54 protein-coding genes (1 of these 54 running past the window's edge) are annotated in these 56,579 nt (G+C 59.7%); 37 read left to right on the top strand and 17 right to left on the bottom strand.

Annotated elements, in window-relative coordinates; genetic code table 11:
• Positions 1-57 precede the first annotated feature (57 nt).
• Positions 58-1,590, top strand: coding sequence for a YifB family Mg chelatase-like AAA ATPase (locus tag I3J13_RS04550; protein WP_196378108.1), 1,533 nt, complete (start codon positions 58-60; stop codon positions 1,588-1,590).
• A gap of 214 nt (positions 1,591-1,804) precedes the next feature.
• On the opposite strand, the gene cysK is transcribed toward I3J13_RS04550, so the two are convergent.
• The 3 genes from cysK to dut all read right to left on the bottom strand — a co-directional run bounded on the left by cysK (position 1,805) and on the right by dut (position 4,090).
• The gene (gene cysK / locus I3J13_RS04545; RefSeq protein ID WP_003520103.1) at positions 1,805-2,773 is read right to left on the bottom strand and encodes a cysteine synthase A; all 969 of its coding nucleotides are present in this window, start codon (positions 2,771-2,773) and stop codon (positions 1,805-1,807) included.
• Between the two features lie 141 nt (positions 2,774-2,914).
• A complete protein-coding gene (locus I3J13_RS04540) occupies positions 2,915-3,532 on the bottom strand; it encodes a LysE family translocator (protein ID WP_003520102.1) in 618 nt (205 codons plus the stop codon).
• 87 nt (positions 3,533-3,619) lie between these two features.
• Positions 3,620-4,090, bottom strand: a complete 471-nt coding sequence (gene dut, locus I3J13_RS04535; protein ID WP_196378107.1) for a dUTP diphosphatase — start codon at positions 4,088-4,090, stop codon at positions 3,620-3,622.
• A gap of 90 nt (positions 4,091-4,180) precedes the next feature.
• Here dut and I3J13_RS04530 point away from each other — a divergent pair, with 90 nt between their 5' ends.
• The 3 genes from I3J13_RS04530 to I3J13_RS04520 all read left to right on the top strand — a co-directional run bounded on the left by I3J13_RS04530 (position 4,181) and on the right by I3J13_RS04520 (position 7,410).
• Positions 4,181-5,764 carry a peptide chain release factor 3 gene (locus I3J13_RS04530; protein WP_003520100.1) on the top strand — a complete coding sequence of 528 codons (1,584 nt, stop codon included), beginning with the start codon at positions 4,181-4,183 and terminating at the stop codon, positions 5,762-5,764.
• A gap of 69 nt (positions 5,765-5,833) precedes the next feature.
• Entirely contained in the window at positions 5,834-7,039 is a 1,206-nt protein-coding gene (coaBC, locus tag I3J13_RS04525; RefSeq protein WP_196378106.1) for a bifunctional phosphopantothenoylcysteine decarboxylase/phosphopantothenate--cysteine ligase CoaBC, read from the top strand.
• A complete protein-coding gene (locus I3J13_RS04520; RefSeq protein ID WP_078051349.1) occupies positions 7,036-7,410 on the top strand; it encodes an MmcQ/YjbR family DNA-binding protein in 375 nt (124 codons plus the stop codon). The genes coaBC and I3J13_RS04520 overlap by 4 nt, the downstream gene beginning before the upstream one ends.
• Before the next feature lie 9 nt (positions 7,411-7,419).
• Here the strand turns inward: I3J13_RS04520 and olsE are convergent, their stop codons facing one another.
• The 3 genes from olsE to ubiE all read right to left on the bottom strand — a co-directional run bounded on the left by olsE (position 7,420) and on the right by ubiE (position 10,887).
• Positions 7,420-8,334, bottom strand: a complete 915-nt coding sequence (olsE, locus tag I3J13_RS04515; protein ID WP_196378105.1) for an ornithine lipid hydroxylase OlsE — start codon at positions 8,332-8,334, stop codon at positions 7,420-7,422.
• Positions 8,335-8,499: 165 nt separating this feature from the next.
• The gene (ubiB, locus tag I3J13_RS04510) at positions 8,500-10,074 is read right to left on the bottom strand and encodes a 2-polyprenylphenol 6-hydroxylase (RefSeq protein ID WP_080818093.1); all 1,575 of its coding nucleotides are present in this window, start codon (positions 10,072-10,074) and stop codon (positions 8,500-8,502) included.
• Between the two features lie 36 nt (positions 10,075-10,110).
• Positions 10,111-10,887, bottom strand: a complete 777-nt coding sequence (ubiE, locus tag I3J13_RS04505) for a bifunctional demethylmenaquinone methyltransferase/2-methoxy-6-polyprenyl-1,4-benzoquinol methylase UbiE (protein ID WP_003520094.1) — start codon at positions 10,885-10,887, stop codon at positions 10,111-10,113.
• 143 nt (positions 10,888-11,030) lie between these two features.
• Between ubiE and mutM the strand changes: the two genes are divergently transcribed.
• The 4 genes from mutM (at position 11,031) to dnaA (ending at position 15,524) form a co-directional block, all read left to right on the top strand.
• Entirely contained in the window at positions 11,031-11,927 is an 897-nt protein-coding gene (mutM, locus tag I3J13_RS04500) for a bifunctional DNA-formamidopyrimidine glycosylase/DNA-(apurinic or apyrimidinic site) lyase (RefSeq protein ID WP_196378104.1), read from the top strand.
• Positions 11,928-11,958: 31 nt separating this feature from the next.
• Complete coding sequence (locus I3J13_RS04495) at positions 11,959-12,732, top strand: enoyl-CoA hydratase (RefSeq protein WP_196378103.1); 774 nt, start codon at positions 11,959-11,961, stop codon at positions 12,730-12,732.
• 195 nt (positions 12,733-12,927) lie between these two features.
• Positions 12,928-13,194, top strand: coding sequence for a 30S ribosomal protein S20 (gene rpsT, locus I3J13_RS04490; RefSeq protein ID WP_003493474.1), 267 nt, complete (start codon positions 12,928-12,930; stop codon positions 13,192-13,194).
• Between the two features lie 869 nt (positions 13,195-14,063).
• On the top strand, positions 14,064-15,524 hold the full coding sequence (gene dnaA / locus I3J13_RS04485; RefSeq protein WP_003520091.1) for a chromosomal replication initiator protein DnaA: 1,461 nt from the start codon (positions 14,064-14,066) through the stop codon (positions 15,522-15,524).
• Between the two features lie 71 nt (positions 15,525-15,595).
• Here dnaA and hemW read toward each other — a convergent pair whose 3' ends face one another.
• The 3 genes from hemW to rph are packed head-to-tail and all read right to left on the bottom strand — an operon-like array spanning position 15,596 to position 18,179.
• Positions 15,596-16,795, bottom strand: a complete 1,200-nt coding sequence (gene hemW, locus I3J13_RS04480) for a radical SAM family heme chaperone HemW (RefSeq protein ID WP_059759503.1) — start codon at positions 16,793-16,795, stop codon at positions 15,596-15,598.
• Positions 16,796-16,800: 5 nt separating this feature from the next.
• On the bottom strand, positions 16,801-17,445 hold the full coding sequence (rdgB, locus tag I3J13_RS04475) for an RdgB/HAM1 family non-canonical purine NTP pyrophosphatase (protein ID WP_003520089.1): 645 nt from the start codon (positions 17,443-17,445) through the stop codon (positions 16,801-16,803).
• A gap of 17 nt (positions 17,446-17,462) precedes the next feature.
• Positions 17,463-18,179 (bottom strand): ribonuclease PH, encoded by a 717-nt coding sequence (gene rph, locus I3J13_RS04470; RefSeq protein WP_003503798.1) that lies wholly within the window; start codon positions 18,177-18,179, stop codon positions 17,463-17,465.
• A gap of 135 nt (positions 18,180-18,314) precedes the next feature.
• Between rph and hrcA the strand changes: the two genes are divergently transcribed.
• Together hrcA and grpE are read left to right on the top strand one after the other, a co-directional pair.
• Positions 18,315-19,406 (top strand): heat-inducible transcriptional repressor HrcA, encoded by a 1,092-nt coding sequence (gene hrcA, locus I3J13_RS04465; RefSeq protein WP_020811203.1) that lies wholly within the window; start codon positions 18,315-18,317, stop codon positions 19,404-19,406.
• Positions 19,407-19,518: 112 nt separating this feature from the next.
• Complete coding sequence (grpE, locus tag I3J13_RS04460; protein ID WP_080852756.1) at positions 19,519-20,154, top strand: nucleotide exchange factor GrpE; 636 nt, start codon at positions 19,519-19,521, stop codon at positions 20,152-20,154.
• Positions 20,155-20,235: 81 nt separating this feature from the next.
• On the opposite strand, the gene ptsN is transcribed toward grpE, so the two are convergent.
• The 6 genes from ptsN to lptC all read right to left on the bottom strand — a co-directional run bounded on the left by ptsN (position 20,236) and on the right by lptC (position 25,465).
• Positions 20,236-20,697: a PTS IIA-like nitrogen regulatory protein PtsN gene (gene ptsN, locus I3J13_RS04455; protein ID WP_003503792.1), complete on the bottom strand. Its 462-nt coding sequence runs from the start codon at positions 20,695-20,697 to the stop codon at positions 20,236-20,238.
• Between the two features lie 82 nt (positions 20,698-20,779).
• Positions 20,780-21,352, bottom strand: coding sequence for a ribosome hibernation-promoting factor, HPF/YfiA family (gene hpf, locus I3J13_RS04450; RefSeq protein WP_003520085.1), 573 nt, complete (start codon positions 21,350-21,352; stop codon positions 20,780-20,782).
• Positions 21,353-21,586: 234 nt separating this feature from the next.
• Positions 21,587-23,137 (bottom strand): RNA polymerase factor sigma-54, encoded by a 1,551-nt coding sequence (rpoN, locus tag I3J13_RS04445; RefSeq protein WP_196378102.1) that lies wholly within the window; start codon positions 23,135-23,137, stop codon positions 21,587-21,589.
• A gap of 266 nt (positions 23,138-23,403) precedes the next feature.
• The gene (gene lptB / locus I3J13_RS04440) at positions 23,404-24,213 is read right to left on the bottom strand and encodes an LPS export ABC transporter ATP-binding protein (RefSeq protein ID WP_003520083.1); all 810 of its coding nucleotides are present in this window, start codon (positions 24,211-24,213) and stop codon (positions 23,404-23,406) included.
• Between the two features lie 9 nt (positions 24,214-24,222).
• A complete protein-coding gene (locus I3J13_RS04435) occupies positions 24,223-24,786 on the bottom strand; it encodes an LptA/OstA family protein (protein ID WP_003503784.1) in 564 nt (187 codons plus the stop codon).
• 13 nt (positions 24,787-24,799) lie between these two features.
• Positions 24,800-25,465, bottom strand: coding sequence for an LPS export ABC transporter periplasmic protein LptC (lptC, locus tag I3J13_RS04430; RefSeq protein WP_059759327.1), 666 nt, complete (start codon positions 25,463-25,465; stop codon positions 24,800-24,802).
• A 234-nt stretch (positions 25,466-25,699) separates the two neighbouring features.
• On the opposite strand from lptC, the gene sppA reads away from it, so the two are divergent.
• From sppA to trmB, 27 genes are all read left to right on the top strand, one after another.
• The gene (gene sppA, locus I3J13_RS04425; protein WP_196378235.1) at positions 25,700-26,653 is read left to right on the top strand and encodes a signal peptide peptidase SppA; all 954 of its coding nucleotides are present in this window, start codon (positions 25,700-25,702) and stop codon (positions 26,651-26,653) included.
• Between the two features lie 2 nt (positions 26,654-26,655).
• Positions 26,656-26,982: an integration host factor subunit beta gene (locus tag I3J13_RS04420; RefSeq protein WP_219256707.1), complete on the top strand. Its 327-nt coding sequence runs from the start codon at positions 26,656-26,658 to the stop codon at positions 26,980-26,982.
• A 64-nt stretch (positions 26,983-27,046) separates the two neighbouring features.
• Positions 27,047-27,388 (top strand): LapA family protein, encoded by a 342-nt coding sequence (locus tag I3J13_RS04415; protein ID WP_196378101.1) that lies wholly within the window; start codon positions 27,047-27,049, stop codon positions 27,386-27,388.
• 92 nt (positions 27,389-27,480) lie between these two features.
• A complete protein-coding gene (locus tag I3J13_RS04410) occupies positions 27,481-28,614 on the top strand; it encodes a class I SAM-dependent methyltransferase (RefSeq protein WP_196378100.1) in 1,134 nt (377 codons plus the stop codon).
• Positions 28,611-29,471 (top strand): TrmH family RNA methyltransferase, encoded by an 861-nt coding sequence (locus I3J13_RS04405; protein ID WP_196378099.1) that lies wholly within the window; start codon positions 28,611-28,613, stop codon positions 29,469-29,471. Before I3J13_RS04410 ends, I3J13_RS04405 begins: the two co-directional genes overlap by 4 nt.
• Positions 29,471-29,959, top strand: a complete 489-nt coding sequence (lspA, locus tag I3J13_RS04400) for a signal peptidase II (protein ID WP_196378098.1) — start codon at positions 29,471-29,473, stop codon at positions 29,957-29,959. Before I3J13_RS04405 ends, lspA begins: the two co-directional genes overlap by 1 nt.
• Positions 29,960-30,014: 55 nt before the next feature.
• A complete protein-coding gene (locus I3J13_RS04395; protein WP_196378097.1) occupies positions 30,015-32,261 on the top strand; it encodes a hybrid sensor histidine kinase/response regulator in 2,247 nt (748 codons plus the stop codon).
• Between the two features lie 94 nt (positions 32,262-32,355).
• Positions 32,356-33,237 (top strand): l-ornithine N(alpha)-acyltransferase, encoded by an 882-nt coding sequence (gene olsB / locus I3J13_RS04390; protein ID WP_003520073.1) that lies wholly within the window; start codon positions 32,356-32,358, stop codon positions 33,235-33,237.
• Between the two features lie 190 nt (positions 33,238-33,427).
• The gene (mutS, locus tag I3J13_RS04385; RefSeq protein ID WP_236000817.1) at positions 33,428-36,079 is read left to right on the top strand and encodes a DNA mismatch repair protein MutS; all 2,652 of its coding nucleotides are present in this window, start codon (positions 33,428-33,430) and stop codon (positions 36,077-36,079) included.
• 96 nt (positions 36,080-36,175) lie between these two features.
• Positions 36,176-39,004 carry a [protein-PII] uridylyltransferase gene (locus I3J13_RS04380; RefSeq protein WP_196378095.1) on the top strand — a complete coding sequence of 943 codons (2,829 nt, stop codon included), beginning with the start codon at positions 36,176-36,178 and terminating at the stop codon, positions 39,002-39,004.
• 7 nt (positions 39,005-39,011) lie between these two features.
• Complete coding sequence (gene murJ, locus I3J13_RS04375; RefSeq protein WP_196378094.1) at positions 39,012-40,601, top strand: murein biosynthesis integral membrane protein MurJ; 1,590 nt, start codon at positions 39,012-39,014, stop codon at positions 40,599-40,601.
• Positions 40,601-41,005, top strand: coding sequence for a VOC family protein (locus I3J13_RS04370; RefSeq protein WP_196378093.1), 405 nt, complete (start codon positions 40,601-40,603; stop codon positions 41,003-41,005). Before murJ ends, I3J13_RS04370 begins: the two co-directional genes overlap by 1 nt.
• Positions 41,006-41,108: 103 nt before the next feature.
• A complete protein-coding gene (trpS, locus tag I3J13_RS04365; protein WP_003520067.1) occupies positions 41,109-42,173 on the top strand; it encodes a tryptophan--tRNA ligase in 1,065 nt (354 codons plus the stop codon).
• Between the two features lie 114 nt (positions 42,174-42,287).
• Positions 42,288-42,779 carry a universal stress protein gene (locus tag I3J13_RS04360; protein ID WP_003503758.1) on the top strand — a complete coding sequence of 164 codons (492 nt, stop codon included), beginning with the start codon at positions 42,288-42,290 and terminating at the stop codon, positions 42,777-42,779.
• 145 nt (positions 42,780-42,924) lie between these two features.
• Positions 42,925-43,488 (top strand): NifU family protein, encoded by a 564-nt coding sequence (locus I3J13_RS04355; protein WP_059759355.1) that lies wholly within the window; start codon positions 42,925-42,927, stop codon positions 43,486-43,488.
• Between the two features lie 19 nt (positions 43,489-43,507).
• Positions 43,508-44,176 (top strand): tRNA (adenosine(37)-N6)-threonylcarbamoyltransferase complex dimerization subunit type 1 TsaB, encoded by a 669-nt coding sequence (gene tsaB, locus I3J13_RS04350; protein WP_196378092.1) that lies wholly within the window; start codon positions 43,508-43,510, stop codon positions 44,174-44,176.
• A gap of 52 nt (positions 44,177-44,228) precedes the next feature.
• The gene (locus tag I3J13_RS04345) at positions 44,229-44,723 is read left to right on the top strand and encodes a GNAT family N-acetyltransferase (protein WP_003520064.1); all 495 of its coding nucleotides are present in this window, start codon (positions 44,229-44,231) and stop codon (positions 44,721-44,723) included.
• Positions 44,724-44,787: 64 nt separating this feature from the next.
• Positions 44,788-45,216, top strand: a complete 429-nt coding sequence (locus tag I3J13_RS04340; RefSeq protein WP_003503749.1) for a Fur family transcriptional regulator — start codon at positions 44,788-44,790, stop codon at positions 45,214-45,216.
• A 30-nt stretch (positions 45,217-45,246) separates the two neighbouring features.
• Complete coding sequence (gene olsA / locus I3J13_RS04335) at positions 45,247-46,041, top strand: lyso-ornithine lipid O-acyltransferase (protein ID WP_059759361.1); 795 nt, start codon at positions 45,247-45,249, stop codon at positions 46,039-46,041.
• Positions 46,042-46,106: 65 nt separating this feature from the next.
• Entirely contained in the window at positions 46,107-47,510 is a 1,404-nt protein-coding gene (gene miaB / locus I3J13_RS04330) for a tRNA (N6-isopentenyl adenosine(37)-C2)-methylthiotransferase MiaB (RefSeq protein WP_196378091.1), read from the top strand.
• Positions 47,511-47,550: 40 nt separating this feature from the next.
• Complete coding sequence (locus I3J13_RS04325) at positions 47,551-48,606, top strand: PhoH family protein (protein WP_078051331.1); 1,056 nt, start codon at positions 47,551-47,553, stop codon at positions 48,604-48,606.
• 10 nt (positions 48,607-48,616) lie between these two features.
• On the top strand, positions 48,617-49,123 hold the full coding sequence (ybeY, locus tag I3J13_RS04320) for an rRNA maturation RNase YbeY (RefSeq protein WP_149743885.1): 507 nt from the start codon (positions 48,617-48,619) through the stop codon (positions 49,121-49,123).
• A gap of 15 nt (positions 49,124-49,138) precedes the next feature.
• Positions 49,139-50,284, top strand: coding sequence for a hemolysin family protein (locus I3J13_RS04315; protein ID WP_020812443.1), 1,146 nt, complete (start codon positions 49,139-49,141; stop codon positions 50,282-50,284).
• 223 nt (positions 50,285-50,507) lie between these two features.
• Complete coding sequence (lnt, locus tag I3J13_RS04310; RefSeq protein ID WP_196378090.1) at positions 50,508-52,097, top strand: apolipoprotein N-acyltransferase; 1,590 nt, start codon at positions 50,508-50,510, stop codon at positions 52,095-52,097.
• Positions 52,098-52,230: 133 nt separating this feature from the next.
• Positions 52,231-52,650 carry a helix-turn-helix domain-containing protein gene (locus tag I3J13_RS04305; protein ID WP_003520055.1) on the top strand — a complete coding sequence of 140 codons (420 nt, stop codon included), beginning with the start codon at positions 52,231-52,233 and terminating at the stop codon, positions 52,648-52,650.
• 189 nt (positions 52,651-52,839) lie between these two features.
• Positions 52,840-54,102 carry a methionine adenosyltransferase gene (gene metK / locus I3J13_RS04300; RefSeq protein ID WP_003520054.1) on the top strand — a complete coding sequence of 421 codons (1,263 nt, stop codon included), beginning with the start codon at positions 52,840-52,842 and terminating at the stop codon, positions 54,100-54,102.
• Positions 54,103-54,273: 171 nt separating this feature from the next.
• Positions 54,274-54,972, top strand: a complete 699-nt coding sequence (trmB, locus tag I3J13_RS04295) for a tRNA (guanosine(46)-N7)-methyltransferase TrmB (RefSeq protein ID WP_196378089.1) — start codon at positions 54,274-54,276, stop codon at positions 54,970-54,972.
• Positions 54,973-54,984: 12 nt separating this feature from the next.
• Here trmB and I3J13_RS04290 read toward each other — a convergent pair whose 3' ends face one another.
• Positions 54,985-55,884, bottom strand: a complete 900-nt coding sequence (locus I3J13_RS04290; RefSeq protein WP_196378088.1) for a ribokinase — start codon at positions 55,882-55,884, stop codon at positions 54,985-54,987.
• Between the two features lie 53 nt (positions 55,885-55,937).
• Positions 55,938-56,579: the 3' portion of a DNA recombination protein RmuC gene (locus I3J13_RS04285; protein ID WP_031234343.1), read on the bottom strand. 552 nt of this gene lie beyond the right edge of the window; 642 of the gene's 1,194 nt are visible here — the last part of the coding sequence; its start codon lies beyond the right edge, outside the window; it ends in the stop codon at positions 55,938-55,940.

The following is a 56,579-nucleotide window of genomic DNA, read 5'->3' as shown; positions in this document are numbered from 1 at the left end:
GTGGCCGCGATAGGGCATGAAGCTCTGACCAGCGCGGCCGGTTTGCGGGGGCAGGCCATGGTGGCAAGGGTCAATACGGTTGCATTTCAGGGCATAGAGGGTGTGCCCGTCGAGGTGCAGGTCATGGTCGCACCGGGAAAGGTGGGCATCCAGATTGTCGGCCTGCCCGATAAGGCGGTGGCCGAAAGCCGCGAGCGGGTGCAGGCCGCCCTGCATGCCTCCGGTCTGGCGCTGCCGGCAAAAAAAGTCACCGTCAATCTCGCGCCTGCCGATCTACCCAAGGAAGGATCGCATTTCGATCTTCCCATTGCGCTTGGCCTCATGGCCGCTTTGGGCGCGATACCGGCAGAAATGCTGGCACGTTATGTGGTTCTCGGCGAACTCAATCTCGATGGCACCATCGGTATGGTTTCGGGCGCCCTTCCAGCGGCGATCGGCGCCAATGCGCTTGGCAAGGGGCTGATCTGCCCGGCTGAAAGCGGACCGGAAGCGGCCTGGGCCGGCGCCGGTATCGATATTCTCGCCCCGCGCAGCCTGATTGCGCTGGCCAATCATTTGCGCGGCACCCAGCTTCTCTCGCGCCCGACGCCAGCCATCCGCGCCAACCCGGTCAATCTGCCGGATTTAGCGGATATAAAAGGACAGGAGAGCGCCCGGCGCGCGCTGGAGGTGGCAGCCGCCGGCGGACACAACCTGCTTATGGTCGGTCCACCCGGCTCCGGCAAATCCATGCTCGCAGCCCGCTTGCCTTCCATCCTGCCGCCGCTGGAGGCGGCGGAATTGCTGGAAGTGTCCATGGTCCATTCCATCGCCGGCCAATTGTCCGGCGGCAAGCTTTCGGACCGCAGGCCATTCCGCACCCCGCACCACTCCGCCACCATGGCCGCGCTGATCGGCGGAGGGCTTCGCGCCAAGCCGGGTGAGGCTTCGCTCGCCCATCACGGCGTTCTTTTTCTGGATGAGTTCCCGGAATTTTCGCCGCAGGTGCTGGATGCGCTGCGCCAGCCGCTGGAAACGGGCGAATGCATCATTGCGCGGGCCAATCATCGCGTCAGCTATCCGGCGGAAATCCAGCTCGTTGCGGCGATGAACCCCTGCCGCTGCGGCATGGCGGGAGAGCCGGGTTTCACCTGCGCTCGAGGCCCGCGCTGTGTGACGGATTATCAGGCCCGCATTTCCGGCCCGCTGCTGGATCGTATCGATATCCGCATCGACGTTCCCGCCGTCTCCGCCGCCGATCTCATCCGCCCCGTCGCGTCCGAGCCGAGTGCGGCGGTTGCCGCCCGTGTCGCCCGGGCGCGCCTTGCGCAGCAGGAACGTTACGCGGCGGCGGGATTTGCCGCCATTCGCACCAATGCCCGCTGCACGACGACCCTGATAGAGAAATATGCCGAGCCGGATGCATCCGGGCTGCAATTGCTGCGTGATGCGGCCGAGCGGCTGAGGTTCTCCGCGCGCGGTTATCATCGCATTCTCAAGGTTGCCCGCACCCTGGCCGATCTGGATGGCAAACAGACGGTCGGCCGTATCCATGTGGCGGAAGCCGTGTCCTATCGTATAGCTGGCGAAAGGCTGACGGCGGCTGCCTAGAGCATTTCCAGTAAAAGCACGAAGCGGTTTTTGTCAGGAAAGTGTGTAAAAACAAGGAAGTAGAGCACGTCTAACGATTCCGTTTAAACCGGATGTGCTCCAGAAGGTCACCCTTTTGCCTTCTCTGAAAAACATTGTGCCGCCAGCGGAGCCGGCGGCACATAAGAATATTCGCTAATCTCGCGCGCGATCATACCGCGCTTGAAAGCGTGGCTTAAAGCCCAAGGCCTTCGAAAAGCGCCGTCGAAAGGTAGCGTTCCGCGAAGGAAGGAATGATGACGACGATGTTCTTGCCGGCATTTTCTTCCCGCGCGCCGACCTTGATTGCCGCCGCCAGCGCCGCACCCGAGGAGATGCCGACCGGCACGCCTTCCAGCCTTGCCGCCAGACGTGCGGTTTCGAAAGCCTCGTCATTGGTCACGGTGACGATCTCATCATAAATGCCGGTATCGAGGATGGCGGGTGCAAAACCGGCGCCGATGCCCTGAATCTTGTGCGGGCCGGGGTTGCCGCCGGAAAGAACCGGGCTGTCGGCAGGTTCGACCGCAATGACCTTCACCTCGGGCTTGCGGGATTTCAGCACCTGACCCGTGCCGGTGATGGTGCCGCCGGTGCCGATGCCCGAGACGAGAATATCGACCGTGCCTTCGGTGTCGTTCCAGATTTCTTCAGCCGTCGTCTTGCGGTGAATATCGGGATTGGCGGGGTTTTCGAACTGCTGCGGAATGATCGCGTCAGGCAGGGTCTCGGCCAGTTCCTGCGCCTTGGCGATGGCGCCCTTCATGCCCTTGGGACCTTCGGTCAAAACCAGTTCGGCGCCGAGCAGGGCCAGCATTTTCCGGCGCTCAACCGACATGGTTTCAGGCATGGTCAGGATCAGCTTGTAGCCCTTCGCAGCGGCGGCGAAGGCAAGCGCGATGCCCGTGTTGCCGGATGTCGGCTCCACCAGCGTGGTTTTGCCGGGGGTGATCTTGCCCTGCGCTTCCAGAGCTTCGATCATGGCGACGCCGATGCGGTCCTTTACGGAAGCGATGGGATTGAAAAATTCGAGTTTGGCGAGAAGGTTGGCCTTCACGCCCTTCTCCTTCGCCAGCTTGTCGAGCCGCACGATCGGCGTGTCGCCGATTGTTTCCGTAATCGAGGAATAGACGCGTCCGCGTCCGGGCTTTCTGGCTTCGGGCATGATGCTCTCCTGTGTAAAGACCGCAAGATTTGAGCGGCAGAATAGGAGCAATAGCTTTCGCAAGCTAGCGAACGTTCGTCCTAATATCCCTAAATTGCAGGAATAATTTCACGATAAGTCGCATAAATGCACGAATTTGTTTTACGTGCTGCGGATCGCGATCATGGTTGCGGTTCCGGCCAGAATACCCGCCGCCGTACGGTTGAGGATCGTCAAGGCGCTCGGCCTTTTCAGGAGGTTACGCGCCTTGGCCGCAAGCAGGATGTAAGGCAGGAGAACCGCCATCAGCACGACGAAGGTGATGGCGAGAAGTGTCGCATATTCCGAGGGGCCGATCATGCGGATATCGATCAGCGTCGGCACCAGCGCCACATAAAACAGCATGGTTTTCGGGTTGCCGAGCGTGATCAACAGTCCGGACAGGAAGGACATGGGCATGCTGGTGCTTTTCTTGGCCTTCAGCTCCTGTGGCAGCAGGCCGGCGGTCCAAAGCTTCCAGGCAATATAAAGGAGATAGGCCGCGCCCGCGAATTTCAGCACCATGAAGGCTTCCTGAAAGGTCTGCGCGACGAAGGCCAGGCCCAGGATCACAGCGGTCAGGTAAATCATGTCGCCCAGCACCAGCCCGAGACCCATAAAGAAGGTTTCGCGAAAGCCCGAACCCAGCGCCCGCGCCACGATCGCCGTCATGCCGGGGCCGGGAATGGCGGCGGCGATGAAGAGGGCGGTGGCATAGGCGAAAAGTGTCGTCAGCGTCATGATCGTGTTTCCCGGAAAATCCGCCAAATCCATAGCGAAATTGCCGAGTAAAGACAATCAGTCCGCGCGTCTGTCCCAGCGGCGTCGCTAAACCCCGGTGGAGCCGAAACCGCCGGCGCCCCGCGCCGTCTGCGAGGTTTCCGTCACCTCGCTCACGATAACCTGGGTTACCGGCGCAATCACCATCTGCGCAATGCGCATGCCGCGCTCGATGACGAAAACGTCCTGGCTCAGATTGGCGAGGATGACTTTCACCTCGCCGCGATAATCGCTGTCCACCGTGCCGGGAGAGTTGAGGCAGGTGATGCCGTTCTTGATGGCGAGGCCGGAGCGGGGGCGGATTTGCGCCTCATAACCCTGCGGAACCTCGAAGATGAAACCGGTCGGGACCAGGGCGCGTTCGCCCGGTTGCAGGGTCAGCGGTTCACCGGAAGGTACGGCAGCGCGCAGGTCCATGCCGGCGGCGCCACGGGTTTCGTAAGACGGCAATTCGAGGTCAGCGCCATTGGCGAGGCGGACGAGCCGGAGAGGGGGGCGATTGTCGTTTTGAAGGGTCATCCGGCATTAGTTTGCCGAGATCGCGGCAAGGTCAATTGCAAATGCGGGCCTGAAACGCTAGATAGCCCGCAATTCCACAGGATTTGTCAGATGGCCGAAACACTTGCCGAGGCGGTCTCCCGCCGCCGCACCTTTGCTATTATCGCGCACCCGGACGCGGGTAAGACCACGCTTACCGAAAAACTGCTGCTGTTCGGCGGAGCGATCCAGCTTGCCGGTGAGGTGAAGGCGAAGAAGGACCGCATCCAGACCCGTTCGGACTGGATGAAGATCGAGCGTGAGCGCGGCATTTCGGTCGTTACCTCGGTCATGACCTTCGAATATAACGACCGTGTCTTCAACATTCTCGATACGCCCGGCCACGAGGACTTCGCCGACGACACCTACCGCACGCTGACGGCGGTGGATGCGGCAATCATGGTCATCGACGCCGCCAAGGGTATCGAGCCGCGCACGCTGAAGCTCTTCGAAGTCTGCCGCATGCGCGATATTCCGATCATCACCTTCATCAACAAGATGGACCGCGAAAGCCGCGACCCCTTCGAGATTCTCGATGAGGTGGAAGAGAAGCTCGCGCTCGATACCGCGCCCATCACCTGGCCGGTCGGTCGGGCAAAGACCTTCTGCGGCGCCTATAATCTCGCCGATAGCACCTTCCGTGGCGTCGATACGCAGGTGGAAGCCATGCCGGTCAACGGTCCGCAGGCGGTTGCCGATCGCCTGCCGGAAAATGAGCGCCATCTTTTCGTCGAAGAAACCGAACTGGCGCTGGAAGCCTGCCGTCCTTTCGATCGTCAGGCGTTTCTCGAAGGTCATATGACGCCGGTGTTCTTCGGTTCGGCGCTGCGCAATTTCGGTGTGCGTGACCTCATCAATGCGCTTGGCGATTTCGCGCCGCCGCCGCGCGATCAGGTGGCCGATACCCGCACCGTACATGCGGCTGAAGAAAAAATGACGGCCTTCGTCTTCAAGATTCAGGCCAATATGGATCCGAACCATCGTGACCGCATCGCTTTTGCCCGCATCTGCTCCGGCAAGCTGGAGCGCGGCATGAAGGCGCGGCTTGCTCGCACCGGCAAACAGATGGGCCTCACTGCGCCGCAGTTCTTCTTCGCCTCACAGCGCCAGCTTGCCGATACGGCCTTTGCGGGCGACGTGGTCGGCATCCCGAACCATGGCACGCTGCGCATCGGCGATACGCTGACCGAGGGTGAAAACCTCGTTTTCCAGGGCGTGCCAAACTTTTCGCCGGAAATCCTGCGTCGCGTGCGTCTGGAAGACGCCATGAAGGCGAAGAAACTGAAGGAAGCCCTGCAGCAGATGGCGGAAGAAGGCGTCGTGCAGCTCTTTTCGCCGGAAGACGGCTCGCCGGCCATCGTCGGCGTTGTCGGCGCACTGCAGCTCGACGTGTTGAAGGAGCGTCTGATGGGCGAATATGGCCTGCCGGTCTCCTTCGAAATGTCGCGCTTTTCCGTCTGCCGCTGGATTTCCTCCGATCAGCCGGCGGAAATGGACAAGTTCCTCAACGTCAAGCGCGGCGATATCGCCCGCGATCTGGATGGCGATCCGGTGTTTCTGGCGCAGGACGCCTTCTCGCTCCGCTATGAGTCCGAGCGTTTTCCGGCGATCAAGATGGTCGCGATCAAGGAATATCATGTCGCCAAGGCGGCGTGACAAAGGCGTGATTGCACTTTGTATGCCAAGGGCTTAGTTTCCCCTGAAACGGGAAACTGGTCCGGCATCATGACGCTTTCAGGCAAACATATTCTCCTCATCATCTCCGGCGGCATAGCGGCCTATAAGAGCCTCGATCTCATTCGCCGCCTGAAAGAGCGCGGCGCGAAGGTAACGCCGGTCATGACCAAGGGCGCCCAGGAATTCGTCACGCCGCTTGCTGTCGGTGCACTTTCCGCTACCCATGTCTTCACCGAGCTCTTTTCCCGGCAGGATGAACAGGATGTCGGCCATATCAGGCTGGCGCGTGACTGCGACCTTGTGCTTGTGGCGCCCGCCACCGCCGATCTGATGGCGAAGATGGCGCATGGTCTGGCAGACGATCTTGCTTCCACTATCCTTCTCGCGACGGATCGAAAGGTGCTGGTGGCACCGGCGATGAACCCGAAAATGTGGGCGGCAAAGCCCACGCTGCGGAATGTCGAAACGCTGAAAAAAGACGGCGTGTTTTTCATCGGACCCATGGCCGGCGAGATGGCAGAGAAGGGCGAGGCTGGTTTTGGCCGTATGGCCGAGCCATTGCAGATCGTCGAAGCCGTCGCGGCATTGCTGGATGAGGGGCCAAAGCCCCTGAAGGGCAGAACGGCGATCGTGACCTCCGGCCCCACGCATGAACCGATTGACCCGGTGCGCTACATCGCCAACCGCTCCTCGGGCAAGCAGGGCCATGCCATTGCGGCGGCTCTGGCGGAACTGGGGGCGGAGGTCATGCTGGTTTCCGGCCCGGTCACCATCGCCGATCCTGCCGGGGTCACGACTATCCATGTCGAGCGCGCCGAGGAGATGCGCGATGCGGTGATATCGAGACTGCCGGCGGATATCGCCGTCATGGTCGCCGCCGTCGCCGACTGGCGGGTGACGGGCTCGTCGGAACAGAAGATCAAGAAGCAGCCGGGCGATGCGCCGCCGGCGCTGCAACTGACGGAAAATCCCGACATTCTCAAAACCGTCGGCCACCATGAAAAACGCCCGAAGATTGTGGTGGGCTTCGCCGCCGAAACGCAGGATGTCGAGAAGAACGGCCGGGCGAAGCTGGAGCGCAAAGGGGCGGACTATATCGTCGCGAATGATGTTTCGGCGGAAACCGGCATCATGGGCGGAGATCGCAACAGCGTGAAGATCATTTCCGCAGATGGCATCGACGCCTGGCCGGATCTCGACAAGGCCGACGTTGCAAAACGTCTGGCGGCCCTGATCGCGGAGAAACTCGCATGAGCCTGTTCGATCGCAAGACATTCGACAGGGTGCTCGGCAAATGGCCGGGCGTGCGTTTTGTCGACCAATGGGATTCGCATGTTGCCAAGGTGGGCGACAAGGTCTTTGCCGTGCTTGGCGAGCGGGAGGACTGGCGGCTGGTCGTGAAATGCTCGGAAGAGAGCTTCGAAATATTGACCTCGCTGGAAGGCATAGGGCAGGCGCCCTATTTCGCCAAACGCAAATGGATATCGATTGGCGATCATTCCCCGCTCGAACAGGAAGAACTGGAGCACTATGTGCGTCGCTCCTATGAGCTTGTCGCAGCCGGTCTGACCAAAAAACTGCGGGGCGAACTCGGTATCGTGATCGATACTGCGCGTGCCCTGTAGTTTTTCGGTTCAGTCGAGTTTGGTGTCCTTGCCGATGATCTGGCGGACGCCTTCCTTGGTGAAGGGCTGCAGGAGCTGCGGCAGGAATCCTTTCGCAATCTTACCCTTGATACCGATATCGGTGGAAGAGGGCCTGTCGGGGTTATGATAGGAGCCGAAGATCAGATCGAAGAAGACGAGGTTCTCGCCGTAATTGGTGTTTCCTTCCGGAAGCTGCTTCGAATGGTGCCAGCGGTGCAGGCGTGGGGTGCTGAACACGTAATCGAGCGGCCCCGTTTTCATATCGACGTTGCAATGGGTCAAAATACCGATGAATGCGGTAACGGCGCCCAGCCACCAGAAAACCTGTAGCGGCGCACCCATGAAATAGAGCGGAATCTGGCTGAGCGCGATCTTGAACAGGGAATCGGCCACATGGAACCGTCCCGTATTGACGACCCAGAGCCGCACGACGCTGTGATGCAGCGCATGGAAACGCCAGAAGAATACGGTTTCATGTGCAATACGGTGGGACCAGTAGAGGCCGAATTCGGCAATCGTCACCGCAAGGGCGACCTGAACGATCATCGGCAGATGAGACGGCCACAGGTCGAAACGCATGGCGGCAAGCGGCTGCAGCACATTGGCGGTCACCATCGGGAAGATTGCCGCTGCGGCTGCTGCGAGCTGGACCAGCCCTTTCGTCAAAAGCGTGTGGCCGATGCTATTTACGGTCTCGCCATCACCCTCAAGCCATTGGACTTCGTAGGGAATATAACGTTCGAGAAGAAACAGGCTCAAAACTGCGCCCGCATAAACGGTCAAAAAGGCCGCGATCGGATGGCTGCTCGTGAAAGCGAAATAGGACCCCATCAGGCCGCCGACGAACACCAGCGGCCACGAAGAATAGGAAAGGGCCTCTTTCAGTACTTGCGCTTTTGCCATCAAAATCAAATCCCGTCCGGCATCATCCGTCTATACCGCCGGCGCAATTCCGCGCAGGCATCAAAGCAGCCCTTACTCCGCATCGATCACCTGTCTCGATTAGAGATCAGGCCCTTATCGCTCCAATGCATTACACAAACATGGCACTCACCGGTGCCGAGATGCTCAGCTTATCCTGATTGCGATGTAAAGAAGCGTCAGCGCTATGACCCAGAGTGCCGCCCGTCCCCATTTGGTATGGCGCGCTTCCGCCTTGCCGATGGCTTCCGCCGTTTGCGCGTCGAAACGCAGGCCGTTCTCGCTCATATACATCAATTCGGAATGCAGCTTCTCCGTCTTGGCTGCGATCTCCGGCGCTGCCTCGGCAAGCTTGAGGGCCGCCTTCACGCCGTCCTTCAGATCGGTGACGATGCGTTTCGGGCCGAGATTGTCCCTGATCCAGCCGCCGACAACCGGGTCTGCCGCCTTCCACATGTTGAAGCGCGGATTGAGCATGCGCGACACGCCTTCCACCACCACCATGGTCTTTTGCAGCATCACCAGTTCCGGCCGCGTTTCCATGTCGAAAAGCTCGGTCACTTCGAATAGCAGCGTCAAAAGCTTGCCCATGGAGATCGTTTCGGCCGGCTGGCCGTGGATCGGCTCGCCAATGGCGCGGATCGCCTGAGCGAAGCTTGCTATATCGTGATGGCCCGGCACGTATCCGGCCTCGAAGTGCACTTCCGCTACCCGCATGTAATCGCGGGTAATGAAGCCGTAGAGAATTTCGGCAAGGAAGCGGCGTTCCTTTTTGCCGAGACGTCCGGCAATGCCCATGTCGACGGCGACGATCTCGCCCTCAGCATCGACGAAGAGATTGCCGGGATGCATGTCTGCATGGAAAAAACCATCGCGCAGCGTGTGCCGCAGGAAGGACTGGATCAGCGTGTCGGCGAGTTTGTTCAGGTCGTGGCCGGCGGCCTTCAACCCTTCGATATCCGACATCTTGACGCCGTCGATCCACTCCATGGTGACGACATCGCGCCCGGTGCGTTCCCAGTCGACCTCGGGAACCCGGAACCCGGGATCGTCCCTGGTGTTTTCCGCAAGTTCGGAAAGGGCGGCGGCCTCGAGCCGCAGATCCATCTCGATCTTGGTGGTCTGCTCCAGCGTGCGTGTCACCTCGACGGGGCGCAGGCGACGGGCGGAGCGGACGAAACGCTGCTGCAGATCGGCGATCAGATACATCGCTTCGAGGTCGTTCTGGAAACGCTGGCGCACGCCGGGGCGGATGACCTTGACGGCCACCTTGCGCGGCCCCTTCGGCGTATCCACCATTGCCGGATGAACCTGGGCAATGGAGGCGGCGGCGATAGGATCGCCGAATTCCCTGTAGAGATCGGACACAGAACGGCCGAGCGAGCCTTCGATATTCGCTTTCGCCGCAGCCGCCGGGAAGAAGGCCATGCGGTCCTGAAGGCTCGCGAGATCGTCGGCGAAGTCGGCGCCCACCACATCCGGCCGGGTGGCGAGAAACTGACCCATCTTCACATAGGAAGGACCAAGCCGCTCGACAGCCACCGCCAGACGGTCGCTGCGCTGCGCCCTTTTCGCCTTGCTGCGGGCGAACGGCTTCAGCAACGCTTTCAACAATTGGGCGGGAGCAGGCAGGTCATCGGAAGGCAGGGCCAGCACGACGCCTTCGCGCACGAGAACCCAGCCAACCCTTGCGAGGCGGAAATATGCGCCCAAAGTACTCATGCTTATGCTTGTCTCCTGCGTCTGCCGGCCATGGTCTTAAAGCTTCCAGCCGGAATGCAGGGCGGCGATGCCGCCGGTGTAATTGGTATAGGTGACACGGGAGAAGCCGGCGGTGCGGATCATCGTCGCGAAATCCTCCTGATTGGGGAATTTGCGGATCGATTCGACCAGATATTGATAGGGCTCGGCGTCACCCGTGATCATCTTGCCGAATTGCGGGATGGCGTTGAACGACCAGGCGTCGTAAACGCGGTCAAGCAACGGCATTTCGACCTCGGAAAACTCCAGCACCAGCAGCCGCCCGCCGCGCTTCAGCACGCGATGGGCCTCCTTCAGCGCGACGTCGATGCGCGGAACGTTGCGGATGCCGAACGCGATCGTATAGGCGTCGAAACTGTTTGCCTCGAAAGGCAGTTCCTCGGCATTGGCTTCCACGAAGGTCAGATTGTCGGAAAGCTTCTTTTTTGCCGCGCGTTCTTCGCCGACGGCCAGCATCGAGCCGTTGATATCGAGAACAGTGGCATGCGCCAGACGGTTGGAGGCTTCGATGATGCGGAAGGCGATATCGCCGGTGCCGCCCGCAACGTCCAGAACCTTGTAGGACGCATCCTTGCGCGGCGAAAGCGAAGAGACCATGGCGTCTTTCCACAGCCGGTGCAGGCCGGCCGACATCACATCGTTCATGATGTCGTAGCGTTTGGCCACCTTGTGGAAGACTTCGTTGACCAACCCCTGCTTTTTGCCTTCGTCCACCTTGTGGAAGCCATAGGACGTTTCCATGCCGCCTTGGGCAGTGGTACGGGCGTCGGTCATCGTCTGTCTCCATATTTATTGCGTGGCGGACCATAGCGGAAACGCCATGGCAACGCTATCTGTTGCCGCATCGCCTGGGCGCGACATTTCGCGTGCACTGTATAGACCACATGGTCCTAACGATAAACTGTCGGATAAGCCAGATGCCAGAATTGCCAGAAGTCGAAACCGTCAGACGCGGCCTTGCGCCCGCCATGGAAGGCGCAAGGGTCCGCAGGCTCCATCTCGGCCGCCCCGATTTGCGCTTTCCATTCCCGCAGGATTTTGCAGCGCTTATCGAAGGCAAGACGATCCTGTCGCTCGGGCGCAGGGCGAAATATCTTCTGATCGAACTGGAGGATGGGCTGACCATCGTTTCCCACCTCGGCATGTCCGGCTCGTTCCGCATCGAGGCGGAAGCGGGCGAGGCCGACGATGCACCCGGCGTGTTTCACCATGTCCGTTCCAAAGACGGCAAGCATGACCATGTCGTCTTTCATCTGGATAAAGGGGAAGAGCGCGTCTGCGTCATCTATAATGATCCGCGCCGCTTCGGCTTCATGCATCTGGTGGAGCGCAACAAGCTCGACCTTTACCCCGCTTTTGCCGAGCTCGGCCCGGAGCCGACAGGCAATGCACTGAGCGCGGATTATCTGGCGAGCCGGTTTGAAGGTAAAAGCCAGCCCCTGAAAAGCACGCTGCTGGACCAGAAGGTCATTGCCGGTCTCGGCAATATCTATGTCTGCGAGGCGCTGTGGCGCGCGCATCTTTCGCCTTTGCGGGCGGCGGGAACGCTGGTGACGAAAGGTGGCAAGCCCAAAGCGCAGCTCGTCGATCTGACGGAGAAAATCCGCGACGTGATCGCGGATGCGATCGCCGCCGGCGGCTCCTCATTGCGAGACCATATACAGACGGACGGAACGCTCGGTTATTTCCAGCATTCCTTTTCGGTCTACGATCAGGAAGGCCAGCCTTGCCGGACACCCGGCTGCGGGGGTACGGTTGAAAGGGTGGTGCAGGCCGGTCGTTCGACCTTTTATTGCGCCGCCTGCCAGAAGTAACGGAGCCGGAGTGCCGGAAGGGGAGATTGCCGTGGACTATGAAACGATACTGGTCGAGAAACGCGATGAGGTGGGTGTCATCACCCTCAACCGCCCCAAGGCGCTCAACGCTCTCAATTCGGTGCTTCTGAAAGAGCTGCGGCACATTCTGTCTTCGTTTTCCGCCGATGATTCCATCGGTGCGATCATTATCACCGGTTCGGAAAAGGCATTTGCGGCAGGCGCCGATATCAAGGAAATGCAGGGGCTGGATTTCGTCGATGCCTATGTCGGCGATTTTCTCGGCGGCTGGGACGAGGTTGCGGCCACCCGCAAGCCGGTCATCGCTGCCGTATCCGGCTTTGCGCTGGGCGGCGGCTGCGAGCTGGCGATGATGTGCGATTTCATCATCGCTTCGGACACGGCAAAATTCGGCCAGCCGGAAATCACCCTCGGTGTCATCCCTGGCATGGGCGGCTCGCAGCGGCTGACACGGGCAGTCGGCAAGGCGAAGGCCATGGATCTGGTTCTGACCGGGCGCATGATGGATGTGGCGGAGGCTGAGCGGGCCGGTCTCGTGTCGCGTGTTGTGCCGGCCGCAAATCTCATGGACGAGGCGGTGGAGGCGGCAACCCGCATCGCTTCCCTGTCGCGTGCTGCCGTTCTCATGGCCAAGGAAAGCGTCAATCGCTCCTTCGAGGTGCCGCTTGCGGAAGGACTGAGATATGAAAGACGATCCTTCCAGTCGCTCTTTGCGACAGTGGATCAGAAGGAGGGCATGGTCGCCTTCGTGGAAAAGCGCAAACCCGCTTTCCGGAATCGCTAAGGATTCGGAATATCGGCGCTTTTAAGCGTTTTGCGCGTTGACGGGCGTAAGCTTTAGCGGTATATGCCCGCCCACGGTTAAGGAAAGCCATCCGGCTTGTCCGAAATTACTCCCGCATTCTTGGGTTACGTGAGGTCTTCGAACGACCCGATCCTATGGTTGCGGAATTTGGTTTGAATTCGAAGAGAGGCATACATGGCCAATACAACTTCGGCGAAAAAGGCGACCCGCAAGATCGCTCGCCGTACCGCAGTCAACAAGGCTCGCCGTTCGCGCGTTCGCGGCTTCATCCGCAAGGTCGAGGAAGCCATCGCTTCCGGTGATCTCGCAGTCGCTACCGAAGCTCTGAAGGCAGCTCAGCCCGAGATTCAGCGCGCCGCCACCCGGGGCGTTCTGCACGGCAACACCGCATCCCGCAAGGTGTCGCGTCTCGCACAGCGCGTTAAGGCTCTTTCCGCCTAATCCGGCTAATCACAAATAATTATTCAAAAAGCCTGGTCTTTTGACCGGGCTTTTTGTGATTCTAACTGCCCGTTAACCATTGCTGCCGTAACGTGACAAACGCATGTCAGATGGACGACAGGAAATTTGCAATAAAAACAACAGCTTGCTGGAGGTCTCTGGAAAACTCGGGGGCTTTCTCTACGGAAGTCGCGGCTAGTTTTGAGTCAAGAAGATTTTTATTTTTTTGCCAAAATCAGCTCTCAAAAATTGCCAAAATTGAATCTCATTGATTCATAAGCGATTCTGCTTCGCACCTTGTCGGTGATGCAAAACGGCCTTTACGAGTCAATGGCCGATCTGAGTTTTTGCAGAAAAAACGCCATTGATCTCTCCCCACGATCCTGCCTAAATGCATTTCAACAAGGGGTGCGGATCTCAGTCCACAGATTATCTCGATGATCGTATCGACGATATTCACCTTCTTGCTGGCGGGTCTTTCGGGGTCCGTTTTTTCAGGTCATGGAGCTTTTTGTGCCGTTTCGGTCTCCGGAACGGGCGGGAGTTTTTTGTCCTCAAGAATGCGCCTTAAGGTTGTAACGAAAGGAGCGTTTTAGCGTGTCGCAGGCCTCTCCATGAGGGGGAGGGAAATGGGATAACCGGCTCGCAAACGAGTAGTCGCCTTTGACGTTCTTTCGAGGGGAACGCTGGAGGCAAAAATATACGAGGGGGATCTCTGGCGATCGATCTTTGATCGTCAGGCTATGATTGGCAATTTGAAAGGCGGCAATATGCAATTGAATTTGGCGATGGGTGCGGTGGCTGATGGGGACCGCGCACCAAAGACGCGTGATGCAGCTTGCTCAGATGCGGCAGGGGACAAATCGGCAATGACGCACGATGCGCTGTTTGAACGTTTTAGCGCGCGGCTCAAGGCACAGGTTGGTCCGGAGGTCTATGCAAGCTGGTTTGCACGGCTCAAACTCCATTCCGTTTCGAAAAGCGTCGTCCGTTTCACCGTTCCGACGACTTTTCTGAAGTCCTGGATCAACAACCGTTACATGGATCTGATCACGAACCTCGTCCAGAGCGAGGATCCGGATGTGCTGAAGGTGGAGATTCTGGTCCGCTCGGCCAGCCGTCCGGTCCGTCCGGCTCAGACCGAGGAAAGGGCGCAGCCCGTTCCGGAAGTCGGCGCGGTTCAGCGTAACAAGTCCTTCATTCCGTCCCAGCCCGCGACGCCTGCCGCACAGCCTGCGGCTTCGCAGGCGACCCTGCGTCAGGGCGGTTCCGGGCCGTTGTTCGGTTCGCCGCTCGACACACGTTTCACCTTCGATACCTTTGTCGAAGGCTCGTCCAACCGCGTCGCGCTTGCGGCGGCAAAGACGATCGCCGAAGCCGGTGCCGGCGCCGTGCGCTTCAACCCGCTGTTCATCCATGCGGGTGTCGGCCTCGGCAAGACGCATCTTCTGCAGGCAATCGCCAATGCCGCCATCGACAGCCCGCGCAATCCGCGCGTGGTCTATCTGACGGCCGAATATTTCATGTGGCGTTTCGCAACCGCGATCCGCGACAATGACGCGCTGACTTTGAAGGACACGCTGCGCAATATCGACCTGCTCGTCATCGATGACATGCAGTTCCTGCAGGGCAAGATGATCCAGCACGAATTCTGCCATCTGCTCAACATGCTGCTCGACAGCGCCAAGCAGGTCGTGGTTGCGGCTGACCGCGCGCCGTGGGAGCTGGAATCGCTCGATCCGCGTGTCCGTTCCCGTCTTCAGGGCGGCATGGCCATCGAGATCGAAGGTCCCGACTATGACATGCGCTATGAAATGCTCAACCGCCGCCTCGGCTCGGCACGTCAGGACGATCCGTCCTTCGAGATTTCGGATGAAATCCTGACCCATGTGGCCAAGAGCGTGACGGCAAGCGGACGCGAACTGGAAGGTGCCTTCAACCAGCTGATGTTCCGTCGCTCCTTCGAGCCGAACCTCTCGGTTGATCGTGTCGATGAGCTGCTGTCGCATCTCGTCGGGACGGGTGAGGCCAAGCGTGTACGCATCGAGGATATTCAGCGCATCGTCGCCAAGCACTATAATGTGTCGCGACAGGAGCTGGTGTCCAACCGCCGTACCCGTGTCATCGTCAAGCCGCGCCAGATCGCCATGTATCTGGCCAAGATGCTGACGCCGCGGTCTTTCCCCGAGATCGGTCGCCGTTTCGGCGGTCGCGATCACACCACGGTTCTGCATGCCGTGCGCAAGATCGAGGAACTGATTTCCGGCGACACCAAGCTCGGCCATGAGGTTGAGCTGTTGAAACGCCTGATCAACGAAAACAACGCATGAAAAAAGCGGCCTTCGGGCCGCTTTTTTATTGTCGTCTTGTTTATATGGCTAAAGCCGGGTGGAGGCTGGCGTCAGCAGGCGAGATCGGCCACCACCGCGTCCAGAATAAGCATGCCGGACGGCGTGCAGCGCAGGCGGGAATTGCCGAGCCTCTCCACGAAACCGTGCTGGAGGAGGAATTCCTCCTTCTCCGGGTCGAGATCGCGGCCGGAAAGATCGCTCCAGCGGGCGAGATCGATGCCTTCGCGCAGGCGAAGGCCCATCAGCAGCAATTCATCGGCCTGTTCATCGACGCCGAGCAACTCCTGATCGACCATGCCGTGGCCTTCCCGCTCAACGGTTTCGAGCCAGTTTTCCGGGTGGCGCTCGGTGGCGGTTGCGAGCTTGGAAGCGCCTCTCGTCAGGCGTCCATGCGCGCCGGGGCCGATGCCGGCATAATCGCCATAACGCCAGTAGGTCAGGTTGTGGCGGCTTTCAGCGCCGGGCCGGGCATGGTTGGAAACCTCATAGGCCGGCATGCCGTAACGCTCGGTGATTTCCTGCGTCGCCTCATAAAGCACGGCCGAATGTTCGCCATCCGGCACGATGAGCTTGCCGGCCTTGTGCAGCCCGTAGAAGGGTGTGCCTTCCTCGATGGTCAGCTGATAGAGCGACAGATGGTCAACCGCGTAGGAGACAGCCTCTTTCAGCTCGGCGTCCCATTCGGCCACCGTCTGGTTCGGGCGCGCATAGATGAGATCGAAGGACATGCGCGGAAAAATCTCCCGCGCCAGCCGGATGGCCTTCAAGGCATCGGCAACATCATGCAGGCGGCCAAGGAACTTCAGGTCGCGGTCGTTCAGCGCCTGCACGCCGAGCGAGACACGGTTGACGCCCGCCGCGCGGTAACCGCGAAAACGCTCCGCCTCGACGCTGGAAGGATTGGCTTCCATGGTGATCTCGATACCATCCGGCACATGCCAGAAGCGCGAGACGCCATCGAGAAGTGCTGCGACCGTCTGCGGGTCCATTAGCGATGGCGTGCCGCCGCCCATGAAGATGCTGGTCACGACACGCGGGCCGCTCAGCGTCCGCATATGTTCCATTTCACGGAGAAAGGCCGCCGTAAACCGTTCCTGATCCACCGGCCGGTGACGGACATGGCTGTTGAAATCGCAATAGGGACATTTGGCCGCACAGAAGGGCCAATGCAGATAGATCCCGAAACCGGGATCGCCCGTATCCGGCAGAAGCGACGCGCCGGGGGCAGAAAGTTGATGCTCCCCGACCATCGGGTTCATGCCTCCAGGCAGGTTTCTACGAATTTTTTAAACGCCCGGGCACGGTGCGAAAGCGCGAAGGCGTCGCCATGTTTCCAGCCGTGTTTTTCATCCGCGCTCATCTCGCCGAATGTGGTGTCGTATCCTTCCGGTTTGAAGACCGGATCGTAACCGAAACCGCTCGTTCCGCGCGGCGGCCACACCACCGTGCCTTCCACCTCGCCGCGGAAATATTCGAGATGCCCATCCGGCCAGGCGAGGCACAGCACGCTGACGAAGCGCCCGGTGCGGTCTTCCGGCTTCGATGCGCCACGCTCGGCCAGCGCATCCTCGACCTTTTGCATCGCCATGGCGAAGTCGCGCGTGCCATCGGCCGTTTCCGCCCAATTGGCGGTATAGACACCCGGCGCACCATCCAGCGCATCGATGACCAGACCGGAATCGTCGGACAAAGCCGGAAGACCCGATGCCTTCGCGGAGGCAAGCGCCTTGATGGCGGCATTTTCCTCGAAGGTCGTACCCGTCTCATCCGGCTCTTCGAAATTCAGTTCCGCCGCCGACTTGGCGGAGAAGCCGAAAGGCCCGATCAGATCGGCGATTTCGGCGATCTTGCCCTTGTTATGGCTGGCGACGACGATCGTTCTGGTATCGAGCTTGCGCATGGTGCTTTCCTGTCGGCTCAGGCGATCGCCTGTTTCTGAAGGGCGACCAGTTCGCTGCAACCGGCCTTGGCAAGACCGAGCAGCGTCAGGAATTCTTCCTCGGAGAAGGGCGCGCCTTCCGCCGTGCCCTGAACCTCGACGATGCCGCCGGAGCCGGTGATGACGAAATTTGCATCGGTCTCGGCGGAGGAATCCTCGAGATAATCGAGATCGATCACCGGCTGGTTGGCGAAGATGCCGCAGGAGATCGCGGCGATATGGTCCTTCAGAACCTTCTCGACCTTGATCATGTTGCGGGTTTCCATCCATTTCAGACAATCGTGGAGCGCAATCCACGCGCCGGTGATGGAGGCGGTGCGGGTGCCGCCATCGGCCTGGATCACGTCGCAGTCGATGCTGATCTGGCGCTCACCCAGCGCCTGCAGATCGACGACGGCGCGCAGCGAACGGCCGATGAGGCGCTGGATTTCCTGCGTGCGGCCGCCCTGCTTGCCGGAAGCGGCTTCGCGCTTCATGCGCTCATGGGTGGAGCGCGGCAGCATGCCATATTCGGCGGTGACCCAGCCCTTGCCGCTGTTGCGCAGCCACGGCGGCGTCTTTTCTTCAAGGCTTGCGGTGACGAGCACATGCGTGTCGCCGAATTTCACGAGACAGGAACCTTCGGCATGTTTCGAGAAATTGCGCTCGAAGGAAACCTTGCGCATCTGGTCGGTTTTTCTGCCTGAAGGCCGCATATGATCCACTCTCCATGTTGGTCCCTGCCTTCTAAGGCGAGGTCCGGGCTTTTGCAAAGCCAATTTCCATTTTGCCCCGGCGTTGCAACGCATTATATTGATGCGAGCTGGTTTGAACGACAAAGAACGGACGAAATGGGTTTTTCCGCACCGCTATCAAAAGATCAGGCATCGCTGCTGGATGAACGGTCTCGGGAAATTTTCCGGCGCATCGTCGAAGGTTATCTCGATACGGGCGAGCCGCTCGGATCGCGCAGCCTGTCGCGGTTGTTGCCGATGTCGCTTTCACCCGCCTCCGTCCGCAATGTCATGAGCGATCTCGAAGAGCTCGGCCTCATCTATTCGCCACATATCAGCGCCGGTCGCCTGCCGACCCAGACGGGGCTGCGCTTCTTTGTTGACGCCTTCATGCAGGTGGGTGATCTGCCCGCCGAGGAAAGGGCGACTATCGATCGCCAGATCGGACCGGTCGCCGGCCACGAACAGTCGCTGGAAGGGCTTTTGACGGAGGCAAGCCGCATGCTGTCCGGCATGTCGCGCGGCGCGGGCCTCGTATTGACGGCTAAGAACGATGTCATCCTGAAGCATGTCGAATTCATAAGGCTGGAACCCACCAAGGCGCTCGCCGTGCTGGTGGGCGACCACAATCAGGTCGAAAACCGCATCATCGAATTGCCGGCCGGCATTTCCTCATCGCAATTGACCGAAGCGGCGAATTTCATCAATGCCCATCTCTCCGGTCAGACGCTGCACGAGTTGCGGGGTCAGTTCCAGACGCAGCGGGCGGAACTGCAATCGGAACTCGGCATATTGGCGCAGGACCTAGTGGAGCGTGGTCTGGCGGTATGGGCGGGAGACAATGAGGAGGGCAAGCTCGGCCGTCTCATCGTTCGCGGTCGCTCCAACCTGCTCGAAGGTCTCGCCGGTGAGGAAGATATCGATCGGGTGCGCCTGCTGTTCGACGACCTGGAGCGCAAGGAAAATCTCATCGAAATCCTCAATCTCGCCGAAAGTGGCTCGGGGGTCAGGATTTTCATCGGCTCGGAAAACAAGCTGTTTTCCCTGTCCGGTTCGTCGCTGATCGTCGCGCCCTATCGCGACGAGGACAATCGGGTCGTGGGTGCGGTCGGCGTCATTGGCCCGACCCGGCTGAATTACGCCCGTATCGTGCCGATGGTGGATTACACGGCGCAGATCATGGCCCGCCTTTCCCGCAAGCAGAGATAGGACAGACCCGCAAGGTCAGGGAATGCGGCAAGCTTTTCGCCGCAAGCCTTGATTTTTGCCCGTCAAAGCTCGATATCGGGCGCAACCAACATATTCAAATTTGGAGAACGTCATGACCGACGATACAAAAAAGCCCGGACCTGACGCGGACGTCGCCGAAGAGTTTGTCGAACCCGCGCTCGCCGGGGAAGAGCCGATTGACGCTGCCGAACCCGATCCGGTCGAGCTGCTGAAGGCTGAAAATGCCGACCTGCGTGACAAGTTCCTGCGCCTTGCGGCCGAAATGGACAATCTTCGCCGTCGCACGGAACGCGATGTCAAGGATGCGAAAGCCTATTCGCTCGCTGGTTTCGCGCGCGATATGCTCGCCGTTTCCGATAATCTTCGCCGCGCGCTTGAAGCCATTCCCGATGAACTCAAGACCAATGGCGAAGCCGGTCTCAACGGTTTGATCGAAGGCGTCGAGATGACGGAACGTTCGATGCTGTCGACGCTGGAACGCCACGGCGTGAAGAAGATCGATGCCGAAGGCCAGAAGTTCGACCCGAATTTCCATCAGGCCATGTTCGAAATTCCGAATCCGGCAGTTCCAAACAATACCGTGCTGCAGGTGGTTCAGGCCGGTTTCACCATCGGCGACCGCGTCCTGCGCCCGGCAATGGTCGGCGTCGCCAAGGGCGGCCCGAAGGCGGAAGTTGCCGCATCGGCCGAGCCGGGCACCTCGTCTCTCAATGAAAAGGACGCGTAAGGCATCTATCCTTACGTCATAAAAAACGCGCCTTCAGGGCGCGTTTTTTATTGCCGTTAAACTGAGGGAGTTAGCCTGCGATCAAGCAGCCGTCGCCTGCTCCTGATTGAGGAAAGCGTAGATTGCGGTGTCGGAATCGGTGGCGCGCAGCTTGGCGACCAGTTCAGGGTCGCGCAGGGCGCGTGCAATTCTGGACAACGCCTTCAGGTGATCCGCGCCGGCGCCCTCGGGCGCGAGCAGCAGGAAAACCAGATCGACCGGCTGGTCGTCCAGCGCTTCGAAATCGACCGGTGTTTCAAGGCGTGCGAAGACGCCGGTGATCTGATGGATGCTGTTGAGCTTGCCATGCGGAATGGCGATGCCGTGGCCCACACCGGTGGAGCCGAGTTTCTCACGCTGGAGGATGACGTCGAAAACTTCCCGTTCCGAGACTCCGGTAATTCTGGCTGCCTTTGCGGCCAGCTCCTGAAGCAACTGCTTTTTGGAATTCACCTTGAGGGCGGGAATAATCGCATCTTGTTGCAGCAAATCTGCCAACGCCATTCTCTTTTTCCTTCATGCCATCGAGACGATGCAGGAGGCAGATGCACTTTCGCGCTCTGCCTCCCACGTCTTGTCAGACTGTTCAGCTCTTGATCGTTTCCGCGTCGATCCAGCCAATATTGCCGTCATGACGCCGGTAAACGATGTTGAGATATTCCTTGCCCGGGCTGCGGAACAGCAGAACCGGTTCGTCCGTCATGTCGAGCGCCATCACGGCGCTGGCGACGGACATTGTCTTAATCTGTTTAGAACTCTCCGCTACGATGGTGGGTGCGTAATCTTCAGGAACCTCGTGGTCCTCATCGGGAATAGCATCCATCACCGTATAGGCGATTTCCTGCGACACGCCATTCGCACCATTGTGGTGGTCCTTAAGCTTGCGCTTGTAGCGGCGCAGGCGCTTCTCGATCCGCTCTGCGGCGGCATCGAAGCTCGCCTGCGGATCATTTGCCTGACCCGCCGCATGCAATACAACGCCGGTATCGAGATGCAGCTTGCAGTCCGCGGCAAAACGCGATCCGGACTTCTCCACGGTCACCTGGCCTGAATACCCCCCATCGAAGTATTTGGTAACCGCCAGACCTATATTGTCCTCGATCCGCTGACGGAAAGATTCACCGATCTCCATATGTTTACCAGATACACGCACACTCATGGAAATTTTCCTTTTTGTAGTGATTTGCGAGTACCAGCTTACGTCAAGCCGCGCGCGCATCCAAGCGTTTCGAAGACCTTAAAAAGCCCTCATTCGAATTTTACGCCCATGGACGGTGGAGATGAATCCGTTACAAATGACCTTGCTGACGTGTGCGGCGGGCTTCTAGCCCTTGCCGTGGCAAGAGTCAATGGTGCGGCAAAAAACCGCCATAAACGTGATCGCGGCCGCCCCTCAGAAGGCGGGCAGCTTGGCCATCGCCTTCTTTTCCCGACGTCTCTGCACGGAGGAGGGGATGTTCATCGCCTCGCGATATTTGGCGACGGTGCGGCGGGCGATATCGATGCCGCTCTTTTTCAGATTGTCGACGATATCATCGTCTGAAAGAACCGCCTCGGCGGCCTCCTGCGCGATCATGGCCTTGATGCGGTGGCGCACCGCTTCCGCCGAATGGCTGTCTCCGCCTTCCACGGCGCTGATCGACACGCTGAAGAAATATTTCAGCTCGAACAGACCGCGCGGCGTCAGCATGTATTTTTTCGATGTCACCCGGCTGACGGTGGATTCGTGCATCTTGATGGCGTCGGCCACCGTCTTGAGGTTCAGCGGGCGCAGATGATCTACGCCATTGACGAGAAAGGCGTCCTGCTGGCGCACGATTTCCGTCGCCACCTTCATGATTGTCCGGGCGCGCTGATCGAGGCTGCGGGTCAGCCAATGCGCCGTCTGCATGCACTCAGTCAGGAAATCCTGATCCTCGCCTGCACGCGCCTTATGTTTCGACACCTCGGCGAAATAACTCTGGTTGATAAGCACGCGCGGCAGCGTCTCGGGATTGATTTCCACCAGCCAGCCGCCGGTGGAGGAGGGACGAACGATAATGTCGGGAACGATGGTCTCCGAAACCATCGAATCGTAACCCGCGCCGGGGCGGGGGTTGAGCGTGCGGATTTCCGCCAGCATGTCGAGGAGATCTTCCTCATCGACGCCGCAGATTTTTTTAAGGGAGGCGAAGTCGCGTTTCGCCAGAAGTTCCAGATTGTCGACGAAAGCCCGCATGGCCGGGTCGAGCCGGTCCTTCTGGGCAAGCTGGATCGCCAGACATTCGCTTAAGGAACGGGAAAATACACCCGGTGGATCGAAACCCTGAAGCGTCTTCAGAACGTGCTCGACCGTCGACGGGGCCGCGCCCAGCCGTTCGGCGACGTCGTCGACCGCATCCGCCGCAATATAGCCGGTCTCGTCAAGCTGGCCGATCAGCGCATCGGCGATCATTCGGTCTTCGGCGGCGGATATGGCGAGCGGCAGCTGCTGATTGAGATGGTCGCTGAGGCTCTGTCTGGCCGCGACGAAATCGTCGAGATCGTAACTTTCCCCCGACTCCTGGCCGGGCATGGATTTCCATTGGCCGGCCAGTTCGGGCGCATCGGCTTTTCTGGGCTCGGCATCGTCGGGAAAGACGTTTTCGAAGCTGGTGTCCAGTTGCTCGCCGAGATTTGCGGCGCGGTCGCCATACCAGTCGTCGCTGTCGGGCGTCACCGTAGCGGATCTCTCCGAGCCTTCGCCGTCCGCGTCACCGAAACTCTCGGTCTCTGCCGGGGCATCGCTGCTCAAATCGCCATCGTTTGCCGCAATTTCCAGCAGCGGATTGCGCTCCACCTCCTGCGCGATGAACTGCGTCAGCTCGAAATGCGTCATCTGAAGCAGCTGGATGGACTGCATCAGTTGCGGTGTCATCACGAGAGACTGGTTTTGACGCAGCAAAAGGCTGGCAGACAATGCCATGGCGGACGCGAAACTCCCCTTACAGCTTCTCCGTCGCCTGATTTTCCAGAAATTTTACTGAGACGACGGAACTTGGCCCAAAAATTGCTTTTTTATCTTGTTTGGTCAAGCGTCAGGGCGGGGCGCGATGAAGAATCTTTCGCGTGCCGATCATGATGATTTTAGGCCGAAACGACCTGAAATCTTAAATCACGATCTAGATCATATAATTAGAGCGGGATTTCAAGCGAAAACCGCACACACTTTTCGCTATCCCGCTCCAGGTCTCAAAGGCTGAAATTATTGCCGAGATAGAGGCGGCGTACATCCGGATTGTTGACGATATCGTCCGGACGTCCATGCGTCAGAACCTCGCCGGCATGGATGATGTATGCGCGGTCGATAAGACCGAGCGTTTCACGGACATTGTGGTCGGTCACGAGAACGCCGATGCCGCGCGCAGTCAGGTGTCTCACCAGATTCTGGATATCGCTGACCGAAATCGGATCGACGCCCGCGAAAGGTTCGTCGAGCAGCATGAAGGTCGGATCGGTCGCGAGTGCGCGCGCGATTTCCAGACGCCGCCGCTCGCCACCCGAAAGCGCCACGGCAGGCGACTTTCGCAGTTGCGCGATATGAAACTCTTCCAGCAGCTCATCGAGCTTGCGGTTGCGCTTGGCAGCGTCCGGCTCATGCACTTCCAGCACGGCGCGGATGTTTTCCTCGACCGTCAATCCCCGGAAGATCGATGCTTCCTGCGGCAGATAACCGACGCCGAGACGCGCGCGTCGATACATCGGCATGGTGGTGACATCGTTGCCGTTGATGGCGATCTTGCCGGTATCCACGGGCACCAGGCCCGTGATCATGTAAAAACAGGTGGTTTTGCCCGCACCGTTCGGGCCGAGCAGTCCAACGGCCTCGCCTCGGCGCACGACCAGCGAAACCCCGTTGACGACACGGCGCGTATTATAGGTCTTCGTCAGGCCATGCGCGATCAGCGTGCCCTGATAGGGGGTCTTGTCCGCCGGCGAGGCCGCGTCCGCGGATCGGCTGCGCCCGCCGCCGAATATCTTTGAGATCGAGGGTATCTTCACGAGGAAAGACTACTGTTTTTTCTGCGATTTCGGATCGAGCATGATCCGGACAGGGCCGCCGCAGCTTTCGAGCTTGGCCTGTCCCGTATTCATCAGAACGGTGAGCTTGCAGCCGGTGAACACATTCGTGCCCTCCGAAAGCACGACCTGCTTGCCGGTCAGAATGAAGGTCTGCGCCGCCATGTCGAATTCGCCGTGATCGGCCGTCGCCTTCTGGGTCTCGGACGTCAGATAGACATTATTGTCGACGAAGATTTTTTCGATATTGGCGTCGCCGCTGGTGAGCGAAGAACCCTCGCCCTTGTAATTCACGGTCATCTTGCCAGCCTGAAGGGTGGTCGTTCCCTGCACCACTTTCACATTGCCGGTGAAATAGGCCTTGCGCTCCTGGTCGCGAATCTCGAGCTGGTCGCTTTCAATCGCGATCGGCTGGTCGCCGGAAAGCTTGACGCCCTGCATGTTGCTGGTGGTGTTCTGGGCGAAAGCCACAGTTGCAAGACACGAAAAGACAAGACCTGCGGCTGCAAGGCCGGCGGATTTGCCAAGGGAAACGGGACGGGAAATTTGCATCATCTGGACCGGGCTCTCACTTGCCTTCATTCTTGATATTGGATGCAGCGATACGTGCCCGTACCTGCCCCGAAAATGTAATTGTCTTGCCATTATCGGCGATGTCAATCGATTGCGCAACAATCGAGCCGTCGTTTGTTTTGATCGAAACCGGCTCCTGGCTGCTCATTTTTCCGGCCTTCAGATCGACATCCGCAGACTGGAACTTCGCTTGTATGCCATTGCTGAGATTGATGTCAAAAGGGGCGGTCATCTTCAGCTTGTTGGTCGCCCGGTCGAAAATGCCTTCCTGGGCGATCACCTGCGCGACGCTGTCGTTTACCGGCACTGCCGCCAGAACCTTCTCAAGCGTCATGAGATTGGGGTTGGCGATGTCCTGCAACGCACGGTCGGCATTCATGGAATAATCGATCCCCTTCTCGTTGCGGCCGGCAACAGCGGGTTTTTCCATCACGATCTTGCCGTCTTCAATTCGTGCGCTCTCAAGAGAGACCTCGTCGGGCGCCCAGGTTCGGATAACCGAAACGGCGATGAAGGCGAGCGAAATGATTGCCGCGCCGAGCGGCAGAATGATTTTCAGCCGCTTCACGCGCGCAGAATGCCGCAGCGCGGTGTCATAGGCGCCGTTCTGGTCATTGGGCAGCGAAAATGCTGGCGCGGGTTCGCGGAGTCTTTCGAGCATAAGAGTGGGTCCGGAATGCTTCTAGGGCGCCATTCTGGCGCACAATCGAAGCTTGTGTCTCTATCTAAATGTCTTTGGCATGAGTGCTTTGTCCTGCCAATATGGTTTTTGTCTGGAGAGGTGCAAGGGAAATGCGAATTTTATCGTAATTCTGGTTTCCTTATTGTTTCCTTGCGGCTTCGCGTTAGAAGAACCATATGGCCTGAAGCGCAAAAGCGGATGACAGAGGTTTTTATGGACAATATGGCGATAGCGGATCGCAGGCGGTTGCGCCGCAAGCTGACTTTCTGGCGGATTGCCGCCGTTCTCCTGCTTGTCGCCGGTGCTTTCGGTCTTTACCGGTTTTTATGGGATGGACCGCAGCAAAGTGCGAAGCCCCATATTGCCCGCGTCGAGGTCTCCGGCCTGATCACCGACAATACCGAACTTCTCGAGCGGCTCGACAAGATCGCCAAGAGCGAGAATGTCAAAGGGCTGATCGTGTCGATTTCCTCGCCAGGCGGCACCACCTATGGCGGTGAGCGCATCTTCAAGGCCATTCGAGGCGTCGCGGAAAAGAAGCCGGTTGTCTCGGATGTGCGCACGCTTGCCGCTTCCGCAGGTTATATGATCGCATCGGCAGGCGATATCATCGTCGCCGGCGAGACCTCGATCACCGGCTCGATCGGCGTGATCTTCCAGTACCCCCAGCTTGGCCAGTTGATGGAAAAGCTCGGCGTTTCGTTGCAGGAAATCAAGTCGTCGCCGATGAAGGCGGAGCCTTCGCCGTTCCACGAGGCGCCGGAGGAGGCGAAGACGATGATCCGCGCCATGGTGATGGACAGCTACGGCTGGTTCGTCGATCTTGTGGCTGATCGCCGCAAGTTGCCGCGCGAAGACGTGCTGAAACTGGCGGATGGATCGATTTTCACCGGCAGGCAGGCGCTCGCCAACAAGCTGGTCGATACGCTTGGCGGCGAAAAGGAAATTCGCAGCTATTTCGAAACACGCGGTGTTGCCAAGGATTTGCCGATCGTCGAATGGCGTGCGCCGTCATCCCGTTCGCCTTTTGCGCTTTTCAGTGTTGCGCAAATAGCGAAGTTTCTGGGATATGACGATTTAATTCCCTTCGCAGGCCCCGGCCAGCTCGGTACGGACAAGTTGTTTCTTGACGGTCTTGTTTCCGTTTGGCAGGTTGAGCCGCGTTAAAAATCCAATTCTTTCAGGGGGCAACCGTGATCAAGTCTGAACTGGTGCAGATCGTTGCTGCGCGTAACCCGCACCTTTATCACCGTGACGTGGAAAACATCGTCAATGCGGTGCTGGATGAAATCACCGACGCCCTGGCGGCAGGAAATCGTGTCGAGCTTCGTGGTTTCGGCGCATTTTCGGTGAAAAACCGTCCGTCGCGTTCCGGTCGGAACCCGCGTACGGGTGAGTCGGTTTTCGTCGAGGAAAAATGGGTGCCTTTCTTCAAGACGGGCAAGGAACTGCGTGAGCGCCTGAACCCCGGCATGGGTGACGAAGAGGACGATTGATCGTCCTCACTGCCCGCGCCGGAAACGGAGCTAGCGGAGCCCCGCAGCGATGGAGTATTCTCGGATGTCGAAAAAAATCATCAACCTCATCATCCTGCTTCCGCTGGCGATTGTTCTCGTCATCCTGTGCGTGGCCAATCGTCAATCCGTGACGCTGGCGCTCAATCCGTTCCGACCGGAAGATGGCGTTCTGTCCTTCACCGCGCCGTTTTTCGTATTCCTGTTTCTGGCGGTCATTTTCGGTGTGCTGCTGGGATCGGCGGCCACATGGTTCGCCCAGGGCAAACATCGCAAACGCGCCCGCATCGAGGCGAAGGAAGCCGTTCGCTGGCATGACGAGGCCAACCGGCAGAAAGCCGCTGCGACCGGCCATGCTACCAATGTCGGTCAACTCCCGGCAAAGTGATGTAGCCGACATTCGTTCCGGCTCTAGGCGAGCGGCGCGTGGAATGCTATTTGCTGCGCCATAAGACGCGGGCAGAAGCGGAAAGATTTCCATTGAAGAAAAAAGACAGCCGGCCGGGCAATCGTGCACGTGCCGGGAGCGAGAAAAAACAGGTTCATGCCGCAAAGCCGGTGCGCCGCGCGGATGCCGCGCAGAAAAAGCGCGAGCCGGATGCCGTGCGCAGCGTGCAGAAAGCGGCACCGAAGGAAAAACCCGTCGTAACAGCCGCCGCAGAACAGGTCCCCGCGCGCGCCCTGATGCAGCGCACTGGTGCGCTGCCTGCGGAACAGGTTCCCGTCATTCTGGAATCGAGCGGCGCCGGTGATTTTCACCTTATCGATAGCGGCAACGGCCTGAAGCTCGAACAATATGGCGATTACCGCATCGTTCGCCCCGAGGCGCAGGCTCTCTGGAAGCCTTCGATCCCGGACCGCGTATGGCAGAATGCCGACGCCGTCTTTACCGGCGATACGGATGAGGATGGCATGGGCCGCTGGCGCTTTCCGAAGGTGGCGCTTGGCGAAACCTGGCCTCTGTCCCTGCTCGGCATCGAATTTCTTGGCCGCTTCACGGCCTTTCGGCATGTCGGCGTCTTTCCGGAACAGATAGTGCATTGGGAATGGCTGAAACATGCCATCGAAACGGCCGACCGTCCGCTGAAAGTGCTGAACCTCTTCGGTTACACCGGCGTCGCGTCGCTGGTCGCGGCGGCCGCAGGCGCTGAAGTCACCCATGTCGATGCCTCCAAGAAGGCGATTGGCTGGGCCAAGGAAAATCAGGCGCTCGCCGGGCTCGAGCAGGCGCCGATCCGTTGGATCTGCGAAGACGCGATGAAGTTCATCCAGCGTGAGGAGCGTCGCGGCAATAGCTACGACATCATCCTTACCGACCCGCCGAAATTCGGCCGCGGCACCCATGGCGAGGTCTGGCAATTGTTCGACCATCTGCCGCTGATGCTGGATATCTGCCGGGAAATCCTGTCGCCCAAGGCGCTCGGCCTTGTGCTGACGGCCTATTCCATCAGGGCCAGCTTTTATTCGATGCATGAGCTGATGCGTGAAACCATGCGTGGCGCCGGTGGCGTCGTCGCGTCAGGCGAGCTCGTCATTCGCGAGGCCGGTCTTGATGGCAAGACGCCGGGCCGGGTGCTTTCCACATCGCTGTTCAGCCGCTGGGAGCCGAAATGACGAAGGATATGCGCGAAAACACGACGCGCCGGGTTGGCCAGGTCAAGGAAGTGACCAGCCTTGCCAATCCCATCATCAAGGATATCAAGGCGCTCACCCAGAAAAAGGGCAGGGAAGAAACCGGCACCTTCATGGCGGAAGGCCTGAAGCTGGTCATCGACGCGCTCGAACTGGGCTGGACGATCAAGACGCTGGTTTATGCCAAGGCCGCCAAGGGCAAGCCGCTGGTGGAGCAGGCGGCGGTGAAGACGGTCGCATCGGGCGGACTGGTGCTCGAAGTCAGCGAAAAGGTTATCGCCTCGATCACCCGCCGCGACAATCCGCAGATGGTCGTCGGCATTTTCGAACAGAAATGGAAGCCGCTGAAGGATATCCGCCCGGAAAAGGGCGAGACCTATATCGCGCTCGATCGGGTTCGAGATCCCGGCAATCTCGGCACCATCATCCGCACCGCGGATGCGGCGGGTGCTTCGGGCGTCATTCTCGTCGGGGACTGCACCGATCCGTTTTCGCTGGAAACGGTGCGCGCCACCATGGGGTCGGTTTTCGCCACGCCCGTCGCCCGCGCTTCGGTCGAGGAATTCCTGTCTTGGAAAAAATCGGCGCAGGTCAGCGTCGTCGCCACCCATCTGGCCGGCTCAGTGGATTATCGAAAGATCGACTATGCCGGAAAGCCGGTCGTGCTCCTGATGGGCAATGAACAATCCGGCCTGCCGCCGGAACTCGCCGGCAAGGCCGACCAGCTGGCGCGCATTCCCCAGCAGGGCCGCGCCGACAGCCTCAATCTCGCCATCGCAACTGCCGTCATGCTGTTTGAGGCGCGGCGACATCTCCTCGAACTGACACCGGTGACGTAATGGCCAAAGCGGCATTGTTCTCGAAATTCGGCCCGGCTTTCGCTCTGATCGTCGCCGCACTGGTGCTGGACCAGATCGTCAAGCAGCTGGTCGAAGCCTATCTGCCGCTGCAGGAGATGGTTCCCGTTGCCCCGTTCCTGGCGCTTTATCGCACCTACAATCTCGGTGTGGCCTTTTCGATGCTGGAGGACATGCACGGCTGGTTCATCGTCAGCATGCGGCTCGTCATCGTGGTCTTCGTCTTGTGGCTGTGGCGCAAGACGACGGCGGACCGCACCTTTGCCCATCTCGGCTTTGCCTTCATCATCGCGGGTGCAGCCGGCAATCTGCTCGACCGTTTTTTTTATGGACATGTCATCGACTATATCCTGTTTCATACGCAGACATGGTCTTTCGCGGTCTTCAATCTGGCTGACAGTTTCATAACCATCGGCGCAGCCTGCGTCATTCTCGACGAGTTTTTGCACGCCCGGGCGGCTAAAAAGTAAAATTTTAGGGTTTCAGCCAAACATATCAAAACCGCTGCCGTGGTAGCGGTTGCCTATGAGCGAACTGGCAAGACTTCGGCAAAAAGTTTCAGATGAGCTGGGCCTGGCCGCCACGGCGGCGCAGCCGGGGGATCGTGTCGAGGCAACAACGCGCCATGCGGATGAAGAACATGCGACCGGTACCAGGTCGATTGCGCTCTATGTCGCCGCCTCGTTATCGGTCGGGGCTTTTTCCGCAGCCCTGATCGCGCTTGCTGTGCCCTATGCGGTTACAGTTGCGCTGGCGACCTTCTTTGGCGCGGTTCTCGTCGGTGTCCTGCTCTATGCGCTCTTTGATGAATCTTTCCATCAGCCCACCGCACGGGCTGCGGATTCCGATCTTCGGCTGCGGCAAACGCAAAACCGCTCGCTGATTGCCGAGATGCAGGAATTCATGGGCGATATCGTCGTGATCCGTGACATGAACCGGCGCATTGTCGAAGCGAACCGGGTCTTTCGCGAAATGACCGGCTGTGCGGCGCCCGAGGGGCTGAGCTGCGAGGAAATCGGCATCGCTTTCCGTCCGGGCGACAAGGTCCATGCTTATGATGTGGAGATCGCGACCCCGTTCGGCCAGCGCATCTTTTCCTGGCATGACGTCGTGACCCGCGATCTGGCGAGCAGCCGTCTTCTCATCAGCAGCATTGCCCGGGATGTGACCGAGGAGCGGCTTGCGCTGGCCGAAAGGGAAGACGCCCGGCTGCGCGCCGAAAAGGCCGATGCTGAAAAGGCGCGGCTGCTTGCCACCGTAAGCCATGAAATCCGCCTGCCGCTTTCCGGCATGCTCGGCATGAACCATCTTCTGTCGCAGACGAGGCTCAACGAGGAGCAGCGAAATTATCTCGATGGCATGCGGCAATCCGGCCAGTCGCTGGTGCAGCTTGTCGAGGATCTGCTGGATTATTCGACCATGGAGGCCGGCCGCTTCAGGCTCAACCCGCGCGCGGAAAACCTACGCCGGCTGATCGAGAGCATCGTCGAGATGCTGGCCCATCGCGCCCATGAAAAAGGCATAGAAATTACCTCCTTCGTTGCGCCGAATGTGCCCGATCATCTCGATTTCGACCCGGCGAGGCTACGTCAGGTCCTCTTCAATCTCCTCGGCAATGCCGTCAAATTCACGCAGGAAGGCGGCGTCGTCATGCGGGCGCGCATGGCCGACGACGAATTGCACATTGCCGTCGAGGATACCGGCCCGGGCATGAGCCGGGCGGAACAGGCCCGTATTTTCGGGGAATTCGAGCAGGCGGGCCCGTTGTCGCAGCGAAGTGCCGGCACCGGCCTTGGACTTGCGATCTCCGCCCGTATCGTGCGGGAATTCGGCGGCCGCCTCACGGTTTCCAGCCGCAAGGGCAAGGGTAGCACTTTCAAACTGGCGTTTCGCCCCGCGGGCGCGCCTGCCGAAATGGCGGATCCGGCAAGGCGTCATTGCCTGCGGCATACAAATGTCCTGCTCATCGCCCCGAAGGGCGTGGCGGCGGCGGTGACGATGGAGGCGATCGAGGCTTTCGGCGGTCAATGCAGTCTCATCCATCAGCCTGAGGATCTGGAAAAACTGAGGAAGGGTTCTGCCGCACGGGCGGCCGACCTTACCGATATCATCGTCGACCGGCGCATTTCGCCGCTGTTCAGGGACGCCCTGAAGGATTGGCCGCAACAGAATGTCCGTCGCACGCTGCTGGTCAGCCCCGAAGAGCGGCCGTCGACCATGCATGTGGCCTTCGACGCCTGGTTGATCCGGCCGCTGCGGGAAAAATCCCTGATCGACGTCCTGTGCGGCCGTCTGCGCGGCATTGAGCGGCGTGACGCCATTAACGACAACCACCCGGATGTGGGATTTTCCTCACGGGTGGCGGAAGGGGCGAGCGGTATCGAGATACTCGTGGCCGAAGACGATGCCGTCAATCAGCGCATCATCCGCGCCGTTCTGGAAAAAAGCGGCTATATCGTCCGCGCTGTCGAGGATTTTGAGGCGTTGCGGCAATCTGTGGAGCCGGGCGCATCCCGCTTGCCTGACCTCATCGTCTCCGATCTCAACATGCCGGGCGGCGAGGGGCTCAATGTGCTTCCCGACCTTCTCCATACGCTGAAGGGCGAAAGAAATATTCCCGTCATCGTGCTCAGCGCAGATGCGAGTGACGCGACCGCCGAAATCCTGCTTGGGGCCGGTGTCGGTGCGGTTTTGACCAAGCCTGCCGACCCGCGACGGCTGGTTGAGGAAATTCGCCGTCTGCTGGAGGCGAAACGCCTGTCGCTATCATAACTTGACAGACTCGCGCTGGCGGCATTTTGTCACTATTCTGTCGTCAATTAGTGATTTATGACAGGAAAATTCTTTGGTGGCGGAGCGATTCCCCATGGTTGCCGAAATCCTCAATCACGACATTTGTGAAAACAATGTTGTCATTAATCCTCGTCCCGAGGCAGCTCAGGACAATGAGGGTCTTTTCGGCCGTATCGGCACGCTGGAAACACGGCTCGCCAGAAATGAACGCGAGATCGATGCCGCGCAATCCGTGCGTTACCGGGTTTTCGTCGAGGAAATGAAGGCGCGGCTTCCCGCAGAAGCCATGCGCCGCAAGCGCGATATCGATGCCTGGGACAGCGTCTGCGACCATCTGCTCGTGCTCGACAAGGCGATCGAAGGCGACAGCGAAGACCAGATCGTCGGCACCTATCGCCTGCTGCGGCAGGAAATCGCGCTTGCCAATAACGGTTTTTATTCCGCCAGCGAATTCGACATCGCCGGTCTCGTTGCGCGCCATCCCGGCAAGCGTTTCATGGAGCTTGGCCGTTCCTGCGTGCTGCCCGAATATCGCACCAAGCGCACCGTCGAGCTTCTGTGGCAGGGCAACTGGGCCTATGCCGTGAAACACCGCATGGATGCCATGATCGGCTGCGCCTCCTTCCCCGGCGTGCAGCCGGAAGCCCACGCGCTTGCCCTGTCTTTCCTGCACCATAATTGCGTGGCCAAGGGCGAGTGGGAAGCGTCCGCTCTTCCCGAGCTTTACCATGAGATGGACCTCGTTCCGGCAGAGGCGCTGAACGCCCGCAAGGCGCTGAACGCCATGCCGCCGCTGATCAAGGGCTATATGCGCCTTGGCGCCATGTTCGGTTCCGGCGCGGTCGTGGATCATGCCTTCAACACGACGGATGTTCTCGTGGTCCTGCCGGTTTCGTCCATCGCCGGTCGTTACATCAGCTATTACGGCGGCGAGGCCGAGCGCATCAACGGCTGACCGGGTTTCGGCGCAGCCGGGCGGGATGTTCCTGTGGGCAGCGTCCCCGCGCGTGTTGTCTTAGGGTGGAGATTGCCGCTAGTGTCGGTGCTCCTTTTCCGCAACACGATATGACATCGGCAGGCCATTGACGGACGTTCTGACAACCGCTTCCCTGATCTCGGAAGAGAGCCGCGCAACGGCCACTCCGATGATGGAGCAATATATCGAGATCAAGGCGAACAATCCCGGTTCGTTGCTCTTCTACCGCATGGGCGATTTTTACGAATTGTTCTTCGACGATGCGGTCGAAGCCTCCCGCGCTCTCGGCATCACGCTGACGAAACGCGGCCAGCATATGGGTCATGATATTCCCATGTGCGGCGTTCCCGTCCATGCGGCGGATGATTATCTCCAGAAACTCATCCTGCGCGGTTATCGCGTCGCCGTCTGCGAACAGGTGGAAGATCCGGCGGAAGCCAAGAAGCGCGGTTCTAAATCCGTGGTCAAGCGTGATGTGGTGCGGCTTGTCACGCCCGGCACGCTGACCGAAGAAAAACTGCTGTCGCCGACGGAATCCAACTATCTGATGGCGCTTGCCCGCATTCGCGGTAGTGCCGAAGCGCAGTTTGCGCTCGCCTGGATCGATATTTCCACCGGCGTCTTCCGTCTGGCGGAAACCACGCTGACGCGGCTTCTGGCCGATATCTGGCGCATCGATCCGCGCGAGCTGATCGTCGCCGACAGTCTGTTTCACGACGAAGAGCTGAGGCCGGTCTTCGATGTGCTTGGCCGCGTGGCGGTGCCGCAGCCGGCAATCCTCTTCGACAGCGCCACGGCGGAAGGGCGCATCGCCCGTTATTTCAACGTCTCGACACTGGATGGTTTCGGCGCCTTTTCACGGGTGGAAATGGCCGCCGCCGCCGCCGCCGTCGCCTATGTCGAAAAGACCCAGATCGCCGAGCGCCCGCCGCTTGGTGCGCCGGAGCGCGAAAGCGCCGCTTCGACCCTTTTCATCGACCCTGCCACCCGCGCCAATCTGGAACTGGTGAAGACGCTGTCCGGTGAGAGAGATGGATCGCTGCTGCATGCCCTGAACCGCACGGTAACAGGCGGCGGTGCACGGCTTCTGGCCGAGCGGCTGATGTCGCCCTTGACTGACCCGGAAAGGATCAATGCTCGCCTCGATGCCGTGGCCTATCTCATCGATGACGTCTCGCTGTGCGACGGCCTGCGCGATGCGCTGAAACATGTCGCCGATATGCCGCGTGCGCTTTCGCGTCTGGCGCTGGAGCGCGGTGGGCCACGCGATCTCGGCGCCATCCGGCTGGGGCTGGTTTCCGCCGAAAAAATAGCGGCCATTCTCGATGACGGCTTGTTACCGGATGAGCTGGCAACGGCTCTGAAGGATTTGAAAGCCTTGCCCGGCGGGCTGGAAGCCATGCTGGGCTCGATGCTTGCAGACGATTTACCGCTTTTGAAGCGTGATGGCGGTTTCCTGCGTGAAGGCGCCAATCCCGAACTCGACGAGGTGCGGGCGCTGCGCGACCAGTCGCGCCGGGTGATTGCCGGGTTGCAATTGAAATATGCCGATGAGACCGGCATCAAGTCGCTCAAGATCAAGCACAACAATGTGCTGGGTTATTTCATCGAGGTGACGGCGGGCAATGCCGATGTGATGACAGCGACGGACGAGGCCAAGGCGCGTTTCATCCATCGCCAGACCATGGCGGGCGCCATGCGCTTCACCACAACCGAGCTTGCCGATCTCGAAAGCCGAATCGCCAATGCCGCTGCGCAGGCTTTGACCATGGAACTGGAAGCCTTCGAGCGCATGGTCAAGGCTGTTGTGCAGCAGGCGGAAGCGATCAAGGCCGGCGCACTGGCGCTTGCGGTGATCGATGTTGCCTCGAGCCTTGCCTATCTCGCCACCGAACAGGCCTATTGCCGACCGATCGTCGATTCTTCCATGACCTTTGCGATCAAGGGCGGGCGGCATCCGGTGGTGGAGCAGGCACTGCGGCGGCAGTCTGCCGGGCCCTTCATCGCCAATAATTGCGATCTGTCGGCTGTGAACGGCGGCAAGAACGGCGCGATATGGCTGCTCACCGGCCCGAATATGGGCGGTAAGTCGACCTTCCTGCGCCAGAATGCGCTGATCGCCATCCTCGCGCAGATCGGCTCCTTTGTTCCGGCGGAAGCGGCCCATATCGGCGTTGTCGACCGGCTGTTTTCCCGTGTCGGTGCATCGGACGATCTGGCGCGTGGCCGCTCGACCTTCATGGTGGAGATGGTGGAAACCGCCGCCATTCTCAATCAGGCGACGGATCGTTCGCTGGTCATTCTGGACGAGATCGGCCGTGGCACGGCGACCTTTGATGGTCTTTCCATCGCCTGGGCGGCGGTGGAGCATCTGCACGAGGTCAATCGCTGCCGCGGTCTCTTCGCCACCCATTTCCACGAATTGACGGTGCTGTCGGAGAAACTCGGCCGCCTTTCCAATGCCACGATGCGGGTGAAGGAGTGGGAAGGCGACGTCATCTTCCTGCACGAGGTCGGACCGGGTGCTGCAGATCGTTCCTATGGCATTCAGGTGGCGCGGCTTGCGGGCTTGCCTGCATCGGTGGTGGAACGCGCCCGCGAGGTGCTGACGAAGCTCGAAGATGCCGACCGCAAGAACCCGGCAAGCCAGCTCATCGACGATCTGCCGCTGTTCCAGATCGCGGTTCGCCGCGAGGAAACCCGCAAGGCCGGACCATCGAAGCTGGAGGAAGCTCTGAAAGGCTTCAACCCCGACGAAATGACGCCGCGTGAGGCATTGGACGCGCTCTATGCGTTGAAGAAAGAACTTGGCAAGGCTTGAAGGGATAGATTGCCTGTCCATCGCCTTTAAAACTCGCTATAGGACACTCCCATCGCAAGTGGTGGGATTTCCCACAGGACATGGATACCGGCATAGATGGCCATCAAGGACCTGGATTTTTCCGACATTCTCGATGTATCGGCGCTGAAGCGCGAATGCGACATCATCTTCAAGGAAGACGGCAAACGCATTGCCGATATTCGCTCCGATCTGCTGCCGATCTTTCGCAAGGCCAGCACAGAAGGCCGGGAAAAGGTCAGAGAACTGCTGAAAGCCGATGGCAGCGGCATCGATTGCGCCAGACGCATCTCCTGGCTTCAGGATCGGCTGATCGAAATCCTCTATGATCTCGCCTGCCAATATGTCTATCCGAAAGATACGCCGCAGATCGCTGTTGCCGCAGTCGGCGGTTATGGTCGCGGTACGTTGGCGCCGGGATCGGATATCGATCTCCTGTTCCTGTTGCCGGCCAAGAATACGCCTGACATGCACAAGGCCGTGGAGTTCGTGCTCTATCTCCTCTGGGACCTCGGTTTCAAGGTCGGCCACGCCACCCGCACGGTGGATGAATGCATCCGCCTCTCCAAATCCGATATGACGATCCGCACCGCGATTCTGGAAGTGCGGGCGATTTGCGGCAAAAAATCCCTGACCGACGATCTTGAAAAACGCTTCGAGTCGGAAGTCGTCACCGGCACCGGCCCGGAATTCATCGCCGCAAAGCTCGCCGAGCGCGACCAGCGCCACCGCAAGGCGGGCGATACGCGTTATCTGGTCGAGCCGAACGTCAAGGAAGGCAAGGGCGGGTTGCGCGACCTGCATACGCTGTTCTGGATCGCCAAATATTATTATCACGTCCGCGATACGGCCGATCTGGTGAAGCTCGGCGTCCTGTCGCGGCGCGAACTCAGGCTGTTCGAAAAGGCCGATGATTTTCTCTGGGCCGTCCGTTGCCAGATGCATTTCATCACCAACAAGGCGGAAGAGCGCCTTTCCTTCGACATTCAGCGCGAAATCGCCGATGCGCTCGGTTATCAGCCGCGCCCCGGCCTTTCCGCCGTCGAGCGTTTCATGAAGCATTATTTCCTCGTGGCGAAAGATGTCGGCGACCTGACCCGCATCGTCTGTGCTGCCCTTGAAGACCGGCAGGCGAAGGATGTGCCGGGTCTTTCCGGCGTTCTCAGCCGCTTCGCCCACCGTGTACGCAAGATTCCCGGCTCGGTGGAATTCGTCGAGGATCGCGGCCGCATTGCGCTCGCCAAGCCGGATGTCTTCAAGAACGACCCGGTCAATCTGATCCGGCTGTTCCACATTGCCGATATCAACAATCTCGAACTGCATCCCGATGCGCTGCGTGTCGTCACGCGTTCGCTGTCGCTCATCAATGACGAGCTGCGGGAAAACGAAGAGGCAAACCGGCTCTTCCTGTCGATCCTGACGTCCCGGCGCGATCCGGCGCTGACCCTGCGCCGCATGAACGAGGCCGGCGTGCTCGGCAAGTTCATCCCCGAATTCGGCAAGATCGTCGCGATGATGCAGTTCAACATGTATCATCACTATACGGTGGATGAACATCTGATCCGCTCCGTCGGCGTGCTGTCGGAAGTGGACAAGGGAACGGCCGTCGATGCCCACCCGCTCGCCAACCAGCTGATGCCGAGCGTCGAGGAACGCGAGGCGCTTTATGTCGCCGTTCTGTTGCACGATGTGGCCAAGGGCCGGCAGGAAGACCACTCGATTGCCGGCGCGCGTGTCGCCCGCAAGCTCTGCCAGCGTTTTCGCCTCACCGGCAAGCAGACCGAAACGGTGGTCTGGCTGATCGAACAGCATCTGCTGATGTCCATGGTCGCCCAGACGCGCGATCTGCATGACCGCAAGACCATCACCGATTTCGCCGACAAGGTGCAGTCCATGGAGCGGCTGAAGATGCTGCTCATCCTGACGGTCTGCGATATCCGCGCCGTTGGTCCGGGTGTCTGGAACGGCTGGAAGGGGCAGCTGCTGCGTTCGCTTTATTACGAGACCGAACTGCTGCTGTCAGGCGGCTTCTCGGAGGTCTCCCGCAAGGAGCGCGCGCAGATCGCCCGGCAGGCGCTCTACGACGCGCTCGAAGACTGGGGCCAGAAGGCGCGACGCAAATATACCAAGCTGCATTACGAGCCCTATCTGCTGACGGTGGCGCTGGAAGACCAGGTGCGCCATACCCGCTTCATGCGTGAGGCCGACAAGCAGGAAAAAGCGCTGTCGACCATGGTGCGCACCCATTCCTTCCATGCCATCACCGAAATTACCGTGCTGGCGCCGGACCATCCGCGCCTGCTGTCCATCATCACCGGCGCCTGTGCTGCCGCCGGCGCCAATATCGCCGATGCGCAAATCTTCACGACGTCCGACGGGCGGGCGCTGGATACAATCCTCATCAACCGCGAATTTCCGATTGATGAGGACGAGACGCGGCGCGGCAACAATGTCGGCAAGCTCATCGAGGAGGTTCTCTCCGGCAAGCAACGCCTGCCGGAAATGATCGCCACGCGCACCAAAAGCCGCAAGAAGAAGAGCGCCTTCACTATTCCGCCCTCCGTCATCATCTCCAACGGACTGTCGAACAAGTTCACCGTCATCGAAGTGGAATGCCTCGACCGGCCGGGGCTTCTGGCTGACATGACGGCCGTCATCGCCGACCTGTCGCTCGATATTCATTCCGCCCGCATCACCACCTTCGGCGAAAAGGTCATCGATACCTTCTATGTGACTGATCTCTTCGGCCAGAAGGTGACGAATGACAACCGGCAGGCCAGCATCGCCACGCGCCTGAAGGCCGTGATGAGCGAGCAGGAAGACGAATTGCGAGACCGCATGCCGAACGGCATCATCGCCCACCCAGACGTGGCGGCCCTGCCGGCCGCGCGCACGGCAAAGGCTTGAAGCGACCATGAGTCTGATCGGCAAGTTCGCCACCGTCGGCACGGCCACACTCGGCAGCCGCATCTTCGGCTTTGTCCGCGAGACCCTGATGGCCGCCGCCGTCGGCACCGGTCCGGTGGCTGACGCCTTCAATGCTGCTTTCCGTTTCCCCAACACCTTCCGGCGGCTGTTTGCCGAAGGTGCGTTCAACTCCGCTTTCGTGCCGCTTTTCGCCAAGGAAATTGAGGCGAACGGCATGGAGGGCGCAAGGCGCTTTTCCGAGGAAGTCTTCGGCGTCCTGTTCACCGTGCTTCTGGCCCTGACGATCCTAATGGAACTGTCGATGCCGTTCATCGTGCGCACGGTGATCGCGCCGGGCTTTCTGGAAGACCCGGTGAAATTCGACAACACCGTCCATCTCGCCACTATCATGTTCCCCTATCTCGCCTGCATGTCTCTGGCGGCAATGATGGGCGGCATGCTGAACTCGCTGCATCGTTATTTCGCAGCCGCAATTGCTCCCGTTTTCCTCAACATCATCCTCATCGGCGTGCTCGCTTTGGCATGGTGGAAGAACTACGATCCGCTTCAGGTAGGCTATGCGCTCTCCTGGGGCGTGATGGCGGCGGGCGTGGTGCAGCTTGCCATTGTCTGGATCGCCGTGCGCAATGCCGGCATGCGCATCGGTTTCCGCAGGCCCCGGCTGACGAAGAATGTGCAGCGCCTTCTGGTTCTTGCCCTGCCGGCAGCGATTACCGGCGGCATCACCCAGATCAATCTGCTGATCAACACCAATATCGCCTCTGCCGGCGAAGGCGTGATCTCGTCGCTTGCCTATGCGGACCGGATTTACCAGCTGCCGCTCGGCGTGGTCGGCATCGCGGTGGCCACCGTGCTTCTGCCGGAATTGGCGCGGGCTTTGCGCGGCGGGCATATGGTGGAGGCGGGAAGCCTGCAGAACCGCTCGGTCGAATTCGTACTGTTCCTGACATTGCCCGCTGCCGCAGCACTTCTCGTCATGGCGGAACCCATCGTGCGCTTCCTTTACGAGCGCGGCAACTTCTCGCCTTCAGCCACTATCACCGTCGCGCAAATCCTTGGCATTTACGGTCTAGGCCTGCCCGCTTTCGTGCTGATAAAGGCCTTCATTCCCGGCTTTTTCGCCCGCGAGGATACCCGCACGCCAATGATCTTCGCAGCGATTTCCGTCGTCGTGAACGTTTCGCTGGCGCTGACGCTGTTTCCGCGTCTTGGAGGCCCGGGCATCGCCATTGCCGAAATCACCGCCGGCTGGGTCAATGCCGCCCTGCTGTTCGGCATGCTCTTGTGGCGCGGTCACTGGCAGGTGGATATTCCGCTGCTCACCCGCATTCCGCGTTTGCTGCTGGCTGCGGCCTTGATGGCCGGTTTCGTGCATTATGCGCTGACCTGGCTGACTTTCGAACTGTCTTCCGCTTCGTCCATTTTCGTGCGGGCTGGCACCATCATGGCTCTCGTCTTCGCGGCCATGCTAGTTTATTTCGTGCTCGCTTTCGTGTCCGGCGGTGCCGATATCGGCATGGTCAAGCGAGCCATCCGCAAGCGCGGCAAAAAGAACGTCGAAACGGAGGCGGGTTGATGTCCTTTGCCGAAAACCGCCGCATCGCGCTCGTTACGCTTGTCGTGGACGATTACGATCGGGCGAAGGCTTTTTATTGCGACATTCTCGGGTTCGAATGCCTTTCCGATCAGCCGCTTGGCGACGGCAAGCGGTGGCTGGTGGTGAAACCGCAAGGCACCGAGGGCGGCGGCCTGCTGCTTGCCGAGGCGGATGGTGAACCGCAGAGGCTTGCCATCGGCAACCAGACCGGCGGCCGTGTCGGATTTTTCCTGCACACCGATAATTTCCAACGCGATTACGAGACCATGCTCGCCCGCGGCGTGCGCTTTCTGGAAGAACCGCGCCACGAGGTTTACGGCTCCGTTGCGGTCTTTGCAGATCCTTATGGAAATCGTTGGGATCTTCTGGAACCGCGCGGCTGACATGCCCTGAAACCGCTTGATTGCTGGGGGCTGCGGGTGCATAAGCGCGCGTGCAATTCCAACCATGGGGCGGGGCCCTCCACAAGCCTTTTCGAGGACGACAATGAACGCATTCAAGCCGCTGGTTTTCTCGGGCGTCCAGCCGACCGGCAATCTGCATCTCGGCAATTATCTTGGCGCGATCCGCAAATTCGTGGCGCTGCAGGAAGATAACGACTGCATCTACTGCGTCGTCGACATGCATGCCATCACCGCCCAGCTCGTTCATACGGACTTGAAGGCGCAGACCCGCTCGATTGCGGCCGCCTTCATCGCCGCGGGCATCGATCCCGTAAAACATATCGTCTTCAACCAGTCTGCCGTGCCGCAGCATGCGGAATTGGCATGGGTGTTCAACTGCGTGGCGCGCATCGGCTGGATGGAGCGCATGACGCAGTTCAAGGACAAGTCCGGTAAGAACGCCGAGCAGGTCTCGCTCGGCCTGCTGGCCTATCCGAGCCTGATGGCCGCCGACATTCTCGTCTATCGCGCTACGCATGTTCCCGTCGGTGACGACCAGAAGCAGCATCTGGAACTTGCCCGCGATATCGCCCAGAAATTCAATATCGATTTCGGCGATCATATCCGCAAGGCGGGTCTCGGGCTCGATATCACAGTCGGCGATGAGCCGGTGCACGCCTATTTTCCGATGGTGGAGCCGCTGATCGGCGGTCCGGCGCCGCGCGTGATGTCGCTCAAGGACGGCACCAAGAAAATGTCGAAGTCCGATCCCTCCGATCTGTCGCGCATCAACCTGATGGATGATGTCGACGCGATCTCGAAGAAGATCAAGAAGGCGAAGACCGATCCGGACGCGCTGCCGAGCGAAGTGGAAGGCCTGAAGGGTCGCCCCGAGGCCGAAAACCTCGTCGGCATCTATGCCGCGCTTTCCGACAGGACCAAGGCTGATGTTCTTTCCGAATTCGGCGGACAGCAGTTCTCGGCCTTCAAGCCGGCCCTCGTCGAGCTTGCGGTCAATGTTCTGGCCCCCGTCAACAACGAGATGCGCCGCCTTCTCGATGATCCGACCCATATCGACGCCATCCTCAAACAGGGCGGCGAGCGGGCACGCACCATTGCCGAAAAGACGATGAACGAGGTGCGCGACATCATCGGCTTCCTGCGCTGACAGGTCGCTGCTGCGCGAATGCGGCGGGCGGTTTGCGCCTGCCGTGATTTGATATAATCTCCGCCCGAACCGTCGGGCGGTTTCTCGGATCACGGCGGATTGAGGGAGTGCGGAATGGTTTCAAAACGGCTGTCGCGTCTGGAAGGGCATCGTCGCAAATTTCTCGCTGTTATCGATGACACACCGGAATGCGAAAGGGCCGTGCACTATGCCGGTCGTCGCGCCAAGAACTCCAATGGCGGGCTGGTGCTGCTCTACATGATCCCGGAAGGCGATTTCCAGCAATGGCTGGGTGTCGAACAGATCATGCGGGCAGAGGCGCGTGAGGAGGCGGAAGCCACGCTTGCCAAGATCGCCCAGAAGGTGCGCGAGACCATCGGCATCGAGCCGGAAGCGGTGATCCGCGAAGGCAGCGCCACCGAGCAGATTCACGGGCTGATCGAGGAAGACCGCGATATAGCCATTCTGGTGCTCGCGGCTGGCTCGACGAAGGAAGGGCCGGGACCGCTTGTTTCCTCCATCGCCGGGCGAGGGGCGGCTTTCCCCATTCCTGTCACCGTGCTGCCGGATACATTGTCGGATGAGGAAATCGACGCTCTCTGCTGATCCGGGTCCCGGACAAGATTTAGGGGGCTGACGATTTCTTGAATGTAATTATCATGTCCGGGCTTGAAGTGAAGCTTCGCCGGGCGTATTTTTTGGAAAAGTTCTAAATTGCGGGGCGTGAACGGCGACCTCGAAGGAGAAGACGATGTTCATTCAGACGGAAGCCACGCCGAACCCGACGACGCTGAAGTTCCTGCCGGGCAAGGTGGTGCTGGAAAGCGGCACGGCAGAGTTTCTCAACCCGTCGCAGGCGCAGGCTTCGCCATTGGCGGAACGCCTCTTCACCATTCCGGGCGTGACCGGCGTTTATTTCGGGTTCGATTTCATCACCGTCACCAAGGACGGCGCGGAATGGCAGCATCTGAAGCCTGCCATTCTCGGCTCCATCATGGAACATTTCATGTCCGGCCGCCCGATCATGGGCACCGCGATTGCGGCCGAAGTGTCGGATGAGGAAGGCGAGTTCTTCGAAGAAGGTGACGAAACCATCGTCGCCACCATCAAGGAACTGCTGGAAACCCGCGTCCGCCCCGCCGTGGCGCAGGATGGCGGCGACATCACCTTCCGCGGTTTCCGCGATGGTACCGTGTTCCTGAACATGAAGGGCGCCTGCTCGGGTTGCCCATCCTCCACCGCCACGCTGAAGCATGGCGTTCAGAATCTGCTTCGCCATTTCGTGCCGGAAGTGCGCGAAGTCGAAGCGGTATAAAAGCGCAAGCCAGGCCATCATGATTGTTCTCGCACTCGACACCTCAGGTGTGGATTGTTCCGCCTGCGTTTATGACAGCGCCTCCGACAGGGTGCTCGGCGAGGTATGCGAAACGATTGGCAAGGGCCATGCCGAAAGGTTGATGGCGGTAATCGACGGTGCTCTGGAGCAGGCGCAACTCTCGCTCCAGAATGTCGGGCGCATCGCCGTGACCATCGGGCCGGGGTCTTTCACCGGTATCCGCGTCGGGGTCGCCGCCGCGCGCGGTTTTGCCCTGTCGCTCGGCGTTGAAGCCGTGGGCGTCACCACGCTTGAAACGCTGGCGCTTCATCATCTGCTCGAAAATCCCGGCCAGCCTGTGGCCGTCGGGCTGGATGCCAAACGCGGCGAAGCCTATCTCCAGACATTCGGTGCGGATGGATCGCCGCTGCGCGAAGCTGCACTTCTGTCTCTGGACGACGCCAAAACGGTCACTACTGGTTTCGATGGCGTTGTCATCGGTTCAGTCGCACCGCTTTTGGCGGGGTTGGAGGCGGGTTCGGGACCGGATCACTTCCCGATTGCCTCGGTCGCGCGCACTGCTGCGCGCAAGCCGGCTGGCCAGCCGAAACCCGCGCCGCTTTATCTGCGCGGGCCGGATGCCCGGCCACAGACTGGTTTTGCGCTGGCACGTCAGGGCGTTGCCTGATAGGGCATTCGTCAGCCTGTGCGAATGATTCCTGTGATGCCCGATTCCTGTTATGTTTGACGACTATCTGACCTGGAAGCCCTATTTCGAGATCGTGCCGATGCAGCATGAGGATTGCGCCGCGGTGGCGGAGTTGCATGCGCTGCGCTTTCCGCGCCCGTGGAACGACGGGGAGTTTTCCGGGCTGCTAACGCAAGGGGCTGTTTTCGGTGCTGTCGCACGCCAGACCAACGCCTTTTTCAGCAAGCCGCTCGGTGGTTTCGTGCTGGCGCGGGAAGTGGCGGGCGAAGCGGAAATCCTGACCGTTGCCGTGGCCGACAAGTTTGCACGCGCCGGTCTCGGCTGGCGTCTGATGCAGTCGGCCATCCGCGAGGCGATGATGCGCGGCGCCGAAACCATGTTTCTTGAGGTGGATAATAATAATGCCTCCGCGCTGGGGCTTTACAGGAAGCTAGGCTTCAAAACCGTCGCGGAACGCAAGGCCTATTACACCGCAAAGGATGGAACGAAGTCGACGGCGCTTGTCATGCGCCGCGATCTTCGCTAGTTCCCTGCGACAGGCATTTTTTCGGCGAAAGCCGCAAACCGGAATTCTCAAAAGGCCAGAAGACGTGACAGACCTTTCGAAAACGCTGGAGGAGCTTTGTGCCGAACGCGGCATGCGGATGACGGATCAACGCCGTGTCATCGCCCGCGTCCTTCAGGAGTCAGCCGACCATCCCGATGTCGAGGAGCTTTACCGCCGTTCCTCCGCCGTGGATCCGCGCATCTCGATTTCCACCGTCTACAGGACGGTGAAGCTGTTCGAGGATGCCGGCATCATCGAGCGTCACGATTTTCGCGACGGCCGTTCGCGCTATGAGACCGTGCCCGAGGAACATCACGATCACCTGATCGACCTGAAGAACGGCGTGGTCATCGAATTTCATTCGGCCGAGATCGAGGCCCTTCAGGAAAAGATCGCTAGGGAACACGGCTTCAAGCTCGTGGATCACCGGTTGGAACTTTACGGCGTGCCGTTGAAGCCCGGCGAACACTGAGACGCCGGTGAACAAGCGGGCCTTTCCATTATGATGTGGCTGCGGACAGCCTATATTGCGGTCGTTCTGCTGATCGTCACGCTTGTCTTGCTGCCGCTTCAACTGCTGGGCCTTGCCTTCGACTGGCGGCTTCGCCGTCGCATTCCGCGCCTCTGGCACCGCATCGCCTGCCATGTTCTCGGCATCCGTGTGCATGTGCATGGCGATGTGGAGCGCGCAAAGCCGCTGATGCTGGCGGTCAATCACGCCTCGTGGAAGGACATCCTCGTTTTGGGCAGCATTGCCGACGTGGTGTTCATCGCCAAGACGGAGGTGAGGGACTGGCCGGTGTTCGGCTGGCTTGCCCGGCTGCAGAAAAGCATCTTCGTTCAGCGTGAGCAGAAACGCAGCACCGGCGCGCAGGTGAGCGAGATCGCCAGCCGCATGGCCGATGGCGAGATCGTCGTTTTGTTTCCCGAAGGCACCACCTCGGACGGCAACCGCATGCTTGCCGTCAAATCCTCGCTATTCGGTGCGGCCTCCACCGCCGCTGAACAGGTTCCGGGCAAGCTGGTTTATGTACAGCCGGTGGCCATCGCCTATACTAGGGTGCAGGGCATGGCCATGGGGCGTTACCATCGTGTCATCGCCGCCTGGCCGGGCAGCATCACGCTCGTGCCGCATCTGCTCGGCATCATCAGGGCCGGCGCCATCGATGTCGATGTGACATTCGGTGACAGCGTTCCGTTTCACAGCACGGATAACCGCAAGCGCCTGGCGACCGATATCGCCGCCTCCATCCGCTCCATGCTGGCCTTCAGCCTGCGCGGCGGCTGGCGGAATTAGCGAGATCGTAGCTTTTCCGGCATTTTTCTGTTTAATCTGGCCGTGAAAAACACTAGATAGCCGCCATGACCCAGGAAACGCTTGGCCTTGACGCCCCACCCATGATCGCCCGCGAGGGTTCGAACAGCCGGAAGGTCTTCATCAAGACCTATGGCTGTCAGATGAACGTCTACGATTCCGTCCGTATGAGCGATGCGCTGGCGAGGGACGGTTACGTTCAGACGGAGGATATGGGCGAGGCGGATCTGGTGCTGCTGAACACCTGTCATATCCGCGAAAAGGCGGCTGAAAAGGTCTATTCGGCGCTTGGCCGCCTGCGCGACATGAAAAAATCGCGCGAAGAGCAGGGCCGCGAATTCATGATCGGCGTTGCCGGCTGCGTTGCGCAGGCGGAAGGCGAGGAAATCCTTCGCCGTGCGCCCGCCGTCGATGTCGTCATCGGCCCGCAGACCTACCATCGCCTGCCGGACGCCCTGAAGCGGGTGCGCGGCGGCGAGCGTGTCATCGAGACCGAATATGCGGTTGAGGACAAGTTCGAGCACCTGCCTGTCGCCGAAAAATCCACGCTGAGGACGCGCGGCGTTACCGCGTTTCTGACGGTGCAGGAAGGTTGCGACAAGTTCTGTACCTTCTGTGTGGTGCCCTATACGCGCGGTTCGGAAGTCTCCCGCCCCGTGCGCCAGATCGTCGATGAGGCGATGAAGCTCGTCGATGCCGGCGTGCGCGAAATCACACTGCTCGGCCAGAATGTGAATGCCTGGCAGGGCGAAGGTCCAAAGGGCGAGAAATGGGGTCTGGCCGAACTGCTTTACCGGCTGGCGGAAATTCCCGGCCTTGCACGGCTTCGCTACACCACCAGCCATCCGCGCGACATGGACGAGCGCCTGATCGGCGCGCATCGCGATCTGCGCCTCCTGATGCCCTATCTGCATCTGCCGGTGCAATCCGGTTCGGACCGCATTCTGAAAGCGATGAACCGTCGCCATACGGGAGAGGAATATATCCAGCTTATCGAAAAAATCCGCGCCGCCCGCCCTGATATTGCCATGTCGGGAGACTTTATTGTCGGTTTCCCCGGTGAGACGGATCGCGATTTCGAAGATACGATGGCGATGGTCGAGACGGTGAAATATGCGCAGGCCTTCTCCTTCAAATATTCCACCCGTCCCGGCACGCCGGGAGCCGATCTCACCGATCAGGTTGCGGAAGAGGTGAAGGCTGAGCGACTGGAAGGATTGCAGGCCCTGTTGCTGCGGCAGCAGAAGGAATTTGCGGAATCGCTGGTCGGAAAAACCATGGATGTGCTGCTGGAAAAGCCCGGCCGCATGCCTGAGCAGTTGATAGGTCGCTCTCCATGGCTGCAATCCGTGAATCTTGATGCAAAGACTTTGAAAATCGGTGACATTGTTAATGTACGAATCACCGCAACGGGTCCAAACAGCTTGTTTGCCGAGGTGGCAGGGAGTTAGAGTGAGGAGCCGACACTGATTGGGACAGGAGCCTGACCGCTTGAACGCACACGAATTGGTATCAAATTCATCGCGCCAGCCACGCCAAGCCGCGACCGACGCCAATCACTTCGTCCTCACGTTCGAGAATAACAGGATAGCGGGAGAGCTATTCGGTCAGTTCGATCAGAACCTGAAGCTTCTGGAACAGCGCCTCAATATCGACGCTCGCCCGCGCGGCAATTCCGTCGCCATCACCGGCGATGTCGTTGCCACCAATCAGGCCCGTCGGGCGCTGGATTTCCTTTATGAACGGCTGCTCAAGGGCGGAACCGCCGAGGTTTCCGACGTGGAAGGCGCGATCCGCATGGCCATGGCCGCAGACGACCAGCTGACCTTGCCGACGATGGAACGCAAGGCGAAGATTTCCATGGCGCAGATTTCCACCCGCAAGAAGACCATCGCTGCCCGCACGCCGACGCAGGACGTCTACATGCGGGCACTGGAGCAATCCGAACTGGTTTTTGGGGTTGGCCCCGCCGGTACCGGCAAGACCTATCTTGCCGTCGCTCATGCGGCGCAGCTTCTGGAACGTGGAGCGGTCGACCGCATCATCCTGTCGCGCCCCGCTGTCGAAGCGGGTGAGCGTCTGGGCTTCCTGCCGGGCGACATGAAGGAAAAGGTCGATCCTTATCTGCGCCCGCTTTATGACGCGCTTTATGACATGATGCCGGGTGACAAGGTGGAGCGCGCCATTCAGGCGGGCGTCATCGAAATCGCGCCGCTGGCCTTCATGCGCGGACGCACGCTGGCCAATGCCGCCGTCATTCTGGACGAAGCCCAGAATACCACGACCATGCAGATGAAGATGTTCCTGACCCGCCTTGGCGAGAACGGCCGCATGATCGTGACCGGCGACCCGAGCCAGGTGGATTTGCCGCGCGGCGTGAAATCCGGTCTTGTCGAGGCCCTGCAAATCCTCACCGATGTCGAAGGCGTGTCCGTCGTACGCTTCAAGGATGTCGATGTCGTTCGTCATCCGATGGTGGCGCGTATCGTCCGGGCTTACGAATCCCACACGGCCGTGCCGGATGAAAGCCTCGTGAAGGGCAGCTGACGTAAAGACAATGACAGCTCTGGATATTCAAATCAGCGTCGAGGCCGAAGGCTGGTCCTCGGAAGAGGACCTGCTTGCCTTTGCCACCAGGGTGCTGGATGCGGCGGTCGATTTCCTGAAGCGTGAAGAGGACCAACCCTTCCCGAAAATGCCGGTGGAACTGTCGCTGGTCTTCACCGACGACGAAAATATTCGCGAAATCAACGCTGAGTGGCGCGACAAGGACAAGGCAACCAATGTCCTGTCTTTCCCCGCTTTTCCGCTGGAGCCGGGCGGAATGCCGGGCCCCATGCTGGGCGATATCGTCATCGCGCGCGAGACGGTTGAACGCGAGGCCCTTGAACTTGAGAAGAGTTTCGGGGATCATCTGACCCATCTGCTCGTCCATGGGTTCCTGCATTTGTTCGGTTACGACCACATGGACGAGGAAGAAGCGGAAGAAATGGAGTCGCTTGAGACTCGCATTTTGGCGGTGCTTGGCCTATCTGATCCTTACGCGGGTCAGGAACCGCTTTAAATATTGTCTGGAGCCATGAACGAACATTCTGCACGACCTGCCAGTGAGGGCAGAGAAAACGGCGAGCAGTCCTCTTCGGAGGAGGGCAGTAGTCACTTACGTCAAGACTTCACTGCAAAGCCGAGATCGACGATTTGGTCGCGCATCGCGCGGTTGCTGAAACCGTCACAGGGCGAGCGCCTGCGCGAGGATTTGACCGACGCGCTGATGGACGACACCGAAATCGGTGCGGCCTTTTCGCCCGAAGAACGGGCGATGCTCAACAATATCCTGCGTTTCCGCGAGGTTCGGGTCGAAGATATCATGATCCCGCGTGTGGACATCGACGGTCTCGATGAGAATATGACGATCGGCGATGCGCTGATCCTCTTCGAGGAAACCGGGCGTTCCCGCATGCCGGTCTATGACGAGACGCTGGATAATCCGAAGGGCATGATCCACATTCGCGATCTGCTGGCCTATGTCGCCAAGCAGGCCCGTAACAAACGCCGGGCCGGTTCGCGAAGCGTCGCTTACGGTGAGGTGAAGGCGCCGCGTTCGCCGCGGCCGAATTTCGACCTGGCACGTGTCGATCTGGAGCAGACGGTCGCCGCTGCCGGACTGGTGCGCAAAATTCTTTTCGCACCGCCCTCCATGCTGGCCTCTGACCTTTTGAAGACGATGCAGGCCCAGAGAACCCAGCTTGCGCTGGTGATCGATGAATATGGCGGCACCGACGGTCTCGTCAGCCATGAGGATATCGTCGAGATGGTCGTGGGTGACATCGATGACGAGCACGACAAGGACGAGGCGATGTTCTCCCGTCTTTCCGCCGATGTGCTTGTCGCGGATGCACGCGCGGAACTCACCGAACTTGCCGAGGCGATCGGGCCGGAATTCGATGTGCGGGAACATCTGGAGGAAATCGATACGCTCGGCGGTCTCATCTTCTTCGCGCTCGGCCGCATTCCGGCCAAGGGCGAGGTGGTCCGGGCCGTGCCCGGTTTCGAGTTCCAGATCCTCGATGCGGATAGCAGGCGCATCAAGGGCGTTCGTATTGTCCGGGATCACGGCTCCGAAGGTGAGGATGATCGCGCTCCGGGCGAAGCGGGCGCCAATGAGGTGATTGCGCTGCCTGCGCCGGATGTTCGCCTTATCACGCACCAGCAGAACGCCGATTAAGAAAGGGCGACGGGGTTTTTCCCCGTCGCTTCCACCTTTCGACATATCAATCCGACAGGTATGAATGCCCGTGTTCGGTGTCGAAAAGAACACATGGCGCTTCGGTCGCCATGCCTCCTGTGGACTGCGAATCTTTTTTCCTTTACGTCGGGTCTGAGGGGAAATTCCGTGGCGCGGCCTTGTCGGCTGCGGGCTTTTTCGGACGCGCATAAACGGAGATGGCATGGAGCGTCTTGCAGGCAGGGTAATGCTGGCCGGCGGCATGAGCCGCGCAGTTATGGCGATTGCCGCAGGTGCGGTCGGGGCGCTCGCTTTGCCTCCATTCGGCTTTTTCGCGGCGCTGTTTTTGTCTTTCACTCTGCTTGTCTGGCTCGTGGATGGCTGCACCGGAAAACCGGGCGGCGGCCTCTTCAGCCGCATCCTGCCGGCCTTCGGCATCGGCTGGTGTTTCGGGCTCGGTTACTTCGTAGCGGGCCTGTGGTGGCTCGGCAATGCTCTCCTGCTGGAGGCTGATGAATTCGCTTGGGCGCTGCCGCTCGCCATTCTTGGTCTTCCCGCTTTTCTGGCGTTGTTTTACGGTTTTGCGGTTGCCGCAGCCAATCTCCTCTGGTCGGAGGGCCTCGGCCGTATCGCTGCACTTGCTGCCGCATTCGGCTTTTCGGAATGGCTGCGCAGCTTCCTGGCCACCGGCTTTCCCTGGAACGCCATCGGCTACGGCATCATGCCCATCCCGATCATGATGCAGTCGGCACATCTGCTTGGCCTTTTCAGTATAACGACGCTTGCGGTTTTCATCTTCGCCTCGCCCGCGCTGATAGGCACGAAAAAAGGCATGTGGCCGGGTCTCGTTGTGGCGGGCCTGCTGCTGGCCGGTCATTTCGGTTATGGCTTCTACCGTCTCCAGACGCCGGCGGAGGTGCCCGCAGACGCACTGACCGTTCGGATCGTGCAGCCGTCCATCGATCAGTCACGCAAGATGCTGAACGCGGACAGGGCGGAGATTTTTGGCGAGCATCTGCGGCTCTCTGCTCTGCCGCCCGGTGAAGGGAAAAAGCGCCCTGATATCATCGTCTGGCCGGAAACCTCCGTGCCGTTCATTCTGACGCAAAACCCGGATGCTCTGGCGGAAATCGCCAAAACGCTGGAGGATGGGCAGGTGCTGTTCACCGGCGCCGTCAGAATGGAAGATCAGGGGGCAGGCCGCCCGCCGCGTTATTACAATTCGGTCTATGCAATCGACAGCCAGGGCGAGATCATCGGCGCGACCGACAAGGTGCATCTGACCCCCTTTGGCGAATATGTTCCCTTTGAAGGTATCTTGCGGGAATTCGGCATCGACAATGTCATCGCTCTGCCGGGGGGCTTTTCCGCCGCTTCCTCGCGCACGCCGCTTACGCTTCCTTCGGGCAAGACCTTCTATCCTCTCATCTGTTACGAGATCATTTTCCCGGGCGAGATGACGCCGGGGCTGGCCGGATCGGCCGCCATCCTGAATGTGACCAATGATGGCTGGTTCGGCGACACGCCTGGCCCCTATCAGCATTTTCTGCAGGCGAGAGTCCGGGCCGTTGAGACAGGCGTGCCGGTGATTCGCGGTGCCAATACCGGAATTTCCGCCGTCATAGACCCCTATGGCCGCATTATTGCGGGGCTCGATTACGGTCGGGTGGGAATTGTTGACGCCACTTTGAGTGGTGGGTCAAACGACGCATTTACTTACGACACACATCGGACGTATTTCTGGTTGATTTTTTCTATCTTGATGATCGTTGCGGTATTTCCCGCCTTGAGTTTCGCTCGGCGCCAGAATTGACCAGGAACCCCTGTAATTGCATAGTGAATACGTCAGTCGTAAAACAAGTTTAGACGCTGTCGAATTGCCGACTCATTTCTTCGAATAGTAATGAAGCGAGATATCAACCCTTTCCGAGTGTCAGGACCGCATGATGACCGAGAATAAGAAAAAGCCTAACCCCATCGACATTCATGTCGGAAGCCGAATTCGCCTTCGCAGAACCATGCTCGGAATGAGCCAGGAGAAGCTGGGTGAAAGTCTCGGAATTACCTTTCAGCAAATCCAGAAATATGAAAAAGGCACGAACCGCGTTGGCGCCAGTCGCCTCCAGAATATTTCCGCGATCCTCAATGTGCCCGTTTCCTTTTTTTTCGAAGATGCACCCGGCGATCAGGCTGGCGGCACACCCGGCATGGCGGAGGCGTCGAGCTCCAATTACGTGGTCGACTTTCTGTCCTCGGCTGAAGGTCTGCAGCTGAACCGCGCCTTCGTGAAGATCGCCGATCCGAAGGTTCGCCGCCGTCTCGTCGATCTCGTCAAGGCGCTCGCCGCCGAGGGTGACGCCGAGTAAGCGCAGCCCGCGCGCGCAGAAAATTTCCGGCACGGGATGCCGGGCACTCAACGGTCCGCAAGGACCGTTTTTTTGTGCCCGATTAGAAAGGAATTCTCACATAAAGATATATTTATGTGGTTGTGTCCTTGTTTTTCACGGCCGAAATGACTAACAAACTCCAAGACCGTTCTTTGAGGGGAATCCCGCATGCGTGCCAATTATCTGTTCACCAGCGAGTCCGTGGCCGAGGGTCATCCGGACAAGGTTTGTGATCGTATTTCCGATGAAATCGTGGATCTCATCTATCGTGAAGCGTCCAAGACGGGCGTTGACCCGTGGACCGTGCGCATCGCATGCGAAACGCTTGCGACGACCAACCGCGTGGTTATCGCCGGTGAGGTTCGGGTTCCCGATACGCTTCTGAAGAAGGACAAGGACGGCAAGGTCCTCAAGGACGCCGCTGGCCATCCGGTCATCAACCCCTCGAAGTTCAAGTCCGCCGCCCGCAAGGCGATCCGCGACATCGGCTACGAGCAGGATGGTTTCCACTGGAAGACCGCCAAGATCGACGTTCTCCTGCATCCGCAGTCGGCTGACATCGCGCAGGGCGTGGACAACGCCTCCGACAAGCAGGGCGACGAGGGCGCCGGCGACCAGGGCATCATGTTCGGTTACGCCTGCAAGGAAACGCCGGACCTCATGCCGGCTCCGATCTATTATTCCCACCGTATCCTGCAGCTGCTTGCCACCGCTCGTAAAAGCGGCGAAGGCGAAGCGGCAAAGCTCGGCCCCGACGCCAAGAGCCAGGTCACGGTTCGTTACGTTGACGGCAAGGCGGCGGAAGCTGTATCCATCGTTCTGTCCACGCAGCATCTCGATGCAAGCTGGGATTCGAAGAAGGTTCGCGCCGTTGTCGAGCCCTATATCCGCGAAGCTCTGGGCGACCTGAAGATCGCTGACGATTGCCAGTGGTATATCAACCCGACCGGCAAGTTCGTCATCGGCGGTCCCGATGGTGATGCCGGCCTGACGGGCCGCAAGATCATCGTCGACACCTATGGCGGCGCTGCGCCCCATGGCGGCGGTGCATTCTCCGGCAAGGACACGACCAAGGTCGACCGTTCCGCCGCCTATGCCGCCCGTTATCTCGCCAAGAACGTCGTGGCTGCCGGCCTTGCCGAGCGCTGCACCATTCAGATCTCCTATGCAATCGGCATCGCCCAGCCGCTGTCGATCTATGTCGATCTGCATGGTACCGGCAAGGTCAGCGAAGATCAGGTCGAGGCCGCGATCCGCAAGGTCATGGACCTTTCGCCGTCGGGCATTCGCCGTCATCTCGATCTCAACAAGCCGATCTACGCCAAGACGTCCTCCTACGGCCATTTCGGCCGCAAGGCCGGTCGTGACGGCTCCTTCTCCTGGGAGAAGCTCGATCTGGTGAAGCCGCTCAAGGAAGCTTTGAGCGCTTGAAGCATTTCCAGTAAAATTGCGTAGCGGTTTTACGTCCGGAAAATGCGTCAACCAGATATCGCGCTTGTTATTTGACGGCGATTGAGAGATACCGTCACCAACTTTTGTAACCCGCACAGTGCCTCATCTGGCGCTGTGCGGGTTAAGTCTATTTGTTCTTGAGAGTATGAGATGACGGAAGAACGGCGTTCGCGCGCGACGGAAGCGTTTTTTGGCAGACGCAAGGGCAAGCCCCTGCGCAATCAGCAGGTCGATACAATCGAGAACCTGCTGCCTTTGCTGAAAATCGATCTGGAAAGCGCCCCGCCGCAAAATCTCGCCGCTCTTTTTCCCGCGGATGTGCGGTTTATCCGTCTGGAGATCGGTTTCGGCGGCGGCGAGCATCTCGCCCACCGCGCGGTTGAAAACCCGGAGACGGGTTTCATCGGCGTGGAACCCTTCGTCAATTCCATGGCCAAGCTGCTCGCCGCCGTGCGCGAACGCGAGTTGATGAATATCCGCCTTTACGACGATGATGCGACGCAATTGCTGGACTGGCTGCCTGAGGGATCGATCGATCATATCGACCTTCTCTATCCTGACCCGTGGCCGAAGAAGAAGCACTGGAAGCGTCGTTTCGTTTCAGACGTCAACCTTGCCCGCTTCCATCGCGTGCTGAAACCCGGCGGAAAGTTCTGCTTCGCTTCCGATATCGATACCTACGTCAACTGGACGCTACAGCATTGCGCCCGCCATGGCGGCTTCGAATGGACAGCGACGAGCGCTGATGACTGGCGCACGCCCTACGCCAACTGGCCGGGCACGCGTTACGAGAACAAGGCGAAAAGAGAAGGCCGCAGCTCGGCCTATCTCACCTTCATTCGTCGTTGAGCGACTGATCCCTCAGAGTGCCGCATCCACTTCCGCTGCCAGCGGAATGGAAGGCTGGGCGCCGGCGCGGGTGCAGGCGAGCGAACCTGCCACGGCGGCGCGCTTCAGCGCCCTTTCGAAATCCATACCCTGATCGAGGCTGGCGGCGAGATAACCGCAGAAGGTATCGCCGGCACCGACCGTATCGACCGGTTCGATCTTGAGGCCGGAAGCCCGGAAAACCTTGCCGTTGCGCATGGCGATCACACCATCGGCACCAAGCGTCACGATCAATGTCTGGCCGGTCCTGTCATGCAGGGCTTTCAGTTCGTTTTCCCGCTCAGAACCGGAAAGTCCGTTCTTTCCGATCAACAATTCGAACTCGGTTTCGTTGGCGATGACGATATCGGCAAGGCCCGCAAGGCGCGGCCCATCGGCAGTCAGTGGCGCAGTATTGATGACGGTGGTGACGCGCTTTGCCTTCGCAGCCGTCAGCGCCGCTTCGATAGCGGGCGCGGGTATCTCGAACTGCAGCATCAAAATATCGCCCGCCGACATTTCCGACAGGGCTTTTGCGGCGTCGGATGCGGAGACTTCACCATTGGCGGCGGGAATGACCGAGATCATGTTTTCCCCGCCTTCGCCGATAAGGATCACTGCGGTTCCGGTAGGGCCGGGCGTGGTCTTCACCAGTGAGAGGTCGGTGCCGGCGTCGCGCAGCAATGTCAGCGCCGGCGCGGCAAAGGTGTCATCGCCCGCGGCCCCTGCCATCTTGACCGTGGCGCCCGCACGCCGTGCGGCCAACGCCTGGTTGGCTCCCTTGCCGCCGGCGGCCGTGGAGAAGGTCTCGCCCGTCACGGTTTCACCGGGCTTTGGCAGGCGTTTGGCGGTGGCGACGAGGTCCATGTTGATGGAGCCGAAAACAGTAATCATGGAGGGCGTATCCGTATAGAATTCAAGCAAGGCGGCGACTTTGCCCGAGCGGATCACTCGTCGTCAACCACCCGCAACTTTGCCGTTCCCGCCCTGTTCTCGGCAAAGCGTCGAGCCTGCTCGATTTCCCCATGCGAAGTCTCTTTTTCCGTCGGTGAAAAATCGAGACCCTCGATTTTCTGGCCGCGCGCCAGCACCTTGTCGGAGGAGATCAGCATCATGTCGATATCTTTTTGGGCCAGTCCAAAATGGGCCTGCAGCTTGCGCGTCCGGTCGTCCAGCCGCCGCACATCGTCCATGAGCAATGCCACTTCACCCTGGATGAGATGCGCCTGCTCGCGCATGCGCTGATCCTTGAGCACGGACTGGATGACCTGTACCGACAGCATCAGAAGCGATGGCGAAACGATGACGACGCGGGCGCGGTGAGCGCGTTGCACCAGATATTCGAAATGCTGGTGGATATCGGCGAAGATCGATTCGGACGGCACGAAGATGAAGGCCGTATCCTGCGTCTCGCCGCGGATGAGGTATTTCTCGGCCACATCGCGAATATGCACTTCCATATCGCGGCGGAACTGCTGCACCGCGGCGCGTTTGGTTTCGGGCGTCTCGTCCGCCTTAATGGCGTTCCACGCCTCCAGCGGAAACTTGGCGTCGATGACGAGCGGCGGGGCATTGTTGGGCATCTTAAT

Origin of the sequence: Agrobacterium leguminum (assembly GCF_015704895.1) — a bacterium.
In the GTDB taxonomy this organism is placed as follows: Bacteria; Pseudomonadota; Alphaproteobacteria; order Rhizobiales; family Rhizobiaceae; genus Agrobacterium; species Agrobacterium leguminum.
The sequence above is the reverse complement of the archived record's forward strand: the minus strand, read 5'-3'. Positions and strand labels throughout refer to the sequence as shown.

What these genes read in the sequence shown, in the direction of transcription:
- I3J13_RS04550 (WP_196378108.1), top strand. Translation starts at nt 58, where the DNA reads ATGGTGGCAAGGGTCAATACGGTTGCATTTCAGGGCATAGAGGGTGTG.
- cysK (WP_003520103.1), bottom strand. Translation starts at nt 2,773, where the DNA reads ATGCCCGAAGCCAGAAAGCCCGGACGCGGACGCGTCTATTCCTCGATT.
- I3J13_RS04540 (WP_003520102.1), bottom strand. Translation starts at nt 3,532, where the DNA reads ATGACGCTGACGACACTTTTCGCCTATGCCACCGCCCTCTTCATCGCC.
- dut (WP_196378107.1), bottom strand. Translation starts at nt 4,090, where the DNA reads ATGACCCTTCAAAACGACAATCGCCCCCCTCTCCGGCTCGTCCGCCTC.
- I3J13_RS04530 (WP_003520100.1), top strand. Translation starts at nt 4,181, where the DNA reads ATGGCCGAAACACTTGCCGAGGCGGTCTCCCGCCGCCGCACCTTTGCT.
- coaBC (WP_196378106.1), top strand. Translation starts at nt 5,834, where the DNA reads ATGACGCTTTCAGGCAAACATATTCTCCTCATCATCTCCGGCGGCATA.
- I3J13_RS04520 (WP_078051349.1), top strand. Translation starts at nt 7,036, where the DNA reads ATGAGCCTGTTCGATCGCAAGACATTCGACAGGGTGCTCGGCAAATGG.
- olsE (WP_196378105.1), bottom strand. Translation starts at nt 8,334, where the DNA reads ATGGCAAAAGCGCAAGTACTGAAAGAGGCCCTTTCCTATTCTTCGTGG.
- ubiB (WP_080818093.1), bottom strand. Translation starts at nt 10,074, where the DNA reads ATGAGTACTTTGGGCGCATATTTCCGCCTCGCAAGGGTTGGCTGGGTT.
- ubiE (WP_003520094.1), bottom strand. Translation starts at nt 10,887, where the DNA reads ATGACCGACGCCCGTACCACTGCCCAAGGCGGCATGGAAACGTCCTAT.
- mutM (WP_196378104.1), top strand. Translation starts at nt 11,031, where the DNA reads ATGCCAGAATTGCCAGAAGTCGAAACCGTCAGACGCGGCCTTGCGCCC.
- rpsT (WP_003493474.1), top strand. Translation starts at nt 12,928, where the DNA reads ATGGCCAATACAACTTCGGCGAAAAAGGCGACCCGCAAGATCGCTCGC.
- dnaA (WP_003520091.1), top strand. Translation starts at nt 14,064, where the DNA reads ATGACGCACGATGCGCTGTTTGAACGTTTTAGCGCGCGGCTCAAGGCA.
- hemW (WP_059759503.1), bottom strand. Translation starts at nt 16,795, where the DNA reads ATGGTCGGGGAGCATCAACTTTCTGCCCCCGGCGCGTCGCTTCTGCCG.
- rdgB (WP_003520089.1), bottom strand. Translation starts at nt 17,445, where the DNA reads ATGCGCAAGCTCGATACCAGAACGATCGTCGTCGCCAGCCATAACAAG.
- rph (WP_003503798.1), bottom strand. Translation starts at nt 18,179, where the DNA reads ATGCGGCCTTCAGGCAGAAAAACCGACCAGATGCGCAAGGTTTCCTTC.
- hrcA (WP_020811203.1), top strand. Translation starts at nt 18,315, where the DNA reads ATGGGTTTTTCCGCACCGCTATCAAAAGATCAGGCATCGCTGCTGGAT.
- grpE (WP_080852756.1), top strand. Translation starts at nt 19,519, where the DNA reads ATGACCGACGATACAAAAAAGCCCGGACCTGACGCGGACGTCGCCGAA.
- ptsN (WP_003503792.1), bottom strand. Translation starts at nt 20,697, where the DNA reads ATGGCGTTGGCAGATTTGCTGCAACAAGATGCGATTATTCCCGCCCTC.
- hpf (WP_003520085.1), bottom strand. Translation starts at nt 21,352, where the DNA reads ATGAGTGTGCGTGTATCTGGTAAACATATGGAGATCGGTGAATCTTTC.
- rpoN (WP_196378102.1), bottom strand. Translation starts at nt 23,137, where the DNA reads ATGGCATTGTCTGCCAGCCTTTTGCTGCGTCAAAACCAGTCTCTCGTG.
- I3J13_RS04435 (WP_003503784.1), bottom strand. Translation starts at nt 24,786, where the DNA reads ATGATGCAAATTTCCCGTCCCGTTTCCCTTGGCAAATCCGCCGGCCTT.
- lptC (WP_059759327.1), bottom strand. Translation starts at nt 25,465, where the DNA reads ATGCTCGAAAGACTCCGCGAACCCGCGCCAGCATTTTCGCTGCCCAAT.
- sppA (WP_196378235.1), top strand. Translation starts at nt 25,700, where the DNA reads ATGGACAATATGGCGATAGCGGATCGCAGGCGGTTGCGCCGCAAGCTG.
- I3J13_RS04415 (WP_196378101.1), top strand. Translation starts at nt 27,047, where the DNA reads ATGTCGAAAAAAATCATCAACCTCATCATCCTGCTTCCGCTGGCGATT.
- I3J13_RS04405 (WP_196378099.1), top strand. Translation starts at nt 28,611, where the DNA reads ATGACGAAGGATATGCGCGAAAACACGACGCGCCGGGTTGGCCAGGTC.
- lspA (WP_196378098.1), top strand. Translation starts at nt 29,471, where the DNA reads ATGGCCAAAGCGGCATTGTTCTCGAAATTCGGCCCGGCTTTCGCTCTG.
- I3J13_RS04395 (WP_196378097.1), top strand. Translation starts at nt 30,015, where the DNA reads ATGAGCGAACTGGCAAGACTTCGGCAAAAAGTTTCAGATGAGCTGGGC.
- olsB (WP_003520073.1), top strand. Translation starts at nt 32,356, where the DNA reads ATGGTTGCCGAAATCCTCAATCACGACATTTGTGAAAACAATGTTGTC.
- mutS (WP_236000817.1), top strand. Translation starts at nt 33,428, where the DNA reads ATGATGGAGCAATATATCGAGATCAAGGCGAACAATCCCGGTTCGTTG.
- I3J13_RS04380 (WP_196378095.1), top strand. Translation starts at nt 36,176, where the DNA reads ATGGCCATCAAGGACCTGGATTTTTCCGACATTCTCGATGTATCGGCG.
- murJ (WP_196378094.1), top strand. Translation starts at nt 39,012, where the DNA reads ATGAGTCTGATCGGCAAGTTCGCCACCGTCGGCACGGCCACACTCGGC.
- I3J13_RS04370 (WP_196378093.1), top strand. Translation starts at nt 40,601, where the DNA reads ATGTCCTTTGCCGAAAACCGCCGCATCGCGCTCGTTACGCTTGTCGTG.
- trpS (WP_003520067.1), top strand. Translation starts at nt 41,109, where the DNA reads ATGAACGCATTCAAGCCGCTGGTTTTCTCGGGCGTCCAGCCGACCGGC.
- I3J13_RS04360 (WP_003503758.1), top strand. Translation starts at nt 42,288, where the DNA reads ATGGTTTCAAAACGGCTGTCGCGTCTGGAAGGGCATCGTCGCAAATTT.
- I3J13_RS04355 (WP_059759355.1), top strand. Translation starts at nt 42,925, where the DNA reads ATGTTCATTCAGACGGAAGCCACGCCGAACCCGACGACGCTGAAGTTC.
- tsaB (WP_196378092.1), top strand. Translation starts at nt 43,508, where the DNA reads ATGATTGTTCTCGCACTCGACACCTCAGGTGTGGATTGTTCCGCCTGC.
- I3J13_RS04345 (WP_003520064.1), top strand. Translation starts at nt 44,229, where the DNA reads ATGTTTGACGACTATCTGACCTGGAAGCCCTATTTCGAGATCGTGCCG.
- olsA (WP_059759361.1), top strand. Translation starts at nt 45,247, where the DNA reads ATGATGTGGCTGCGGACAGCCTATATTGCGGTCGTTCTGCTGATCGTC.
- miaB (WP_196378091.1), top strand. Translation starts at nt 46,107, where the DNA reads ATGACCCAGGAAACGCTTGGCCTTGACGCCCCACCCATGATCGCCCGC.
- ybeY (WP_149743885.1), top strand. Translation starts at nt 48,617, where the DNA reads ATGACAGCTCTGGATATTCAAATCAGCGTCGAGGCCGAAGGCTGGTCC.
- I3J13_RS04315 (WP_020812443.1), top strand. Translation starts at nt 49,139, where the DNA reads ATGAACGAACATTCTGCACGACCTGCCAGTGAGGGCAGAGAAAACGGC.
- lnt (WP_196378090.1), top strand. Translation starts at nt 50,508, where the DNA reads ATGGAGCGTCTTGCAGGCAGGGTAATGCTGGCCGGCGGCATGAGCCGC.
- I3J13_RS04305 (WP_003520055.1), top strand. Translation starts at nt 52,231, where the DNA reads ATGACCGAGAATAAGAAAAAGCCTAACCCCATCGACATTCATGTCGGA.
- metK (WP_003520054.1), top strand. Translation starts at nt 52,840, where the DNA reads ATGCGTGCCAATTATCTGTTCACCAGCGAGTCCGTGGCCGAGGGTCAT.
- trmB (WP_196378089.1), top strand. Translation starts at nt 54,274, where the DNA reads ATGACGGAAGAACGGCGTTCGCGCGCGACGGAAGCGTTTTTTGGCAGA.
- I3J13_RS04290 (WP_196378088.1), bottom strand. Translation starts at nt 55,884, where the DNA reads ATGATTACTGTTTTCGGCTCCATCAACATGGACCTCGTCGCCACCGCC.